The 55,345-nt window shown below is 60.3% G+C and carries 59 protein-coding genes (2 of these 59 running past the window's edge); 30 read left to right on the top strand and 29 right to left on the bottom strand.

Annotation, left to right across the window (positions count from 1 at the left end; genetic code table 11):
• Positions 1 to 97, bottom strand: the start of a protein-coding gene (gene hrcA / locus PVW51_RS02715; RefSeq protein ID WP_269363209.1) for a heat-inducible transcriptional repressor HrcA. It extends 968 nt beyond the left edge of the window; 97 of the gene's 1,065 nt are visible here — the first part of the coding sequence; it begins with the start codon at positions 95 to 97; its stop codon lies off the left edge, out of view.
• 96 nt (positions 98 to 193) lie between these two features.
• On the opposite strand from hrcA, the gene rph reads away from it, so the two are divergent.
• Genes rph through hemW form a run of 3 tightly spaced genes read left to right on the top strand, consistent with a single transcriptional unit; the run spans position 194 to position 2,665 of the window.
• Positions 194 to 907, top strand: a complete 714-nt coding sequence (gene rph / locus PVW51_RS02710; protein WP_269363207.1) for a ribonuclease PH — start codon at positions 194 to 196, stop codon at positions 905 to 907.
• Positions 904 to 1,515 carry an RdgB/HAM1 family non-canonical purine NTP pyrophosphatase gene (gene rdgB / locus PVW51_RS02705; protein WP_269363205.1) on the top strand — a complete coding sequence of 204 codons (612 nt, stop codon included), beginning with the start codon at positions 904 to 906 and terminating at the stop codon, positions 1,513 to 1,515. The genes rph and rdgB overlap by 4 nt, the downstream gene beginning before the upstream one ends.
• A complete protein-coding gene (gene hemW / locus PVW51_RS02700) occupies positions 1,508 to 2,665 on the top strand; it encodes a radical SAM family heme chaperone HemW (RefSeq protein ID WP_274573502.1) in 1,158 nt (385 codons plus the stop codon). The genes rdgB and hemW overlap by 8 nt, the downstream gene beginning before the upstream one ends.
• On the opposite strand, the gene PVW51_RS02695 is transcribed toward hemW, so the two are convergent.
• The 7 genes from PVW51_RS02695 to PVW51_RS02665 form a co-directional block, all read right to left on the bottom strand.
• Positions 2,662 to 3,561 carry a ParB/RepB/Spo0J family partition protein gene (locus tag PVW51_RS02695; protein WP_274573501.1) on the bottom strand — a complete coding sequence of 300 codons (900 nt, stop codon included), beginning with the start codon at positions 3,559 to 3,561 and terminating at the stop codon, positions 2,662 to 2,664. The genes hemW and PVW51_RS02695 overlap by 4 nt on opposite strands.
• Positions 3,562 to 3,570: 9 nt before the next feature.
• Positions 3,571 to 4,371 (bottom strand): ParA family protein, encoded by an 801-nt coding sequence (locus tag PVW51_RS02690; protein ID WP_274573500.1) that lies wholly within the window; start codon positions 4,369 to 4,371, stop codon positions 3,571 to 3,573.
• Entirely contained in the window at positions 4,364 to 4,972 is a 609-nt protein-coding gene (rsmG, locus tag PVW51_RS02685; RefSeq protein ID WP_274573499.1) for a 16S rRNA (guanine(527)-N(7))-methyltransferase RsmG, read from the bottom strand. Before rsmG ends, PVW51_RS02690 begins: the two co-directional genes overlap by 8 nt.
• On the bottom strand, positions 4,969 to 6,831 hold the full coding sequence (gene mnmG, locus PVW51_RS02680) for a tRNA uridine-5-carboxymethylaminomethyl(34) synthesis enzyme MnmG (protein WP_274573498.1): 1,863 nt from the start codon (positions 6,829 to 6,831) through the stop codon (positions 4,969 to 4,971). Before mnmG ends, rsmG begins: the two co-directional genes overlap by 4 nt.
• A 13-nt stretch (positions 6,832 to 6,844) precedes the next feature.
• Complete coding sequence (gene mnmE, locus PVW51_RS02675) at positions 6,845 to 8,131, bottom strand: tRNA uridine-5-carboxymethylaminomethyl(34) synthesis GTPase MnmE (protein WP_274573497.1); 1,287 nt, start codon at positions 8,129 to 8,131, stop codon at positions 6,845 to 6,847.
• Positions 8,132 to 8,162: 31 nt separating this feature from the next.
• Complete coding sequence (rho, locus tag PVW51_RS02670; protein ID WP_114274041.1) at positions 8,163 to 9,434, bottom strand: transcription termination factor Rho; 1,272 nt, start codon at positions 9,432 to 9,434, stop codon at positions 8,163 to 8,165.
• A gap of 129 nt (positions 9,435 to 9,563) precedes the next feature.
• Complete coding sequence (locus PVW51_RS02665) at positions 9,564 to 10,013, bottom strand: CopD family protein (RefSeq protein ID WP_269363195.1); 450 nt, start codon at positions 10,011 to 10,013, stop codon at positions 9,564 to 9,566.
• A gap of 404 nt (positions 10,014 to 10,417) precedes the next feature.
• Between PVW51_RS02665 and PVW51_RS02660 the strand changes: the two genes are divergently transcribed.
• The 4 genes from PVW51_RS02660 to dnaQ are packed head-to-tail and all read left to right on the top strand — an operon-like array spanning position 10,418 to position 13,116.
• Positions 10,418 to 11,017: a Maf family protein gene (locus PVW51_RS02660; protein WP_274573495.1), complete on the top strand. Its 600-nt coding sequence runs from the start codon at positions 10,418 to 10,420 to the stop codon at positions 11,015 to 11,017.
• The gene (locus tag PVW51_RS02655) at positions 11,014 to 11,847 is read left to right on the top strand and encodes a shikimate dehydrogenase (protein ID WP_269363192.1); all 834 of its coding nucleotides are present in this window, start codon (positions 11,014 to 11,016) and stop codon (positions 11,845 to 11,847) included. Before PVW51_RS02660 ends, PVW51_RS02655 begins: the two co-directional genes overlap by 4 nt.
• A complete protein-coding gene (gene coaE / locus PVW51_RS02650; protein WP_274573492.1) occupies positions 11,847 to 12,437 on the top strand; it encodes a dephospho-CoA kinase in 591 nt (196 codons plus the stop codon). Before PVW51_RS02655 ends, coaE begins: the two co-directional genes overlap by 1 nt.
• The gene (gene dnaQ, locus PVW51_RS02645; RefSeq protein WP_269363189.1) at positions 12,430 to 13,116 is read left to right on the top strand and encodes a DNA polymerase III subunit epsilon; all 687 of its coding nucleotides are present in this window, start codon (positions 12,430 to 12,432) and stop codon (positions 13,114 to 13,116) included. Before coaE ends, dnaQ begins: the two co-directional genes overlap by 8 nt.
• On the opposite strand, the gene secB is transcribed toward dnaQ, so the two are convergent.
• Positions 13,113 to 13,613 (bottom strand): protein-export chaperone SecB, encoded by a 501-nt coding sequence (gene secB / locus PVW51_RS02640; RefSeq protein WP_443069597.1) that lies wholly within the window; start codon positions 13,611 to 13,613, stop codon positions 13,113 to 13,115. The two genes, dnaQ and secB, sit on opposite strands and share 4 nt — an antisense overlap.
• A 51-nt stretch (positions 13,614 to 13,664) precedes the next feature.
• Positions 13,665 to 14,150 (bottom strand): FxsA family protein, encoded by a 486-nt coding sequence (locus PVW51_RS02635; RefSeq protein WP_269363186.1) that lies wholly within the window; start codon positions 14,148 to 14,150, stop codon positions 13,665 to 13,667.
• Positions 14,151 to 14,254: 104 nt separating this feature from the next.
• On the opposite strand from PVW51_RS02635, the gene PVW51_RS02630 reads away from it, so the two are divergent.
• The 3 genes from PVW51_RS02630 to PVW51_RS02620 all read left to right on the top strand — a co-directional run bounded on the left by PVW51_RS02630 (position 14,255) and on the right by PVW51_RS02620 (position 16,538).
• Positions 14,255 to 14,914, top strand: coding sequence for a Tim44/TimA family putative adaptor protein (locus PVW51_RS02630; RefSeq protein WP_274573490.1), 660 nt, complete (start codon positions 14,255 to 14,257; stop codon positions 14,912 to 14,914).
• An 80-nt stretch (positions 14,915 to 14,994) separates the two neighbouring features.
• Positions 14,995 to 15,948: a murein transglycosylase A gene (mltA, locus tag PVW51_RS02625; protein ID WP_269363351.1), complete on the top strand. Its 954-nt coding sequence runs from the start codon at positions 14,995 to 14,997 to the stop codon at positions 15,946 to 15,948.
• Positions 15,945 to 16,538, top strand: coding sequence for a Smr/MutS family protein (locus PVW51_RS02620; RefSeq protein ID WP_274573489.1), 594 nt, complete (start codon positions 15,945 to 15,947; stop codon positions 16,536 to 16,538). The genes mltA and PVW51_RS02620 overlap by 4 nt, the downstream gene beginning before the upstream one ends.
• Before the next feature lie 260 nt (positions 16,539 to 16,798).
• On the opposite strand, the gene PVW51_RS02615 is transcribed toward PVW51_RS02620, so the two are convergent.
• Positions 16,799 to 18,016, bottom strand: a complete 1,218-nt coding sequence (locus tag PVW51_RS02615) for an MFS transporter (protein ID WP_269363180.1) — start codon at positions 18,014 to 18,016, stop codon at positions 16,799 to 16,801.
• 47 nt (positions 18,017 to 18,063) lie between these two features.
• Positions 18,064 to 19,371, bottom strand: a complete 1,308-nt coding sequence (gene hslU / locus PVW51_RS02610) for an ATP-dependent protease ATPase subunit HslU (protein WP_269363178.1) — start codon at positions 19,369 to 19,371, stop codon at positions 18,064 to 18,066.
• A gap of 96 nt (positions 19,372 to 19,467) precedes the next feature.
• Between hslU and PVW51_RS02605 the strand changes: the two genes are divergently transcribed.
• The gene (locus PVW51_RS02605; RefSeq protein WP_274573488.1) at positions 19,468 to 20,631 is read left to right on the top strand and encodes a patatin-like phospholipase family protein; all 1,164 of its coding nucleotides are present in this window, start codon (positions 19,468 to 19,470) and stop codon (positions 20,629 to 20,631) included.
• A gap of 4 nt (positions 20,632 to 20,635) precedes the next feature.
• Here the strand turns inward: PVW51_RS02605 and hslV are convergent, their stop codons facing one another.
• The gene (hslV, locus tag PVW51_RS02600) at positions 20,636 to 21,193 is read right to left on the bottom strand and encodes an ATP-dependent protease subunit HslV (protein ID WP_269363174.1); all 558 of its coding nucleotides are present in this window, start codon (positions 21,191 to 21,193) and stop codon (positions 20,636 to 20,638) included.
• 106 nt (positions 21,194 to 21,299) lie between these two features.
• Between hslV and PVW51_RS02595 the strand changes: the two genes are divergently transcribed.
• The gene (locus PVW51_RS02595; RefSeq protein ID WP_274573486.1) at positions 21,300 to 22,205 is read left to right on the top strand and encodes a hypothetical protein; all 906 of its coding nucleotides are present in this window, start codon (positions 21,300 to 21,302) and stop codon (positions 22,203 to 22,205) included.
• Between the two features lie 47 nt (positions 22,206 to 22,252).
• On the opposite strand, the gene trxA is transcribed toward PVW51_RS02595, so the two are convergent.
• The 8 genes from trxA to regB form a co-directional block, all read right to left on the bottom strand.
• Complete coding sequence (gene trxA, locus PVW51_RS02590) at positions 22,253 to 22,573, bottom strand: thioredoxin (protein WP_114274056.1); 321 nt, start codon at positions 22,571 to 22,573, stop codon at positions 22,253 to 22,255.
• Between the two features lie 37 nt (positions 22,574 to 22,610).
• Positions 22,611 to 25,979: a double-strand break repair helicase AddA gene (gene addA, locus PVW51_RS02585; protein ID WP_274573485.1), complete on the bottom strand. Its 3,369-nt coding sequence runs from the start codon at positions 25,977 to 25,979 to the stop codon at positions 22,611 to 22,613.
• Positions 25,976 to 28,933, bottom strand: a complete 2,958-nt coding sequence (addB, locus tag PVW51_RS02580; protein WP_274573484.1) for a double-strand break repair protein AddB — start codon at positions 28,931 to 28,933, stop codon at positions 25,976 to 25,978. The genes addA and addB overlap by 4 nt, the downstream gene beginning before the upstream one ends.
• On the bottom strand, positions 28,926 to 29,612 hold the full coding sequence (locus PVW51_RS02575) for a nucleotidyltransferase family protein (RefSeq protein WP_274573483.1): 687 nt from the start codon (positions 29,610 to 29,612) through the stop codon (positions 28,926 to 28,928). Before PVW51_RS02575 ends, addB begins: the two co-directional genes overlap by 8 nt.
• A complete protein-coding gene (locus PVW51_RS02570; RefSeq protein ID WP_274573482.1) occupies positions 29,609 to 30,595 on the bottom strand; it encodes an aminoglycoside phosphotransferase family protein in 987 nt (328 codons plus the stop codon). Before PVW51_RS02570 ends, PVW51_RS02575 begins: the two co-directional genes overlap by 4 nt.
• Positions 30,589 to 31,056, bottom strand: a complete 468-nt coding sequence (tsaE, locus tag PVW51_RS02565) for a tRNA (adenosine(37)-N6)-threonylcarbamoyltransferase complex ATPase subunit type 1 TsaE (protein ID WP_274573480.1) — start codon at positions 31,054 to 31,056, stop codon at positions 30,589 to 30,591. The genes PVW51_RS02570 and tsaE overlap by 7 nt, the downstream gene beginning before the upstream one ends.
• 48 nt (positions 31,057 to 31,104) lie before the next feature.
• A complete protein-coding gene (locus PVW51_RS02560) occupies positions 31,105 to 32,565 on the bottom strand; it encodes a PAS-domain containing protein (protein WP_274573479.1) in 1,461 nt (486 codons plus the stop codon).
• Positions 32,566 to 32,676: 111 nt separating this feature from the next.
• Positions 32,677 to 34,050 (bottom strand): sensor histidine kinase RegB, encoded by a 1,374-nt coding sequence (gene regB, locus PVW51_RS02555; RefSeq protein ID WP_274573478.1) that lies wholly within the window; start codon positions 34,048 to 34,050, stop codon positions 32,677 to 32,679.
• A gap of 99 nt (positions 34,051 to 34,149) precedes the next feature.
• Between regB and PVW51_RS02550 the strand changes: the two genes are divergently transcribed.
• From PVW51_RS02550 to PVW51_RS02495, 12 genes are all read left to right on the top strand, one after another.
• Positions 34,150 to 34,761 carry an SCO family protein gene (locus PVW51_RS02550; RefSeq protein WP_274573477.1) on the top strand — a complete coding sequence of 204 codons (612 nt, stop codon included), beginning with the start codon at positions 34,150 to 34,152 and terminating at the stop codon, positions 34,759 to 34,761.
• A 62-nt stretch (positions 34,762 to 34,823) separates the two neighbouring features.
• Entirely contained in the window at positions 34,824 to 35,375 is a 552-nt protein-coding gene (locus tag PVW51_RS02545) for an ActR/PrrA/RegA family redox response regulator transcription factor (RefSeq protein WP_274573476.1), read from the top strand.
• Positions 35,376 to 35,950: 575 nt separating this feature from the next.
• Positions 35,951 to 36,523 carry a cysteine hydrolase family protein gene (locus PVW51_RS02540; protein ID WP_274573475.1) on the top strand — a complete coding sequence of 191 codons (573 nt, stop codon included), beginning with the start codon at positions 35,951 to 35,953 and terminating at the stop codon, positions 36,521 to 36,523.
• Between the two features lie 57 nt (positions 36,524 to 36,580).
• The gene (locus tag PVW51_RS02535) at positions 36,581 to 37,594 is read left to right on the top strand and encodes a TRAP transporter substrate-binding protein (RefSeq protein WP_274573474.1); all 1,014 of its coding nucleotides are present in this window, start codon (positions 36,581 to 36,583) and stop codon (positions 37,592 to 37,594) included.
• Positions 37,591 to 38,097 carry a TRAP transporter small permease gene (locus tag PVW51_RS02530; protein WP_274573473.1) on the top strand — a complete coding sequence of 169 codons (507 nt, stop codon included), beginning with the start codon at positions 37,591 to 37,593 and terminating at the stop codon, positions 38,095 to 38,097. Before PVW51_RS02535 ends, PVW51_RS02530 begins: the two co-directional genes overlap by 4 nt.
• Positions 38,090 to 39,379: a TRAP transporter large permease gene (locus PVW51_RS02525; protein ID WP_274573472.1), complete on the top strand. Its 1,290-nt coding sequence runs from the start codon at positions 38,090 to 38,092 to the stop codon at positions 39,377 to 39,379. Before PVW51_RS02530 ends, PVW51_RS02525 begins: the two co-directional genes overlap by 8 nt.
• Positions 39,380 to 39,703: 324 nt before the next feature.
• Entirely contained in the window at positions 39,704 to 40,486 is a 783-nt protein-coding gene (locus PVW51_RS02520; protein WP_114274066.1) for a DeoR/GlpR family DNA-binding transcription regulator, read from the top strand.
• Positions 40,483 to 41,994, top strand: coding sequence for a sugar ABC transporter ATP-binding protein (locus tag PVW51_RS02515; protein WP_269363148.1), 1,512 nt, complete (start codon positions 40,483 to 40,485; stop codon positions 41,992 to 41,994). The genes PVW51_RS02520 and PVW51_RS02515 overlap by 4 nt, the downstream gene beginning before the upstream one ends.
• A gap of 23 nt (positions 41,995 to 42,017) precedes the next feature.
• Positions 42,018 to 43,004 carry an ABC transporter permease subunit gene (locus PVW51_RS02510; RefSeq protein ID WP_114274068.1) on the top strand — a complete coding sequence of 329 codons (987 nt, stop codon included), beginning with the start codon at positions 42,018 to 42,020 and terminating at the stop codon, positions 43,002 to 43,004.
• A 72-nt stretch (positions 43,005 to 43,076) separates the two neighbouring features.
• A complete protein-coding gene (locus tag PVW51_RS02505) occupies positions 43,077 to 44,021 on the top strand; it encodes an ABC transporter substrate-binding protein (protein WP_269363147.1) in 945 nt (314 codons plus the stop codon).
• A 65-nt stretch (positions 44,022 to 44,086) separates the two neighbouring features.
• The gene (araD, locus tag PVW51_RS02500; protein ID WP_114274070.1) at positions 44,087 to 44,776 is read left to right on the top strand and encodes an L-ribulose-5-phosphate 4-epimerase AraD; all 690 of its coding nucleotides are present in this window, start codon (positions 44,087 to 44,089) and stop codon (positions 44,774 to 44,776) included.
• A 7-nt stretch (positions 44,777 to 44,783) separates the two neighbouring features.
• Positions 44,784 to 46,352, top strand: coding sequence for a ribulokinase (locus PVW51_RS02495; protein WP_274573470.1), 1,569 nt, complete (start codon positions 44,784 to 44,786; stop codon positions 46,350 to 46,352).
• A gap of 92 nt (positions 46,353 to 46,444) precedes the next feature.
• Here PVW51_RS02495 and PVW51_RS24265 read toward each other — a convergent pair whose 3' ends face one another.
• Genes PVW51_RS24265 through PVW51_RS02485 form a run of 3 tightly spaced genes read right to left on the bottom strand, consistent with a single transcriptional unit; the run spans position 46,445 to position 47,523 of the window.
• On the bottom strand, positions 46,445 to 46,708 hold the full coding sequence (locus PVW51_RS24265) for a GNAT family N-acetyltransferase (protein WP_338019733.1): 264 nt from the start codon (positions 46,706 to 46,708) through the stop codon (positions 46,445 to 46,447).
• 21 nt (positions 46,709 to 46,729) lie between these two features.
• Positions 46,730 to 46,930 (bottom strand): GNAT family N-acetyltransferase, encoded by a 201-nt coding sequence (locus PVW51_RS24260; RefSeq protein WP_338019732.1) that lies wholly within the window; start codon positions 46,928 to 46,930, stop codon positions 46,730 to 46,732.
• A complete protein-coding gene (locus PVW51_RS02485; RefSeq protein ID WP_269363140.1) occupies positions 46,927 to 47,523 on the bottom strand; it encodes an HD family hydrolase in 597 nt (198 codons plus the stop codon). The genes PVW51_RS24260 and PVW51_RS02485 overlap by 4 nt, the downstream gene beginning before the upstream one ends.
• 75 nt (positions 47,524 to 47,598) lie before the next feature.
• Between PVW51_RS02485 and PVW51_RS02480 the strand changes: the two genes are divergently transcribed.
• The 4 genes from PVW51_RS02480 (at position 47,599) to PVW51_RS02465 (ending at position 50,750) form a co-directional block, all read left to right on the top strand.
• Positions 47,599 to 47,916 (top strand): S-adenosyl-L-homocysteine hydrolase, encoded by a 318-nt coding sequence (locus tag PVW51_RS02480; RefSeq protein ID WP_274573469.1) that lies wholly within the window; start codon positions 47,599 to 47,601, stop codon positions 47,914 to 47,916.
• Positions 47,917 to 47,994: 78 nt separating this feature from the next.
• A complete protein-coding gene (ahcY, locus tag PVW51_RS02475) occupies positions 47,995 to 49,383 on the top strand; it encodes an adenosylhomocysteinase (protein WP_269363138.1) in 1,389 nt (462 codons plus the stop codon).
• 176 nt (positions 49,384 to 49,559) lie between these two features.
• Positions 49,560 to 50,237, top strand: a complete 678-nt coding sequence (locus tag PVW51_RS02470) for a PRC-barrel domain-containing protein (protein WP_274573468.1) — start codon at positions 49,560 to 49,562, stop codon at positions 50,235 to 50,237.
• Positions 50,238 to 50,408: 171 nt separating this feature from the next.
• Positions 50,409 to 50,750: a DUF2853 family protein gene (locus PVW51_RS02465; protein WP_114274077.1), complete on the top strand. Its 342-nt coding sequence runs from the start codon at positions 50,409 to 50,411 to the stop codon at positions 50,748 to 50,750.
• 224 nt (positions 50,751 to 50,974) lie between these two features.
• Here PVW51_RS02465 and PVW51_RS02460 read toward each other — a convergent pair whose 3' ends face one another.
• The 5 genes from PVW51_RS02460 to tsaD are packed head-to-tail and all read right to left on the bottom strand — an operon-like array spanning position 50,975 to position 54,147.
• Entirely contained in the window at positions 50,975 to 51,370 is a 396-nt protein-coding gene (locus PVW51_RS02460; protein ID WP_114274078.1) for a DUF1761 domain-containing protein, read from the bottom strand.
• 45 nt (positions 51,371 to 51,415) lie between these two features.
• The gene (locus PVW51_RS02455; protein WP_274573467.1) at positions 51,416 to 51,835 is read right to left on the bottom strand and encodes an EVE domain-containing protein; all 420 of its coding nucleotides are present in this window, start codon (positions 51,833 to 51,835) and stop codon (positions 51,416 to 51,418) included.
• Positions 51,835 to 52,107: a YciI family protein gene (locus PVW51_RS02450; RefSeq protein ID WP_269363134.1), complete on the bottom strand. Its 273-nt coding sequence runs from the start codon at positions 52,105 to 52,107 to the stop codon at positions 51,835 to 51,837. Before PVW51_RS02450 ends, PVW51_RS02455 begins: the two co-directional genes overlap by 1 nt.
• Position 52,108: 1 nt before the next feature.
• Complete coding sequence (locus PVW51_RS02445; RefSeq protein ID WP_274573465.1) at positions 52,109 to 53,062, bottom strand: NAD(P)H-dependent glycerol-3-phosphate dehydrogenase; 954 nt, start codon at positions 53,060 to 53,062, stop codon at positions 52,109 to 52,111.
• Complete coding sequence (gene tsaD, locus PVW51_RS02440; protein ID WP_274573464.1) at positions 53,059 to 54,147, bottom strand: tRNA (adenosine(37)-N6)-threonylcarbamoyltransferase complex transferase subunit TsaD; 1,089 nt, start codon at positions 54,145 to 54,147, stop codon at positions 53,059 to 53,061. The genes PVW51_RS02445 and tsaD overlap by 4 nt, the downstream gene beginning before the upstream one ends.
• Before the next feature lie 73 nt (positions 54,148 to 54,220).
• On the opposite strand from tsaD, the gene PVW51_RS02435 reads away from it, so the two are divergent.
• Positions 54,221 to 54,925: a uroporphyrinogen-III synthase gene (locus PVW51_RS02435; protein WP_274573463.1), complete on the top strand. Its 705-nt coding sequence runs from the start codon at positions 54,221 to 54,223 to the stop codon at positions 54,923 to 54,925.
• Between the two features lie 195 nt (positions 54,926 to 55,120).
• A protein-coding gene (locus tag PVW51_RS02430) for a COG4223 family protein (RefSeq protein ID WP_274573462.1) crosses the window boundary here: on the top strand, positions 55,121 to 55,345 show its beginning. It continues 1,044 nt past the right edge of the window; the window shows 225 of its 1,269 coding nt (coding positions 1-225); the start codon lies at positions 55,121 to 55,123; the stop codon falls past the right edge of the window.

Raw genomic sequence — 55,345 nt, 5'->3', positions numbered from 1 at the left:
CGGGATCACCGCTGGAAAGATAGCTTTCGACAACCCGGCGAAACACTTCGCGGGACCTTTCGTTCATTTCTTTCAAAAGATCCGAGGTATCACTCATGCCCCCAATAAAGGTGCCATTGGTGGAAACGTCAATCGGGGTTGCATCATTGCAGTGCTGGGCGCTATGCCAAAGGCAGTTCAAAAAGGATCATACATGCGACCTTCAGGCCGGAAACTCGATGAAATGCGCGCTGTCTCTGTTGAGGTCGGCTTTACCAAACATGCGGAAGGATCCGCGTTGATCAAGGTGGGCGATACCCATGTTCTGTGCACCGCCACGATCGAGGATCGGGTGCCACCTTTCATCAAGGGCTCCGGGCTGGGCTGGGTGACAGCGGAATACGGCATGCTGCCCCGCGCGACCAACACGCGTATGCGCCGCGAATCCGCCATGGGCAAGCAAGGTGGCCGGACCGTCGAGATCCAGCGCCTGATTGGCCGTGCCCTACGCGCAGGCGTCGACCGCGTGGCCCTGGGCGAACGCCAGATCACAATCGACTGCGACGTGCTGCAAGCTGATGGCGGCACCCGTTGCGCCTCCATCACCGGCGGCTGGATCGCGCTGCGCCTTGCGGTGAACAAGCTGATGAAGGCCGGGGATGTTATTTCCGACCCGCTGGTCGATCCTGTTGCTGCGGTCAGCTGCGGCATCTATGCGGGCCAGCCGGTTCTTGATCTGGACTACCCGGAAGATTCCGAAGCGGGTGTGGACGGCAACTTCATCATGACCGGCAGCGGCAAGCTGATCGAAATTCAGATGAGCGCGGAGGGATCGACCTATTCCCGCGATCAAATGAACCAGTTGATGGATCTGGCCGAAAAAGGCGTTTCCGAACTGGTCGCCATCCAGAAATCCGTCACCGCATGACCCGCAAGTTCACCGAGACCCGGATCCTCTTTGCCACCCACAATGCTGGCAAGCTGGAAGAGGTGCAGCAGCTGTTCGCGCCTTACGGCGTCTCGGTTGTCGGTGCTGCCGAAATGAACCTGCCGGAGCCGGAAGAAACCGAAAATACCTTTGTCGGCAATGCGCGGATCAAGGCCCACGCAGCCACGAAGGCCACCGGCATCCCTGCCCTGTCGGACGATTCCGGGATCGAGGTCGAGGCGCTGGACAACGCGCCCGGCGTCTATACCGCCGACTGGGCCGAAACGCCGAACGGCCGTGATTTTCTGATGGCGATGACCAAGACCCATGACCTGCTGGAGAAGGCAAACGCCCCGCACCCGCGCCGGGCAAGGTTTTGCGCCACGATGGTCCTGGCCTGGCCGGATGGCCACGACGAGGTTTTTGAGGGAACCGTGAACGGCACTCTGGTGTGGCCGATCCGGGGCGAACTGGGGCACGGCTACGACCCGATGTTTCAGCCCGACGGGCATGAACAGACCTTTGCGGAAATGACCGCCGATCAGAAGAACGCCATCAGCCACCGCGCGGATGTCTTCGCCAAGCTGATCACGGGCTGCTTTGACTGAAGACTGGCAAAACGGGGGCTTCGGCCTTTATATCCATTGGCCCTTTTGCGAGGCGAAATGCCCTTATTGTGACTTCAACAGTCACGTCAGCCGCCGGATTGACCATGCCGCTTGGCGCGATGCCTATCTTGTCGAACTGAAGCGCGCGGCCGCCGAAACCAGAGGCCGGGTGCTGAATGCCGTTTTCTTTGGCGGCGGCACGCCCAGCCTGATGGAACCGGAAACGGTCGCAGAGATCATCACGGCGATCCGGGCGCATTGGCCCACCGCAAATGATCTGGAAATCACGCTTGAGGCCAACCCGGGCTCCGTCGAGGCGGGCAGGTTTGCGGCCTTCAAACAGGCGGGCATCAACCGGGTTTCAATGGGCATACAGGCCCTGAACGATCCGGACCTGCGACGTCTGGGGCGGTTGCACAACGTGGCAGAGGCGCTGACCGCTTTTGACATTGCCCGAAATGAATTTGACCGCGTCAGCTTTGACCTGATCTATGCCCGGCAGGATCAGTCGCTGGCGGATTGGGAAGCCGAGCTGAAACAGGCACTGTCCCTCGCGATAGATCATCTGTCTCTCTATCAACTGACGATCGAAAACGGCACGGCCTTTGGCGACAGATACAGCAGGGGCAAGCTGCGCGGCTTGCCCGACGAAGACCTCGGCGCTGATCTGTATAATCTGACGCAGGAGATCTGCGGCACCATGGGCATGCCCGCCTATGAGGTGTCAAACCACGCCCGCGATGGCGCGCAATCCCGGCACAACCTTATCTATTGGCGCTATGGCGATTACATCGGCATCGGCCCCGGCGCGCATGGGCGCCTGACCATCGGCGGGCAAAAATGGGCGACGGAATGCTATGGCCAGCCCGACCGCTGGCTGACTGGTGTGCAAGACATCACTACCGAAAAGCCCCGCAGCCTGTTGTCCGGAAAGGATCAGGCGGCGGAATATCTTCTGATGGGTCTGAGGCTGAAAGAAGGGATCGACCCAAAACGTTACGCCGCCCTAGCCGGAGAGGTTCTGAGCCCCTCCGCCCTGGACCACTTAACAGAGATCGGCATGCTCGATCAGGCGCGTGAAAGAATAACCGTTACAGATCAAGGGTTTATGGTCCTGAACTCGGTCATTGAGACCCTTTTGCCCGGTTAGGACCCGCCCAGAATACGGCAAAGCTCATCCAGTTGCTCAAGTGACTCGTATTTGATCGTCAATTGGCCGGATTCCTGCCCCGGCTTGTGATCCAGCGTCACCTTCATGCCAAGTGAAGCGGACAAATCCCCTTCGAGCGCCCTGGTATCCGCATCCTTTTCTTCCCGCGACGCGGCATTTGACGACGTCTTTGTGGGGGCGGCATCTCCCTTCAGCTCATTCCTGACCAATGCCTCGGCAGCGCGTACAGACAGACCACCTTTGACAATGGCCTGTGCCAACTTCAAAGGGTCCGATGCCGGAATAAGCGCCCTTGCGTGACCAGCGCTGAGGTCGCCGCTGCGCACCATGTCGATCACCGGTTCAGGCAGCGTCAACAGCCGCAAAAGGTTCGCGATATGGCTGCGGCTCTTGCCCAGGGCCTCTGCCATCTTTTCCTGCGTATGGCCAAACTTGTCCATCAATTGCCGGTAACCTGCCGCCTCTTCAATCGCATTCAGGTCAGCCCGCTGAATGTTCTCGATGATGGCGACTTCAAGCACTTCAGCATCTGAAAAATCGCGGACGATAACCGGAAGTTCATGCAGCTGCGCCAGCTGCGCCGCCCGCCAGCGGCGTTCGCCGGCGACAATTTCGAAACTGTTGTCAGACCGGACGCGCACAATAAGCGGCTGAATCACGCCTTTTTCGCGGATTGAGGATGCAAGATCGTTCAAATCCGACTGTTCGAAGCGCTTCCTTGGCTGGTCCGGGTTCGGTGAAATCCGCTCAATCGGGACGAATTGATCTGCCGCTGCAATGCCCTGGGCCGCGACCCGTTCCGATTCCGTGACATCCGACATCAGGGCAGACAGGCCTCGACCCAAGCCGCGTTTCCGTTCCTGTTTATCTGCCATGTCGTTTCCTCAGATTGAATTGTTATGGATCAGTTCTTTTGCAAGCGCACGATATGCCGAAGCGCCTTTTGACGCGCTGTCATAGGTAAGGACCGGCATCGCAAAGCTGGGCGCCTCGCTGACCCGCACGTTCCTTGGGATGACAGTCTTGAAAACAAGATCGCCCAGATTGCTCCGCGCGTCGCTTTCCACCTGTTGCGACAGGTTGTTCCGCCTGTCGTACATCGTCAGAACCACACCTTCGATGCGCAAATCCTTGTTTCCGCTTTGCCGGACCTCGCGGATTGTCAGCATCAGCTGCGAAAGCCCTTCCAGGGCGAAAAATTCGCTTTGCAGGGGAACAAGGATGGAATGCGCCGCGATCATCGCGTTGACTGTCAGCAGGTTAAGTGATGGCGGGCAGTCGATCAGGATATAGTCCAGAGCAAAGGCGTCCATTGCCGTCTGCCTGAGCGCATCATGCAAAAGAAAGCTGCGTTTTTCATTTGATATCAGTTCGATATCAGCCGAGCTCAGATCAATTGTCGCCGGGACGATGTACAGGCCTTCGAAATCCGTCTCCTGAATGACCTCGTCCAGCGAAATGTCTTCAAGCAGCAGTTCATAGGTCGTAAAATCACGCGCATCGCTCTCCACCCCCAGGCCGGTGGAAGCATTCCCCTGCGGATCCAGATCAACCACAAGAACGCGTTTGCCGGCTTCGACCAATGCAGCCGCCAGATTGATGGAGGTCGTTGTCTTTCCGACCCCGCCTTTCTGGTTTGCAACCGCAATGATTTTCGGCCCTTGGGGACGGGACAGGTCAGACACGCGATACATCCTTGATCAGCAAAATAGCGGCTTCAGCGCTGGTCTTACTCTTAACGGGGTCCAGGGAATATGACCACAATTGTCGTGCGGCTTCATCCTCTTTCCGCCAGTTCTGACCTTTTGGAAAGATAGCTGTTCCGCTCTTTGCCAGGTGCAATTCCGTGAACTCCAGAAGGGCCGGCAAATCGGCCAATGCCCGCGCTGACAGAACATCTGCTCCCAAAGGCGGAAGCTCTTCGATTCTCTCCGCAATCACCTTTGCATTCAATCCAAGTTCCCGGATCGCAGTTCTCAGAAAAGTTGCCTTGCGCAAATCGCTCTCGACCAAGGTGATCCTGGCCTCCGGCCGCGCCTCTTTCGCGATGATGGCAATGACAATCCCGGGAAATCCGCCGCCGCTGCCCAAATCCACCCAATGTTCAAATTCAGGCGCCAATTCAAACAATTGAGCCGAGTCAGCAACATGCCGTTCCAAGATGCCATCGACGCTGGCCTTTGAAATCAGGTTGATCCTGACCGTCCAGCGTTCGACCAGTTCGGAAAACTGCGTCAGAAGATCCGTTGTTTCACGTGAAACATTCAAGCCGTCCAAAGATGTCATGCCCGCAACCGGTTATCCAGACGCCGCAAGCGCGACAGCAACAGGGTCAAGGCGGCAGGTGTCATCCCCTCGATCCGCGCGGCCTGGGCAAGATTGGTCGGTTTCGCCTGAATCAGCTTGCCTTTCAACTCGTTCGACAGCCCTTCAAGGGCATTGTAATCGAAATCAACGGGAATCTTGAACCCTTCATCCTTGCGAAGAACATCAATATCCTTCTGCTGTCTGGCGAGGTAATTGGCATAAAGCGCGTCATATTCGACTTGTTGCTTGATCGACCCGTCGAGCGATTCAAGTTCCGGGAACAGGGGTTCAAGATCGGAGAACGCAACATCTGGAAAGGACAGCAATTGCATGCCGGTCCTACGGCCCCCATCCCGGCTGATCACGACGTCAATATCCGTGAGCTCCTTGGGAGTGAAGCTTCGGCCTTCAAGGATGGATTTAGTCCTGGTCAGGTCGCCGAGTTTTTGTTCAAAAGCCTCTTTTCTCCGATCAGATACGCAACCGATCTCGATGGCCAGGGGTGTCAGCCGCTGATCCGCGTTGTCAGCGCGCAACGAAAGCCGGAACTCGGCCCGGGAGGTAAACATTCTGTAGGGTTCAGTCACACCGCGGGTGGTCAGATCGTCGATCATCACACCAATGTAGCTTTCCGCCCGGCTGAACAGGATTTCAGGCTGCTGCCGTACAGATCGCGCCGCATTCAGACCCGCTACCAGCCCCTGCGCCGCCGCCTCTTCGTAACCGGTGGTTCCGTTAATCTGGCCTGCAAGGAAGAGTCCCTGCACATCTTTCAGCTCAAGACTTGGCTTGAGCGATCGCGGATCGACGAAATCATATTCGATCGCATAGCCCGGCTGAAGGATAACCGCCTCCTCCAACCCTTTGATCGAGCGGACATAAGCCTCCTGCACATCCTGGGGCAGCGATGTGGAGATCCCGTTGGGATAGATCGTATGATCATCGACGCCTTCCGGCTCAAGAAAGATCTGATGCGAGGTCTTTTCCGCAAAGCGCACAACCTTGTCCTCGATGGAGGGGCAATACCGTGGACCTGTTCCTTCGATCATCCCACCGTACATCGCTGAACGATCAAGGTTTTTGCGGATGATGTCGTGGGTGCCTTCGTTTGTATGGGTGATCCCACAGGAGATTTGCCGCGCAGTTACCTGATTGGACAGAAAGGAGAACAGCACAGGGTCATCGTCACCCGGCTGCATCTGCAAATCCGTCCAGTCAATCGTGCGCCCATCCAGACGCGGGGGTGTCCCTGTTTTCAAGCGACCCATGCGCAGATCAAACTGGTCAAGCCGCTCCGCCAGCCGAACCGAGGGGCGATCGCCCATTCTGCCGCCGGAATGCGATACGTCGCCGATATGAATAAGCCCGCGCAGGAAGGTCCCGGAGGTGAGGATAACAGCACCAGATTGCAGCCTGGCGCCCGTCGCCAGTTCAACTCCGGTAGCTCTTTTCCCTTCCATGATCAGATCGACAACTTCACCTTCCACAATGGTCAGATGCGGTTGATTTTCAGTCTCCCGCAGCATCGCTTGCCGATACAGCTTGCGATCCGCCTGGGTTCTTGGGCCCTGAACCGCCGGGCCTTTCCGCCGATTCAGCAGCCGGAACTGAATGCCTGCTTCATCCGCGACACGGCCCATCACGCCGTCCATCGCGTCGATTTCGCGAACAAGATGCCCTTTTCCAAGACCGCCAATGGCCGGGTTGCAGGACATGACGCCGATATCCTCACGCCGCATGGTGACAAGTGCCGTCTCCGCACCCATACGCGCAGCAGCATGTGCCGCCTCCGCGCCAGCGTGGCCACCGCCAATGACAATCACATCAAAATGTTTCACGTGAAACACTCCATCATTTCCCAATGCAGAAATTCGCAAAAATCTCGTCGAGGAAGTTTTCAACATCTACCCGGCCAATCAGGCTTTCCAACGCCTGAATCGCCAATCGCAATTCCTCTGCTGCGAAATCATACTGGTCTGCGCCGCCTGAAGCCATCACAATTGCAGATTGGAGGGATTCCCGCGCATGTAGCAAGGCGACGCGATGCCGTTCCTGGGTGGCAAGGCCCGCATTCTGCACGCGGCCTTCCAGGATGGACTGAATCTTCTGGATCAAGGCGGACAGGCCCTCGCCGGTTCGGCCTGAAATCGCGCCAGTCTTGTCCTGCCTCATGTCCGCTTTTGGCAGCACCTGAATGTCATCCGGCAAAGGTTGCACCATCAGCTTTTCATCTTCCTCACAGAGGAACACCCGCAGATCTGCCGCCTCGCTCCGCGCCACGGCCCTTTGAACACCGATCTTTTCAACGCTGTCCTCCGTCTCCCTCAGACCGGCGGTGTCGAGGAAAGTCACCGGCAGACCGCCAATATCCATCCGCACCTCGATCACATCCCGGGTCGTGCCGGCGACCTCTGAGGTGATCGCGGCATCCCGGCCGGCGAGGGCATTCAGCAAGGTCGACTTCCCGGCGTTGGCAGGACCGATGATTGCCACCTCAAACCCCATACGGATCCGCTCTGCCGCGCCAACCCCGGCGATTTCGGCGTCAATGCCTTGCATGACACCTTGCAGCAATGCTGTAACTTCCGGCGTGACATCAATCGGCACGTCTTCATCGGCAAAATCAATGGTGACGGTCAAAAGCGAGGCGGACCTGATCAGATCCAGGCGCCATTGCTCTACCCGTTCACCAAGTTTTCCCGAAAATCCGAGCATGGCCTGCTTGCGCTGCGCTTCGGTCTCCGCGTCGATCAAATCGCCCAGACCCTCGATCTGCACCAGATCCAGACGGCCGTTCTCAAGCGCGCGTCGTGAGAATTCGCCAGGTTCGGCAAGACGGGTATTGGGGAAGGCGCCCAAACACCGCAGCACCGCGCGGATGACCGCAATGCTGCCGTGCAGGTGAAATTCAACAACATCCTCGCCGGTGAAACTCTGCGGTCCGGCAAAGCACAGGACAAGCGCCTGATCGAGAAGAGAGCCGTCCGGCCCATGCAGGTTCCGAACAGCAGACCGCCGCGGCTCCGGCAGGGAACCGGCCAGGGATTCACCTATGGCGAAGGCGTCCGGGCCAGAAACCCGGACAACCGCAACCCCTGCCCGGCCCATGACAGTTGCCTGGGCGAAAATCGTGTCCATTTCACTTAACCTATTGTTATTAAATAATAACTCAGGTGTTCATTGAATCAAAGAAATCCGAGTTCGACTTGGTTTGCTTCAGTTTGCCGATCAGGAACTCGATGGCATCTGTGGTGCCCATCGGGTTCAGAATCCGGCGCAGGACAAAGGTTTTCTGCAGATCGATCTTCTCGACCAGCAGGTCTTCCTTACGGGTGCCCGATTTGAGAATGTCGATGGCCGGGAACACGCGTTTGTCCGCAATCTTGCGATCCAGAACGATTTCAGAGTTACCCGTGCCTTTGAATTCTTCAAAGATCACCTCGTCCATCCGGCTGCCGGTGTCGATCAGCGCGGTTGCGATGATGGTCAGCGATCCGCCCTCTTCGATGTTCCGGGCCGCCCCGAAGAAACGCTTGGGGCGCTGCAGCGCATTGGCGTCCACACCACCGGTCAGAACCTTGCCGGAGGACGGCACCACGGTGTTGAACGCACGGCCAAGGCGGGTGATGGAATCGAGCAGGATCACAACGTCGCGCTTGTGCTCGACCAGCCGCTTTGCCTTTTCGATCACCATCTCGGACACGGCCACGTGGCGTGTTGCCGGCTCGTCAAAGGTGGAGGAGACAACCTCACCCTTGACCGACCGCTGCATGTCGGTGACTTCCTCGGGCCGTTCGTCGATCAGCAGAACGATCAGGTAGCATTCCGGATGGTTCTTCTCGATCGAGTTGGCGATATTCTGCAGCAGAACCGTCTTACCCGTCCGCGGCGGCGCAACGATCAGGCAGCGCTGGCCTTTGCCGATGGGCGATACCAGGTCGATGATCCGGGCCGACCGGTCCTTGACCGTGGGGTCGTCCACTTCCATCGTCAGGCGCTCATCCGGATAAAGCGGTGTCAGGTTTTCGAAAGCGACCTTGTGGCGCGCCTTCTCCGGTTCTTCAAAGTTGATCTTGGTCACTTCGGTCAGGGCAAAATAACGCTCGTTGTCGTCAGGTGCCTTGATCAGCCCTTCGATGGTGTCACCGGTCCGCAGCGACCATTGGCGGATCATGTCGGGCGACACGTAGATGTCATCGGGGCCCGGCAGATAGTTCGCCTCTGGCGACCGCAGGAATCCGAAACCGTCCTGAAGCACCTCAAGCACACCATCACCCGAGATTTCCCAGCCTTCATCCGCGCGTTCGCGCAGGATCTGGAACATCATCTCGCCCTTGCGCATGGTGGAGGCGTTTTCGATCTCAAGCTCTTCGGCCATGGCGAGAAGGTTCTTGGGCGTCTGCGCCTTCAGATCGGCAAGGTTCAGTGTATCTGTTGTCATGGAAAATCCCGTTCAGCGGCAACACGCAGGGCGTTGGCTGGTCATCATTGCAATGTTGAAGCTAGGCAATCACCCCGGACGGGGCGTTGCGATGGGATATAGGGCCCGGCAGGCACGGAGTCAATCAGCTCAGAACTTCACGACCACCGAAAGGACAATCACGATCATCAGAACGGTCGGAACTTCGTTCATCAGGCGGTATTGCCGTCCCGTGAACTGGTTCCGCCCCTCGCCAAACTCCCGCATCCGCGCCATCAGCCATTCATGGAAACCGGTCATCGCGATGACGCAGGCCGCTTTCGTATAGGGCCAGATCGCCGACCAATCCACGATCCCCGGTGTGAAGACAAGGGCAAGGCCGAAAACCCAGGTTGCGATCATCGCCGGTCTCATGATCACCGTTGCCAGCTTGAATTCCATCTGGGTGAAAATGTCGTGGGTGCTGCCGCTCAATCCCGCTTTCTCGGTATGATGGACAAACAGACGCGGCAGATAGAACAGCGCAGCCATCCATGAAATCACGGAGATGATGTGCAGCGATTTGGTCCAAGGGTAGGCGAGGGCTAGAAGGTCAGACATATCCCACTCCGGTTTCTGTGCCCTTCTAATAATAATAAAGAAAAGAAGAAAGATGATGTAGTATGTAGGGAGCCAGGAAACTGTGGATTACTCTCTTTCACCCGCAGATGTCCCCAGTCGGATAACGGTTCAGGCGCTGTGTGCATAACATCTCGTCAAGAGCCAAAAATCGCCCCTGAATCTGCTATGTGACCTGTCTCATCGAGTTTGGCCCTGTGGATATCCATAAGGACAATTTTAACGAAAACCGATTCCTCCCGGATCCGGACTTGTCCTTTTCCACGCGGGAACTTTTACGGCATAAGGCGGCGAGATCGTCGGAGAACCCGCTGTTTGCGGGTGGGCTGTCGCTCTCGGTAAAAAGTCCTTAATTACTCCTTAACGTCTTACACAGGGTTATCCCCATGTCTCAGCCGATCATACTGGCATCCGGATCGTCCATCCGCGCGAAACTGTTGCAACAGGCCGCCGTCCCTCATTCGGTCGAAACTGCCCGGATCGACGAAGAGATGATCAAGTCCGCGCTTATCGCCGAAGAGGCGCCGCCGCGCGACATCGCTGATACGCTGGCTGAAATGAAGGCGCGCAAGATCAGCGACAAACATCCTGATGCGCTTGTCATCGGATGTGATCAGGTCCTGGATCACCGGGGAAAGCTACTGTCCAAGCCCGACAGTCAGGAGGATGCGATCCGCCAGCTTGCCCAGCTGCGCGGGGACCGGCACATGTTGTTGTCTGCCGCTGTCATCTGCGAGGGCGGAAAACCGATATGGCGGCATGTCGGGCAGGTCAGACTGCGGATGCGGGACATTTCAGACAGCTATCTGAACGACTATGTCACCCGCAACTGGGAGAGCATCCGACATGCCGTCGGATGTTACAAACTGGAAGAGGAAGGATCGCGATTGTTCACCTCCATCGAAGGGGATTACTTTCACGTTCTGGGTATGCCATTTTTGGAACTCCTGAACTATCTGGCCTTGCGCGGAGACCTTGCGACATGACTTTGCCGAAAATACCGCTTGCAGGCGTGATTGGATCACCGATTGCACATTCCAAATCGCCGCAATTGCAGGGGCATTGGCTGAAAACATATGGAATTCCAGGGTATTACATCCCCATGGATGTCTCTGTTCAGGATCTTGAGACCGTCGTCCGGTCGCTGCCAAAGATGGGTTTTGTCGGTGTGAACGTCACCATTCCCCATAAGGAAGCGGTGATGGAGATAGCTGATCTTGTGACAGATCGCGCAATCCTGATTGGCGCGGCGAATACGCTGATCTTTCGCAAGGATGGCAAGATTCATGCAGATAACACAGATGGTTACGGGTTTATCGAGAACCTGAAAGCAGGTGCGCCCAACTGGAACCCCAAGTCCGGCCCGGCGGCGATCCTGGGTGCCGGGGGCGCGGCACGGGCGGTGATAGCATCGCTGCTGAATGCCGGCGTGCCCGAGATACTCCTTTCAAACCGTACCCGCGTCAGGGCGGAGAAGCTGAAATCCGATTTCGGCAGCAGAATCCGTGTCTATGACTGGGTTCAGGCAGGCAACATGCTGGATCATGCGCATCTTGTCGTGAACACGACGTCGCTCGGCATGATCGGCAAGGGCGAGATGCGGGTGCCGCTGGACGGGCTGCAGCCCGGTGCGGTGGTGACCGATCTTGTCTATGCCCCGCTGAAGACCCGGCTGCTTGAAACCGCCGAACAGATGGGATGTGTCACCGTTGACGGTCTGGGGATGTTGCTGCATCAGGCCGTGCCGGGGTTTGAACGCTGGTTTGGCAAACGTCCGGAGGTGGACCGCGCAACCCGTGCGGCCGTGCTGCGCTGATGTTCGTACTTGGTCTGACCGGGTCCATTGGCATGGGCAAATCCACGACCGCCCGCATGTTCGCTGATGAGGGCTGTGCCCTCTGGGATGCGGATGCAGCCGTACACAGGCTTTATGATGTGAATGGCGCGGCGGTGGCCCCGATACAGAAGGTCTTTCCGGATTCTGTTCAGGATGGCGCGGTTTCGCGGCTGATCCTGAAAGAGATCATCAGCCAGACGCCGGACGCCCTGAAACAGATCGAAAGCATCGTGCATCCGCTTGTCGCGCAGGATCGTGCCGTGTTCCTGGAGCAGGCAACGGCGGATATTGTGGTTCTGGACATCCCCCTGCTATTCGAAACCGGAGGACAGGCGCGGGTCGATGCCACGGTCTGCGTTTTCGTCGATGATGAGACACAGCGGCAACGGGTGCTGGAACGCGGTACGATGACCCCTGCCCAGTTCGAAGCCATCAAGGCGAAACAGATGCCGGCGGCAGAAAAACGCGCCCTAGCAGATTACGTGATCGAAACGGATACGATCGAACATGCAAGAGCGCAGGTGCAGGATGTTGTGATGGACATTCGGGAGAGGTTGAAAAATGCGTGAAGTTGTCCTTGATACGGAAACCACGGGGTTCGATCCCGAGACAGGCGACAGGATCGTCGAAATCGGCGCGGTTGAACTGATGGGCCATATGGCCACGGGCCGGACCTATCACCAATACATCAATCCCGAGCGCGCGATGCCGGACGAAGCCTTTCAGGTACATGGGCTGGGCGATGATTTCCTGCGGGACAAACCCAAATTTGCGGAGATCGGTCAGGCGTTCCTGGATTTCATCGGTGATGCCAAGCTGGTGATCCATAACGCCGCATTTGACATCAAGTTTCTGAATGCAGAGTTGAAATGGATGAACCTGCCGCAGATCCCCTGGGAGCAGGCCATAGACACGCTTGCCATCGCCCGGAAAAGGTTCCCCGGTTCGCCCGCGTCCCTTGATGCGCTGTGCCGGCGTTTCAACATAGACAATTCATCGCGGACCCTTCACGGGGCGCTTCTGGACAGTGAAATTCTGGCGGAGGTCTATCTTGAACTGATCGGCGGGCGGCAGCCGGATTTTGCGCTATCGGCAAAGCCGGAAGCGGCGTCAGGGGAAACGCAGGCCGAATGGACCCCGAAGCCAAGGGCAAATCCCCTGCCCTCCCGATTGTCGGAAAAAGAGGCCGCCGCCCATGCCGAGTTCATCGGCAAGCTGGGCGGCGACGCCATGTGGGGTAAGGGTTAGGCGTCTGCCTTGGGCGGCGTTTCGGCCTGACGGCGCGCAACCTCGTTGCGGTACATCGACATGAAGTCGATGTTTTCCAGGTTCAGCGGCGGGAAGCCGCCATCGCGCGTGATGTCGCTGACGACGCGGCGCAGGAACGGAAAGATCATCCGCGGGCATTCGATCAGCAGGAACGGGTGAATCTGGTCGTCCGGCACGTTCTCGATGTGAAAGATGCCGACATAATCCAGCTCAAGCACGAAAAGCGTCTGATCGCCGCCCTTGTTCTTGGAGGTGATATTCAGCTTGATCGCGGATTCGAACTGATGATCTGCCGGGCGCTTTTTCGCATCCAGATTGACTTGTACCTGCACATCGGGCTGCACATCTGTGGGCGCCCCTTTCTGTGCCATGATGTTCTCGAATGACATGTCACGGATAAATTGGCCCAACACGCGCATTGTTGGTGCGGTTGGTTGTGCAGCTGCTTCTTCGGCCATGGAAATTCCCTCGGTAATATTGGTTGGACCCGCACTTATCAGGTTGCGCGAGTGCCCTCAATGCCTTCGCTATGGCTTGGTCCATCCCGATGGCTTTTGTGACCCCTGATCAGACTGCGGGATCTCGTGGTAGTCGCCGTCGATCACATCGCCGCCCCTTGTCCGGTGTGGATCCGGGCGCGGGGCTCCATGGGTGGAAAAGCTCTGGACGTGGACGCGGGCGCGCAGAAACTCGAACGCGGCCTTGCGCACGCCGGGGATCAACAGGGAAAATCCGACCGCATCGGTGAAAAACCCCGGTGTCAGCAACAAAGCGCCGGCGAAAAGGATCATTGCACCATGCGCCAGAGGTTCGGTCGGATCGCGCATGTCAGAGAAGGAACTGCGCAGCTGGCTCATTGCGATGGCACCCTGTGACCGGGCCAGTGACGCACCCAGAATGGCCGTGATCACAACGATGGCCAGGGTCCAGCCCAGGCCGATGGCACCACCGATCTGGATGAACAAGGTGATCTCGATCAAGGGGACGGCGAGGAATGCGATCAATAGCCACATGTGAAAGGTTCCTTATATGGGGGGCAGAGTGGACTCGCCCCGGTCAAGCACCTACATAAGTCTTCAGCCATCGTGTTTCCATGTTTTCACCCCAAGAGGTTCCAATGAATTCACCCATGATACAGCTACTGGTCTTGGCCGGCATCGCGGTATTTCTCATCCTGCGCCTCAAGAATGTGCTGGGCACCCGTGAAGGGTTTGAAAAGCCGCCTGTTGCTGACCAGACCTCGCAGCGGCGCGGCGGCCCGGCGCTGGAGGTGATCGAAGGCGGTCCGGATCTGGATATTGCGGACCATGTTCCCGAAGACAGCGATGCGGGCAAGGCACTGGCACGGATGAAGCGGATTGAACCCTCCTTTGGTGTCAGCGATTTTCTGGGCGGCGCGCGCGGTGCCTATGAAATGATCGTCATGGGGTACGAAAAGGGCGAACTGGCGCAGATCCAACCCTTCCTGAGTGAAGAAATCTATGAAAGCTTTGTCGACGGTGTGGCCGCGCGCGAGGATCAGGGCCTGACCATCGAGGCGAATTTCATCGGTGTCCGTGAGACAGAATTGGTAGACGCAAGGCTTGACGACGCTACAAATGAAGCGGAACTTAAAATTCGCTTTGTTGCCGAACTTACCTCGGCTGTCCGCGATGCGGGCGGTGATATTGTCGAAGGCAGCACGAAAGAAATTAAGCGCCAGAAAGACACTTGGGTTTTTGCGCGCATCATGGGCTCGGATGATCCGAATTGGATGCTGGTTTCTACAGACGGCTGATCCATGCGGTTCTTGCATTGGTATGGACGGGGGTTGCAACAGTGACCCCCGCTTCTGCGAGTGATGTCTCCTATAAGGTGATGGAGTTCGATCAGCTGGTTGGCTGGGCCGATGATGACCATGCCGCAGCGCTCAAGACCTTTCTGAACACCTGCCGGGATCTGGAGGATCTGGATTGGACCGCCGTTTGCAGATTTGCGCAGACCAACCCTGAACCGCGCCAGTTCTTCGAGCTGTTCTTCAGACCCGTGCTGATCGACGACGGGCAGGATGCCCTGTTCACCGGGTATTTCGAGCCCGAGCTTGACGGTGATCTCTACCGGTCCGAGCGCTTTCGCTATCCGATCTACAAGATGCCGAACGAGGCCCTGGCCCAGAGCCCCTGGCTGACCCGCCGCGAGATTTTGGACGGCGATGTGATGGCGGGCCGGGGTCTGGAAATCGCCTGGGTCGATGACCCTGTTGAATTGTTTTTTCTGCAGATCCAGGGTTCGGGCCGCATCAGGCTGCCGAATGGCAAGTATATCCGGGTCGGGTATCGCGGGGCGAATGGCCATCCTTACAAATCCATCGGGGTGGAACTGGTCCGCCGTGGCGTCTACCAACCACATCAGGTCAGCGCGCAGGTGATCAAGAACTGGGTACGGCGAAATCCGGAGGACGGACGCGAACTGCTGTATCACAACCCGTCCTATGTCTTTTTCCGCGAGGTCAGCAAGGTCCCGGCGGACCAGGGGCCGCTGGGCGCCATGAACCGAAGCGTGACCACCCTGCGCTCCATCGCTGTTGATCCGGCCTACGTCAGGCTTGGTGCGCCGGTCTGGATCGAGAAAGAGGGCGAGAAACCTCTGCATCGCTTGATGATCGCGCAGGATACCGGATCGGCGATCAAGGGCGCGCAGCGCGCGGATATCTTTTTTGGCACCGGGGATCAGGCCGGTCTGGCGGCTGGCAAGCTGCGTGATCCCGGCCGGATGATGGTGCTGATGCCGATCCAGCGCGCCTATGCCCTGCTGCCCGAAAGCGCGATATGAAGCGCAGCTCCCGGAAACCGCGTTTGAACGACGATGACCTGGAATTGTGGCGTCGGGTGACAGAACGCACCGAGAAGCTGGACCTGAAATCGCTTTTCACGCCGGAAATCGACGCCCCGCCGCCGTCACCCGCTGCACTGAAAAGGGGCCGGTCCGCGCTTTTGGGAAAACCCATGCCAAAGCCGCGCCCCAGAACGTATGATCTGATGCCTTCCCTGCCCGATCAGGTCCGGTCGGCCCCGGTGCAGATGGACAACAAATCCTTTGGCAAGCTGAAACGCGGCAAGCTGCGGCCGGAAGGGCGGATCGACCTGCACGGCATGACACTGGACCGGGCGCATCCGGCGCTCATGCATTTCATCCAGACGTCACATCGCAATGGCAAGCGTCTGGTCCTTGTGATCACAGGCAAGGGCAAGCAGCGGGACGATGGCGGGCCAATCCCGGTCCGCTACGGCGTGCTGCGCCACCAGGTCCCGCAATGGCTGTCGTCCCCGCCGCTGTCATCCGTCGTCCTGCAGGTCGCCCAGGCGCACATCAGCCACGGGGGCAGCGGTGCCTATTATGTCTATCTTCGGCGGCAGCGCTAGGCTCTGGACCCATTAATCTTATGTGCTCAGTTTGACAGATTTTTTCGCAGACTAGGAACATCTGCGCAGGAATAGTGGTTCTATTCCAAGCAGATTTGACGCTGGCTGCGGGAAAATCCGTCAAACCCGAAGGGCGGCGATTTCACTTCATTTCAACGTCTTGGGTCGCTTGCCAATAGAACCACTATTGGCTGCACGCCCCAAACCATTGAAATTGTGCGAAATCGCCGCTGAGCATATAAGATTAGTGGGTCCAGAGCCTAACGCCCAAGCGTCGGATAATATCTGATGATCCCATAGGTCGCGAGCCCGGCGGCAATCACGTAATAAACGGAAATCGGCAGCATCTGTTCGGGAAAGGTGATCCCCAGATCAATCAGCAGGCCCGTGACACCAGGCCCGATTGCCGACCCGAAGACCATCAGCGCGGCGGCCACCGATTTGATCGACCCGATGTAGCGGGTGCCGTAATATTCGGCCCAGAAAGTCGAGGTGGCGGTGCTCTGCATCCCCTGCCCCAACCCGAATATGACCAAGCCGACTCCGGCCATGAAAATCGTATCGGCATAGGCCAGCACCGCGAAAGACGCCGCGAAGGGCAACATCTGGAACGGAACGATGCGGCTGACCCCGAAGCGGTCGATGGCCCAGCCAGAGACAAAGGTGGTTGCAACCGAGGACAGCGTATAGATCGGCATCAGGGCGACGAAGGCGACCAGTTCCCACCCCTTGACCTCGACCAGATGGACCTGCTGAAAAAACAATGCCGTGCCCCAGGCCGATGGTCCGACGATCATCGGGATCATCAGAAAGAACAGGCCCGAGCGCAGCATCTGCGCCCGTGTCCAGTGGGTTCCGTTCATGCCGGCAATCTGTGCTTCATCCGCCATCGACTGTGGCGTGCGTTCCTGGCGCAGCAACAGCATGATGACAGGAATTGTCAGGATAATCAGCGCCGCCGCCAAGATCCACAGGCTGCGCCACTGCGCCACGGCGAAGAGCCCGACAAAGACAACCGGCAAGACGGCCTGCCCCGCGGCAAAGCCCATGGACGCAAGCGAAAGCGCCTTGCCGCGCGTCGCCTCGAACCAGCGGACCATCGCCACAGCACCCAGTTGCGACATCATCCCCTGCCCGGTCAAACGCAGGGCGAATATGAGAAAGACCAGCAGAATCCAGGATGTATTCACGGCCATCAGGACACAGGCCAGAGCCAATCCCAGCATCACGCACAATGCAAGCACTCGCACCCGAAACCGGTCTGTCAGGACTCCGGCCCAGACCATGGTAATCGCGGACAGCGTCGTGCCGATGGTATATATCCCGCCCCACTGTCCATCGCTGAGGCCGAAGTCGGCCTTTATCTCGCCGGCGAAGAGCGAGATGAAATAGGTCTGGCCGTAGGATGACGTGAAGGTCAGCAGGAAACCTGCCAGCAGGAAGAGCCAGTTGAGACGCAGGAATTGAAGATAGTTCATGCCCCTTCATCCACGGGGCATGAGAAAATGAAAAGCCCTAAAACGCCTCAGAGCACGTAGCGGCTGAGGTCGGCCGATCGGGTCAATGCGCCCAGGTTCTTCTCGACGAAATCGGCGTTCACCTCGATCTCTTCGCCGCCCCGGTCCGGCGCGGTAAAGGACAGTTCCTCGAACACCCGCTCCATCACCGTATAGAGCCGCCGCGCGCCGATGTTCTCCACCGACTGGTTCACATCCGCGGCGATCTTGGCCAGCGCGGCGATCCCTTCGGCGGTGAAGCTGACCTTGACCTCTTCGGTGCCCATCAGCGCGGTGTATTGCAGCGTCAGCGCGTTATCGGTTTCGGTCAGGATGCGCACGAAATCCTCTTCGGTCAGGGCGCGCAGTTCGACGCGGATCGGCAGGCGGCCCTGCAGTTCCGGCAGCAGGTCCGATGGTTTTGCGATGTGAAATGCGCCCGAGGCAATGAACAGGATATGGTCGGTTTTCACCGGCCCGTATTTCGTGCTGACCGTGGTCCCCTCGATCAATGGCAACAGATCGCGCTGGACACCTTCGCGGCTGACATCGCCGCCGCGCGCGTCCGAACGGGCGCAGACCTTGTCGATCTCGTCCAGAAAGACGATGCCGTTCTGCTCAACCGCTTCAATCGCGTTGCGGGTGACGGCCTCATCGTCCAGCAACTTGTCGGCCTCTTCGCCGATCAGGATGTCATAGCTTTGGGAAACGGTCAGACGTTTCTTGGTCCTGCGCCCGCCCATTGCCTTGCCGAACAGGTCGCCGATGTTCATCATCCCGGCACCCCCGCCCGGCTGGCCGGGGATATCCATCATCTGGAACGGGTTGGTGGTATCTGTGACTTCAAGGTCGATGATCGTATCGTCCAGCTCTCCGGCTTTCAGTTTCTTGCGAAACATCTCACGGGTGCCGTCACGGGCATCTGTCCCTGCGATGGCGTCGATCACGCGATCCTCTGCCGCCTGATGCGCAGCGGTCTTGACGTCTTCGCGCATATGTTCGCGGGTCATCGCGATGGAGGAATCCAGCAGGTCGCGGATGATCTGTTCCACGTCCCGTCCGACATAGCCAACTTCGGTAAACTTTGTTGCTTCGACCTTGAGGAAGGGGGCGCGCGCCAGTTTTGCCAGACGGCGGCTGATTTCCGTCTTGCCGACGCCGGTGGGGCCGATCATCAGGATGTTCTTCGGATAGACCTCGTCGCGCAGATCATCGGCCAACTGCTTGCGCCGCCAGCGGTTGCGCAGCGCCACGGCGACGGCACGTTTGGCGTCGTTCTGCCCGATGATGAAGCGGTCGAGCTCGGAAACGATCTCGCGGGGAGTAAGGTCGGTCATTTTGGCTCCGTGACTGTGTTACGTTGACATAAGTGTTCGGCCCGGTATTGAAAACCTCGGAGAGTGGATGATTTTTCAGCAGTGACGGCAAAGGCGATGGGTATTCCGACAGAACCGGCCCGTCCGGCCACGATTGACCGACGCCACCTGCTTGTCACCGGTGCGGCGGCGGCGCTGTCCGGCTGCGCCACCAGCCCCCGCATCCCTTATACGGCGGAAAATGCGGCATCGGCGCAGGTGCCTGGGTTTCAGCGCATCCGCATCACCGCCGATGCCCGCCCCGAGGAGATTGCCGCGTTCTTTCAGCCCCTGCCCCGGTCCACCGGCCGGCCCCAGTGGCTGGCCCTGTCGGGTGGCGGTTCGGGCGGTGCCTTTGGCGCGGCCTATCTGTTGGGATGGGAAACCAACGGAACCCGGCCCCGCTTCGATCTTGTCACCGGCGTCTCCGCGGGGTCGCTGATTGCGCCTTATGCGTTTCTCGGCACGCAGGGCGACGCAGGGTTGAAGCGGATATTCACCGTCGAGAGCCTGGAAAGCCTGGCCGGTCCGCGCAACCCGCTGCGCGCTGTCATGGGCCAAAGCATCTATCCGCAGGGCGCGCTGGCGCAGATCGTCGCCACCTATGTGGACATGCCGCTGCTGGACCGGATCGCGGCCCGGCACCAGACTGGCGCACGTCTGCTTATCCAGACGACATCGCTGGACAGCGAAAGGGGCTATATCTGGGATCTTGGCCGCATCGCCGCTTCGGACAACCCGGACCGGCTGGCGCTTTTCCGGCAGGTTCTGACCGCCTCGGCAAGCATTCCTGCGGTCTTTTCGGCGCAGCGGATCGTCGTTGAATCCGGCGGCCACCGGTTCGAGGAACTGCACGCCGACGGCGCGGTGACCAGCGAGATCCTGACCGTACCGACCACCGTGCTGCAATCGGGTCTGGATCTGTTGTCGCACTGGAAACCGGCGATCTACATCATCTTCAACGAAACACTCGACCCCCGGTTCAAGGTGGCACGGGACCGGGGCGTGGACCTGGGCGCGCGGGCCCTGTCGATCCTCAGCCGCAACGCGGCAGTGGGGGATCTGACGGAAACCCTGCAATTCGCGCGGCGGCGGGGCCTGCCGCTGAAGGTCACGAGCATCGACCGCGATCTGGGGTACAACCCGCGCCGTCCGTTTGGCCCGGGATATATCTCAAGGGCGCGGGCGCTGGGCACCGCGCGGGGCGAAGCGGCGTCATGGGACAGGACGCTGCACGGCTGAGGTGTCAGCCGCCGATCGCCTCGACGGTAAGGTTGCCGTTGGTATAAACGCAGATGTCAGAAGCGATGGCCATGGCATCGCGGGCGATCTGCTCCGCATCGCGGTCGCTATCGTAAAGGCCGCGCGCCGCGGCGAGCGCATAGTTGCCGCCGGACCCGATGGCGGCAATGCTGTGCTCCGGCTCCAGCACATCACCGGCGCCGGTGATGACCAGCAGATCATTGCCATCGGTGACGATCAGCATCGCCTCCAGCTTTTGCAGATATTTGTCGGTGCGCCAGTCCTTGGCCAGTTCGACACTGGCGCGCTGGAGCTGACCCGGCGTCGCCTCAAGCTTGGCCTCAAGCCGTTCCAGCAGCGTAAAGGCATCGGCGGTGGAGCCTGCAAAGCCCGCAACAACGTCAAATCCGCCGGGGGACAACCTGCGCACCTTGCGCGCGGTGCCTTTGATCACGGTCTGGCCCAGGCTGACCTGCCCGTCACCGGCCACGACGACCTTGCCGTCCTTCTTGACGCCAATGATCGTGGTTCCATGCCATCCGGGGAATGAATCTTCTGCCATTTTCCATGTCCTGCTCATTGCTTGTGATCTATATGGCCCCCATGAAACGGGCAGACAAGGGGCGTCATCCCTTGTGACCTGACCACCCCCCGACTAGAAATCCGGGATGGCCGAAGAGAAAATCCTGCGCATCTGTCTTGAGGAACCCCTGCGCCGCAGCGCAGAGGCGGGGGAGCATAATTTCATCAACCTCGTCGCTCAGGTGGCGGGAAAAGCCCGGTTCAGGGTCGAATTTTGTGATATTCCCGATCAGGCGCAGCCCCCGCATGTCTATTCACTGACCCATATGGCAGCACCCCCGAATGATCTGGGTCTGGTTTTCAGGCGGGTCTATCAATATCCCTTCTGGCAGATAGAGGCGACGGCGGAACGCTGGGACTGGGATGTGGCCCGTGCATCGTTTGACCCCGATATCGTGGCGCCGGATGCCGCCCGGTTCTATCGCTTTTGGCAGAAGCGGTTGTTCGGACAGGCCGCGCAGGACAGCAACCGTTCGGGATATGTCTATGTGCCACTTCAGGGGCGGCTGGACAGCAAGCGATCCTTCCAAACCTGTTCCCCGCTGGAGATGGTCGAACATTGCCTGCATCATGACAGCCAGCGACCTGTCGTGGCGACCCTGCATCCGAAGGAGGATTATTCGGCGGCGGAGCTCAAGAAACTGGACGCCCTGGCGCGGAAACATGCGCGTTTGACAGTTGAAACCGGGCAGATGGAAAACCATCTGCGGGATTGCGACTATGTCGTCACCCAGAATTCAAGTGCCGCCTATTTCGGATATTTTTTCCGCAAGCCCGCGCTTCTGTTTGCTAAAATAGATTTCCACCACATCGCTATTCAGGCGCAGATGGATCGGCTGGATGCCTGTTTCCAGCGCGTTGTCACCCATGAGCCGGCCTATGACAAATACGTCTGGTGGTTCTGGCAGGATCAATCCATCAACGCGGGTCTGCCGGATGCGGCGGACAGGATCGAAGCGCGGTTCAGGCGGTTCGGCTGGCCGATGCAATAAGGGCGCCCCGCAGGACGCCCTTTTCAAAGGTCATTGTCGGCAGCGGATCAGATCGATTCCTCAATCCAGCTTTGCAGCGCTGCTTTCGGTTTGGCGCCGGCCATGTTCGATACCACTTCACCGTCCTTGAAGATGAACAGGGCGGGGATACCGCGCACGCCCATCTGAGCGGGTGAATTGGGGTTTGAATCAACATCAACCTTCACGATCTTGACCTTGCCATCCATCTCTGCCGACAGCTCTTCAAGGGCGGGACCGATCTGTTTACATGGGCCGCACCATTCGGCCCAGAAATCCACCACGACGGGGATGGGGGAATTTTTCACTTCGGCGTCGAACGTATCGTCTGTGACTGCGACGGTTGCCATGCTGCTCTCCTGACAGGAATTCGTTTGAGACATGAACCTATGAACGCGGACCCAGCCCGTCAAGATATGGCGAGCGGTCAATCGCGGATGTCACGATATTGTTGGGCAGCCGCATCAGCTTTCGCGTGGCGGTCCACAAGACGGCGGTTTCGATCTCATGCCCGGGATAGACCGCAGCCAGCATCCCGACATAGGCCCCCATCTGTCGGAGGATGCCTTCGGGACAATCCTCCGCCGTCTTCGGCACGATACGATTGGTCTTGTAATCAACGATCAGCGCCTTGCCCGGCGTCAGGATCAGCCGGTCGATGATGCCATTGAACCGCGCGTCACCGATGGGTGCTGTCAGCTGAACCTCGGCCAGGGTGCCCGGCGCGAATATCGGCGCCAGCGCATCGTCATTCAAAACGGCAAGCGCCTCGGTCAGGGCGGCGTCGCGGATCAATGGGTCGTGGCCGTCACCCAGTTGCGCCGCGACGGCTGCCCGGCTGTCCGCCGGCAGATCCGCAAGTCTTTCCAACATGCTGTGCACCAGCACGCCATATGCTTTGGCCGCGTCACTCTCTGCGCCGCCTTCACCCGGCAGCGCCTTTGCGCCGCCCATATCGGAAGGGGACCAGACCATCGCGGGGTGTTCAAAGATGTCGATGCCCCGCAGCAGGGCGGGATGGGCCACCGGCGTGCTTTTCCCGGCCTCCGGCAATGACACGGCTTCCGACCCGTCCCAGTCACCCTCTTCAAAGCGCAGGGTGCCATCGTCACCAGCGGGAACGGCATTGATGTGCGACAGGGCCGAGGCGACAATCTGATACCAGCTTGACCCGTCCTTGGGCAGATCACCCGCCGCGGCAACCATCAGCCACTTTTCCGCACGGGTCATCGCCACATAAAGCAATCGCAGCCGTTCATCGAACTGGGCGCCTTTCATCGCGTCGATGGCGGTGCTGACGGTCTGGGGCATATCGCCTGCCGTCGGTTTCCAGACCGGCACACCGTCAAGCAGGATGATCTCGTCCCGGATCGTGATGTTGCGCTGGCCGGTATCCGGCAGGATCACGATGGGCGCTTCCAGCCCCTTGGAGCCATGGACGGTCATCACCCTGATCTGATTTGATGCGGAATCGATCTGCCGCTTGATTTCCAGATCATCGGTTTGCATCCATTCGATGAAACCGGTCAGGCTGGGGATCTCGTTCCGCTCATAGGCAAGCGCCTGGGTCAGCATGGCGTTGATGCCATCCTCGGCCTCCGGCCCCAATCTTGACAGCAGCAGTTTGCGGCCCCCGTGACGGGTCAGTATCCGCTCGATCAGGTCATAAGGCCTCAGGAAATCGACCTGTGCCCGCAAGTCCTGCAACACCATGATCGTGTCAGCATGGTCTTGCGTCCTTTTGCGCAGCGCCTGCCATAGACTCGGGTCACCTCGCCGATGGGCCAGATCAAACAGGGCCTGTTCGGACCAGCCAAAGATCGGCGACTTCAGCGCAGTGGCCAGTGACAGGTCGTCGTCCGGGGTTGCAAGAAAGGACAGCAACGCACCAAGGTCCTTGACCGCCAGTTCGGCCCCCACTTTCAGCCGATCCGCCCCTGCAATCGCCAGCCCGGCCGCCTTGCAGGCCCGGATGATCTCGGAAAACAGGGCTGAGCGGCGCTGCACAAGGATCAGGAAGTCGCCCGGCTGGATGCGCCGCCGGAAATATCGGCCATCCCTGTCGTCCGGGATGAAATGTTCGTCCCGCGTCAACTCCAGAATGCGCGCCGCGATCTTCTCGGCCAGTACGACGGTATGATGCCGCGCGCTGCGCCGGTCGATGGGGTCGGTCCATTGCCGCTCTTCATCCGCCTCTGCCTTTTCCACCACGGGCCACAGATCGACACGGCCGGGCAGGGCGTGTTTGAACGCCAGATGCTCCGTCGGATTGTCGAAGCCGAAGGCCTGCCGTGGATCAAAAGCAGTGTCTACAAGGCGCAAAATGGCACTGGACGACCGGAACGAGTAATCCAGGCTACGATGCTGGAACACCTTTCCCGCCGCTGTGAAAGCTCCCTCGAAACTTGATCCCTTTCGGTCAAACTCCCGAGGGTCGGCCCCTTGGAACGAATAGATCGACTGTTTCTTGTCCCCGACCACAAACAGCGTGCGTTCAACACCAGGCCGCGCGCCGTCACCGCTGTTGAATTCATCGGCCAGCTTTTCGATCACATCCCACTGCCGGGGCGATGTGTCCTGCGCTTCGTCCACCAGGATATGATCAATGCCGCCGTCAATCCGGTACAGCACCCAGGCGGCGACCGCCGGGTCATTCAGCAGGGCGCGGGCCTTGTCGATCAGATCGTCAAAATCCAGCCAGCCGCGCAATTGCTTGGCGTTTTCATAGCGCGCAAGAAAGACCTCGGCAAAGCGGTGCAGAACAGAGGAACGTTCGGCAAGCTCCAGTGCCAGACGGGCGGGCCGCGCCGCCTCAACCCGCAGCATCAAGGCCTCTAACGCAGGAATTTGTGCCGCTATCTGCCCCTGGGTTGCCTTTGTGGGGAAGCTGCCGATCTTTGCCGAGAAAGGCGATTGCGCGCCGCCTTTGGTCAACAGCACATTTTCCAGAGCGGGCAGCGCTGCCAGATCGAAAGTCTCGATCTGCTGCAATGCTTCGCCGGCTTTTGTGTCATTCCCGCCTTTGGCCAACAGATGCGGCAGGATATCGGCGATCAGCATCTCTTCTCCGCCCAGAAAGACCGAAGCCTCAATCCGCGCCCAGGTCAAATCCGGCGGCTGATCCAGCAAGGACAGCAGATCCTCCTGGCTGACGTCACCCTGAAATTGCTCTCTCATGCCCACGATCCGCCGGGTGAGCCCCGCGAAATCCTCGCCGGTATAGAACCGGGCGACCTGGGCGATATGCTCTGCCGCCGCGTCGGATGCCATCTGGTCGACAATCTCTGCCCGCAGCAGGTCGGCGGCGCGGTCCTCGACCTCCTTGAATTGCGGGCTTACCCCCGCTTCCAGCGGAAAACGTCGCAACAGAGACGCGCAGAAGGAATGGATGGTCTGGATCTTCAGCCCGCCCGGGGTTTCGATGGCCAGTGCGAAAAGGGTCCGGGCCTTGCGCAGGTCTTCCGGTGACAATTGCACCTCGATACCGAGCTTTGCCATCGCGCCGCGCAGATCATCGTCCTTGAGCATTGCCCATTCGCCCAGCCGCCGGAATAGCCGGTTCTGCATCTCGGATGCGGCCGCCTTGGTGTAGGTCAGGCAGAGGATCTGATCGGGCTGCACCCCGTCCAGCAGCAGCCGGGCCACCCTGTCGGTCAGAACACGGGTCTTGCCGGAGCCGGCATTGGCCGCCAGCCAGGTAGAGGCATCCGGGCGTGCGGCGTCAATCTGCGCGCGGGTGGCGTCATCGAAAATCATGTCAGATCCTCGGGTGTCGGGTCACATGTGCCATCCCATTCACCAAAACGGGCAAGCTGGTCGTAATCCCCCGCAGCATCTTCGGTCTTGACCAGCCGTCTTGCGGTAAAGCCCTGATCAGGGTCGAAATAATGCCCTATAAGCTCTCTCAACCCGGCCATTACCGTTTCCGGCGGCTCCTCTGCAAGGGGGGCGGGCACCTCCACCGGTTTACCGCCAAGGCCGATAAAGGCCGCGTGGGCGACATGGGCGACGCCAACCTCGGCAAATCCGCCCTCCTCGACCATCGCCGCTTCGATCAGCAATTGCTTGTCGAACAGCGCCTGCTCTTTCTTGCTGGGGGGCGTGCCGGTCTTGTAATCGTAGATCAGCGCGTCGCCTTCATCTGTCTTGTCGATCCGGTCCGCATAGCCCGTGAGGGTAAAGCCCAGATCCTCGAAAACATGCGTGCCTTTCGCGGCCTTTTCGAAACTGACCGGGCTGGAATAGCTTTGGCGGATCTTTTCCTGCGCGATGAACCAGTCGGCGACCCGTTCGATCCGGGCCAGCCACATCGCCCGGGCAGCGGGCCAGGGTGCTGCCTCTTGCAGCACCGCGCGGGCCGTTTCCATCAACACCTGTTTCGTGAGGCATGTTTCGTCTTCGCAAACGCGTTTGACGAATTTCTCCATGATCTCGTGCAGAACAATGCCGCGCACCGGTGCATCCGGCGATTGAACCAGCGGGTTGATCGGGCGCAGGCGCAACGTGTGTTTGGCATAGATCGCATAGGGGTCGCGGATCAGCCGTTTGATTTCAGTAACCGAAAGCGCCCGTGGCCGTGCGGCAATCGGTGGCCGGGGCGAGGGGCGTATGGCGGGAGCAACCCGCTCGATCGCCTCAAGCGCGCTGACCTGGTCCAGCCATGCATTCCCGCGCGCCTGCATCTCTGCCCAGGCTTGCGGGCCATTCTGATCCGGCAAGCCACACAGCAGGTTTTCCAGCCTGTTCAGCCAGCGCGACGGAACGGTTTCCGCCTCGTCCGACCGAATGGAGCGGCTCAGCCAGACCTCCGGCGCGGCGATGGCCTGTTGATAGTCATGGGCCGACAGCCCGATGCGCCGTTCCGGCAAAAGCAATCCCGCCCTGAGCCGCATCTGACGGTTCAGCCAGGGATCGGGGGGCGGTGATTCAGGCCAGCTGCCGTCGTTCAGACCACCAAGGATCACCAGATCGGCACCTTGCACCCGCGCTTCCAAAGTACCCCAGATCATCACATTCGGATGCGGGCCGTCCTGATCCCGCACCTCCTGCTCTGACAGCAGGGCAGCGATCAGATCGGCATAATCCCGGGCAGAAAGCGCACCGCCATGGCTGGCTTCGGTTGAAAGCGCCTCCATCATCTCGCGCGCGGCGCGGCCTGCGGTCTTCTTCCACAGTTGCGAGGTGTCGTCTGTCGATCTGCCAGCGGCGATCCGTTCGGACAGCGCCAGATGCGCCCTTGTCCAGGTGTCGAGTTGTTGATCATCCGCCGTTTCGTGATGGCAAAAAGTCTCACTGACCCAATTTGCCCAATCCAGAAAATCATCCGGCGCGTTCAGATGATCCGCAATCTTGCGGGCAATCCGCGTCAGTCCTGCGGGATCGGGATAGGGCAGGCCGTCGCGCCTGACCCGCATCTCGAAGCGCTGCGTGTGCAGCTGATGGGTATTCCTGTCCGCCGCGCTGTGGGTCAACGGGTGTTTCAGCAGGGTCAGCAAAGCTTCGGCATCGAGGGGCCGCACGAAAAGGTCTGCGACATGCCGCAGGAAACGGCCTGGCGGCGACAGTTGCAAGGGCGTGCCCGCACTGTCATCGGGCAGGATGTTCCACCGGTCCAGCGCCGATGTCACCTGACGGGTGAGCATCCGGTCGGGTGTGATCAGGGCCGCTGTCTTGCCCTCTTCCACGGCGGTGCGCAGGCGGGCTGCGATGGCCTGGGCCTCGATCCTTGGGGTTGGTGCCTCGACCAGCGTGAGGTTTCCGGTTGGCGCAAGGAGATCTCCCAGCGCCGGACCCTCGCTCAGCCAGGCATGGGTTACCGGGGCAGGGCGCAGGGACAGCGAGACCAGCGCGTTGCGCGCAGAACCGGGTGCGGATGTGCCGCACCAGTTGCGGATCGCGCTGCTGGGCATGTCCAGCGCCCGCATCAGCGCCCGGAAGCGGTATTGCGGGTGATCTTCGGCAATCACTTCCTGATCGAGATCCTGCCAGACCGACGTCGGCATTTCAAAATCGAACCCCGGCAGGACAACGGCGCCCAGCGGCAATTGTGCGACAGCCTGCATCAGCAGCGATGTGGTGCCGCGCGACCCGGTTGAACCGGCAAGGATCACCGGATGCTGCGGCGGTGCATCCTGCCAGTTTTTGACAAGAGCGGTGACAACCATGCGTTGCCTTGCTTCAGCATCGGGGGTGCTGTCCGTCTGGTCAAGGTAGCCCTGTGCGAGGGAGAAAAACTGCTGCGCCCGTGCCCAGTGACCGGATTGGTCGCTGACGTCGAGTTTGGCGATGCTGGAGGCCGAAACGCCTTCGCCCTGCATCTCATCCATCAGGCTCGCGAGGCTGTCGGCCAAATCGTAAAGGGCGCTGCGCGGTGCCAGTTCGGGGTCGGATTCGAGCAATTTCGACACCAGCCTGGTCAGTTCCAGCCGCTTGCGCAGCGGAGAGATTGCCCGGGCAATGGTCTGGTTCTGCAACAGGTGATCCAGATTGGTCACCAGAGACACCCGTGGCATGAACCCCGGCGGTCCGGCGTCAAACAACTGCCGCAGACGGTGGCGCATGCGCTGGCTGTTGACGATCAGCTCGACCCTGGCGATGGACTCGGGTGGCTGGCCTTTCAGTCTTTCCCGGATGCCCTGGATCAACCCGGCCGGGAAATCGACGCCGGGTGCCAGCCCGAAGACCCGCGGTTTATCTGTCGGCTCAAACATTGGAGCCGGCCAGCATCTCTTCGGCCTGGGCGATGCCAGCGGGGTGGCCCACGTCGCACCAGAACCCTGGATAGGACAGGCCGAACAACCGCTTGCGGTCCAACATCATGTTCCACAAGAGGTTGAGGGAAAACACATTTTCCGGAATGTCGTGCAGCAGCTCGGTCTTGATGATCTGAACGCCACCGTAAAGCACGCCCGGCCCCCGGATCAGCCTGCCGTCTGGCCCAAGCGTGAAATCCCCGGTGCCGTCATAGCCCGTGGCGCGGGCCAGTTGGATGCAGATCAGCAAGGCATCCATCCTGTCCGGCTCCCATGCCCTTTGCAGCAGGTCGATGGGGTTGGGCCCCGACCAGATCGCATCGGTGTTCATCGTCACCACGGTATCACCGCCCAAAACACCCAGCGCATTGCGCAAGCCGCCCCCGGTATCCAGGATATCGGGCCGCTCGATCAAAGTGACCACGCCGGTGCCCGCAAGGTGATGTTCAAGCTGCTCTGCCCTGTAATGCAGGTTCGCCACGATGGGAGTGCAATCCGCCTCCTGCGCAAGGTCCAGGGCGTGATCCACCAGCGGCTTGCCCGCGACCTCGATCAATGGCTTTGGCCGGTCATCGGTCAGTGGCTTCATCCGGGTGCCGAACCCGGCGGCAAACAACATCAGGGGCAGGGGGCTCATGTGGTTTTCAACTGCTCCAGGAAGGCTGGCGTCGGTTCCGGAATTACGTCAAGCGCACGGGCCAAAGGCACAAGGTCAGGATGGGCGAGGTTGCGTTTTACATAGTTCCAGACCCGTGGAACAAGATCAACATAAGATGGTTTGCCGTCCCGCTTCGCGAGGCGGGCAAAGATGCCCAGAATGCGCAGATTGCGCTGCACGCCCAGCACGGCGTAGCTCCGCCTGAAATCAATCGGGTCGACGGGGGATTTCGACAGGTAATACTCCTGCATTTCCGCCTCGATCTCGGCCGTCACATCGCGGCGGGCGTCCTGCAGGATGGAAACCAGATCATAGGCCCGGTGTCCGGCAAGGGCATCCTGAAAGTCGAGGATACCAACCCGCGCCACATCTGCCCTGCCAGGCAGCCAAAGCAGGTTCTGCGCGTGATAGTCGCGCAGGATCGTGACCCTGGGCGCGGCTGCGATCTGATCTGCAAAGGGATGGAATGCGGTTAGGAATGTCGTCCGGATCTCTGCCCCGGCCTCCGGCAGGTACCAGTCGAACAGCGGCGCCGTCATTTCGGTCAGCCAGGCGGCATCGCAATCCGGCAGCGGCAGGGGATCGGCCCGGTGCAGGGCAATCAGCACGTCCACGGAAGCCTTGTAGAGCGGCTGCTGCAGCGACGGATCATCCTGCATCAGCGTTGCAAAAAGCGCGTCACCCAGGTCTTCCAGCAGCAGAAAGCCGGCTGTTTCATCAGCAGCCATGACCGCAGGCGCGCTCAGCCCGCATTGGCGCAGATAGGCGGCGAGGCGGATGAAAGGGCGGACGTCTTCCCCGGTGTCGGGCGGGGCATCCATCAGGATCGCCGTGGTCCCGTCGGGCCGCGTCAGGCGGTCGTATGCACGGTTGGAAGCGTCCCCTGCGATGCGGATGCGGCGCGCCGGGTTCCAGCCGTTTTCCGACAGGAAACGCGCGGCCTGGTCCCTGCGCGCTACCATGCTGTCACGGTTTCGGTCCAGCGGGGATCCTGCCAGGTGGCGAGCACCGACCGCGCATCTGGTGATTGTCCCGGTTTGAAGCCAAGTGACAGCGCCGATGGGGGCGTCAGCGCGCCCAGCCGGTCGGGCCATTCGACCAGGCAGATTGCCGTTGCAAAGGCGTCGATCAGGCCCAGTTCCTCGACCTCCTGTACAGAGGTCAGCCGATACAAATCCGCGTGCCAGATCTCGGCCTCCGCCGTCTCATAGGTCTGGACCAGGGTGAAGGTTGGTGACGGGATATCTTCGGGCTCAGCCAGAAGCGATTGAATAAGCGACCTTGCAAAGTGAGTCTTGCCAGCCCCCACGTCGCCGGACAGCAGGATCACGTCACCAGAGCGCAGATGCCGGGCAAGCCGCGCGGCATAGATGCCTGTCTGTTCTGCATCTGAAAAGCAAAGGCTACGGGTCAGCTTGGTCATGGCCCATGCATACCCGTGGCGCAGAAGGCTGCAAGGCAAAATACGCCTTTAATGGGCGGCGGCGGTGACCTCCTCAAGGGTCTTGAAGCAGATCAGGGTGGCGCCCGATGCGATGGTCTCGGCAACGCAGGTCATCCGCTGCCCGTTGTTCAGGGTGATCCTTGTCGTCAGCGACTGCCGGTTGGTGTAGCCGCAGGAAATTTTCATGAAATCCTGCCACGGCACCTCGGCCTTTGCCTTGCTGCGCCAGATATCGAGACAATCAGACACCGTGATGTCGGCAAATGCAGCGTCAGGATCTTGTTGCCACAGTTCCCTGTAGGCCGAATTGCAGAATGTCAGCACGCCGGACGGTGAAAATACGACGAGACAGTCCTCGACCTTGTCGAGCAGGTATTGGCTCAGCTCAAGCTCGGCGCGAAAGTTGCGGGTCAGGCTGACTTCCGCGCTGATGTCCTCGAACAGGAAAACAGTTGCACCTTCGGGGTGCGGGCGGCCCTGGACGGAATAGGTGCGGCCATCTTCCAGCGACCATGTCTCCCGGTAGCGTCCGTCTGCTGCGGCGCTGGCCAGGCTGGCTATCTGCTGACGCCAGCTTCCGTAGTTCTTCGGCTCCGGCATGCGCCTGTTCTCGCGAAGCTGGTCGAAGAAGGACAGCATGTTGGGCTTCCCACTCAGAAACTCGGCCGGAACCCCCGAGAGTTCCAGCAAGGCCGGGTTGAAAAGGACAAGCTGGTCATCGCGGTTGAAGACCGCCAGCCCGATCCGCAGATGCGCAAATGTCTTGGTAAGGGTCTGGACGAATGTGCGCAGGGATTCTTCCGCTTTTACCAGCCCGCTGATGCAGGTTGCGTGATGGATCGTCACCCCGTCCACCTCGCGGCGGGTGATTTCGAACCACTCGGAATCGCCGCTGCTTCTGGATGTCAGCAAGGTCCTTCCGTTCAGGGAGGTTGTTGCCTTTTCAAACAGGCATTCATCGGGTTGCGGCCGGCGTCCGTGGATTTGTTCGAACAGGATCAGGTACCGGTTGTTGCACCAGATGACCGCGCCGTCGCGGTCGGTTTGCCAGATGGGGTGCGGTGAGGCGTCACAGGCGCGTTGGGTTGCGCCGACGCTGCCGCGACGCTGGTGATTCAGGCATGTTACCCAGCAAAGCGATCCCCACCAGGAAATCTCGATCTTTTGCGGGTCATTGGCGGTTCTGGCCTGAAGTGTGAGCGAGCCGTGTTCACCGGGGCCGGGGAAGGTCGGAAAATCGGGAAAACTGTCTTTCAACTCTTCCCTGAGATCATCCCACAAATGCGCACCGGGCAAGAGCGAGAACCGCCGCATTGCGGGTGTCGTGGCATGATGCAGGACACCATCGTCGAAAAGCAGCGCCAGAGGTTCGGCATCTGTTGTTTCGCCCTGAACCGAGGGTTCCGGCCGCCGCAGCAGATATGTCACAGCTGACGATGCGGCAGCGATGGCGATAAGCAGCACAAGAAGGATTTCAGCTGGGGTCAACAACGCGGGATCCTGGCGGTTCAAAGATACGAAAAACGACCCTTGACCGAAATGTTTAACACCGCGTTAATAACTGCCATTTCCCTTCATTTGAGGGGCAAACTGTGCGTTCTACGCAGTAATGCGTTGATTTGCGCCAAGCGGGCCGGTTGAGGCCTTTGTCTGCGGCTCCAGCATTTCGCGCGGCCAGATGACTTCCACGACGGCACCGCTTTGCGGATGTTCCGGTCCATTTGCAAAACGCAGATGCGCGCCTGACCTTTCCAGCAGCGTCTTTGCGATGAAAAGCCCAAGCCCCATGCCTTCGTATTCGGGTCTCGCGCCCATGATCTGACTGACCTTGCGCTGCCGGACAAAGGGGTCGCCGATCCGACCAATCACGTCAGCGGGGAATCCCGGCCCGTCGTCGATGATCCGGACCGAGATGGTCTGATCGCTCCAATCCGTTTCGATCCAGACCGTGTTGCGGGCAAAATCCACCCCGTTCTGGATCAGGTTGCGCAGGCCGTGAATGATCTCGGGTTTGCGCAGGATCGCGGGCTGGTCCTTTGCCCCTGAATGACGGGGTGCGTGTTGGCGTTCGACGCTGATGCCCCTGCCAATATGCGGCTCTGCGGCTTCGGCCACGACAGCCTCGAAGGGGGCCTGTCGCAGATGCAGATCGTCCTTTCCGGCGCGACCCATGTCGCGCAGGATGTCCCGACAGCGATCCGCCTGATCACGGATCAGCGCCGCATCTTCTGCAAGTTCCGGCTGATCCCTCAGGTCGTTCAGCAATTCCGCACTGGCCAGCTTTATCGTCGCCAGCGGTGTCCCCAGCTCATGCGCCGCAGCAGCGACCACGCCGCCAAGGTCGGTCAGTTTCTGTTCGCGGGCCAGGGCCATCTGGGTGGCGGCCAGCGCATCGCCCATCGAATGCACCTCTGTCGTGACGCGGCGCGAATAGGCGCTGGTGAATATGATCGCGATGACCAGCGCGGTCCATTGGCCAAAGTTGAACAAGGCAGGGATCCGCAGGATTTCACCCTCGCTGTTCACAAGCGGCACATGGCTGAGCGCAAGGACAGAGACAAGGACGATGGCCGTGGTGCAGAGCAAAACGGTGGAGCGCAGGCTGAGCGTGGTGGCAGAGATGGTCACAGGGCCCAGCAGCAGCAGCGCAAAGGGGTTGTTCAGCCCGCCCGTCAGGTACAGCAGGAAGGCGATCTGCAGCAGATCGAACATGATCATGCCCAGATTTTCCCGTTCGCTGAGGCGCTTGTTTTCGGGAAATATGAAGGTCGCGATCAGGTTGCCGATGATTGATACGCCAACCGCGAAATAGCACAGGCTCAGCGCCAGTTGCAGGCCGAACATGGCCTGCGCCACCGTGATCGCCACCAGCTGGCCGATAATGGCGACCCACCGCAGGAGGATCATGGTGCGCAGACGTATCCAGTTTGCACGCGTGCGCCCGGACAATGGGAGGATGTTGGCCTGCGTCATCAGCGCACCTTTTGTTCATTCGGTGTTGCATGTCAGAAGCTGTAGCGTAGGTCTGCACCCGATACTGATCAAGGTGCCCAATTGGCGCAGGAGAACAAGATGAACCGGATAATCGCCCTTTCCGCATTGGCCGTTGCAGCGGTGTTTCTTGGCGCGACTCTATGGCTCGCGACGCGGGTGTCCGATGACGATCAGTTCTCCCAATGCCGCTCAGGAACCGTCGCGGGTGATCTGGGCGGACCGTTTGAACTGGTCAATGCACAGGGTGAAACGGTGACCGACGCGGATGTGATAACGCAGCCCACGCTGATCTATTTCGGCTATACTTTCTGCCCGGACGTTTGCCCGCTGGATGTCGACAGGAATGCCCAGGCGGTGGAAATCCTGGAAGAACGCGGCAAGATGGTGACGCCGGTGTTCATCACGATCGACCCGGCACGCGACACGCCGGACGTCGTGGGTGAATTCGCGGAAGCGATGCATCCCCGGATGATCGGCCTGACCGGGTCGGATGCGCAGGTCAAGCAGGCAAGCCAGGCCTACCGCACCTATTACAAGGCCCATCCCCCCGAAGATGGCGAATACCTGGTGGATCATTCGACCTTCAGCTATTTTGTCATGCCCGGGATCGGTTTTGTCGATTACTTCCGCCGAGAATTGACCCCTGACGAACTGGCTGACAAGATGCAGTGTTTCGTGGACAATAGCTGAGAGTTTGACCCGGTTCGTACTTGGGTCATATTGAGCGGCATGGCAGAGGCAGGGCGGACTTCATGACTGAACCCCAACACGATATCGGCCCGGACAAGACATTGCTTCTTGTGGACGACGATGAACCGTTTCTGCGGCGGCTGGCCAAGGCGATGGAAAAACGCGGGTTCGAGGTTGAGACCGCGGACAGCGTGGCTGGCGGCTGTGCAATTGCCACGGCCAGACCGCCAGCCTATGCGGTGATCGACCTGCGGCTGGAGGACGGCAACGGGCTGGACGTGGTCGAAGTACTGCGCGAGCGCCGCCAGGATGCGCGGGTTGTGGTGCTGACCGGATATGGCGCGATTGCCACAGCTGTCGCAGCGGTCAAGATCGGCGCAACCGACTATCTGTCAAAGCCGGCTGACGCCAATGACATCACCAACGCCTTGCTGGCCACGGGGGACGACATGCCCCCGCCGCCGGAAAATCCGATGAGCGCGGATCGCGTGCGCTGGGAGCATATCCAGCGGGTTTACGAGCTTTGCGATCGCAATGTCTCCGAGACGGCGCGGCGGTTGAACATGCACCGCCGGACGTTGCAGAGAATCCTGGCCAAGCGGTCACCGCGCTGAATAGCGGGCTGTGACACGGCACTGCCAACTTATCTGAACGCGGGATTTCGCGCCTTAGGTCGCTGTTCGGGACCTTCTGCGCCCGATGATCAACCGGGTGCGGGATGATCGATGGGCCCGGTGTCGCGGCGCAGCTTGTCGGCAGCGATGACCCGTGGAACGCTGCACCAAAAGATCAGCCTCAGCGAAACCGTTTCACCCCCTTCGCCAGGGGCCTGGGGCATACAATTTGGCAATTCCTCCTGTCCTGCCGCTATGAAAAGTTAGTCCAGCCATAACTTAAGAGTCCTGTCAGCTCCGCAATGTTACATATATGTATGTACCCAAAGTGCATACAATATTACTGAATGTTTTGCGGTTGAATGCGGAAGTGGGCGTATTGAGGGGGATATGCCGCAGGCTGCGCGCAGTTGGAGACTTGGGCGTTCGCGGGGAAGCGCTTTGACCAATCAAAAAGCGCCGACAATCCGTGATCGCGTGACGTCTGCCGGGAGGTCAGGTTTTGCGCCGCGCGGTCCGGGCGCCGAGCCGGCGAAATACACTGAGAGCGGGAGGAGCTGTCCATGAAATCTGCATTGTTGATCCTCGACATGCAAAATGAACTCATCGACCCGAAAGGAAAGGTGGGGAAGAACGGGTTTGCCAAGATGGTGGCGGACCTCAAACTGGTGGAAAAAACCGCGGCGGTTGCGGATGCATTCCGTGCGCGGAACCTGCCGGTTGTGTTTGTGAACGTGGGCTTCGAAAAAGGATACCTCGACGCGATCAGCAAGCAATCGAGACTTGCCCATCTGAAAGACATGGGGGCCATGATCATTGGTGAGTTCGGCACCGGTTTTCCCGATGCGCTTGCTCCGAATGAGGGCGATCTGGTGGTGACCAAAAGGGCCGTGAACCCGTTTCACAACACCAATCTGCTCAACTGGCTGCAGGCCAACAAGGTGGAACGGATCGTTCTTGCCGGTGTCTACACGCATATGGTTGTCGACAGCACCGCGCGGCATGGCGACGATTCAGGATTGTTCGTCACGGTTCTGGAAGATTGTTGTGCGTCGCCCGACATGGATCTGCATCGTATCGAATGCGAAAAAATTCTGCCGCTGTTCAGCACAGTGAGCCGGTCTGAAGAGTTCCTGAAGCTTTTATAACGGGCTGCCGGGAAGCGTAAAAAATCAAAAATATCACCACTTATGGGAGGAGAAACCATGACCACCAAGATATTTGCTGGTGCTGCAACCTTTGCCGCGCTGAGCCTTGCCGCGACCCTGAGCCAGGCGGCCGAATACAACATCCGTGTCGGCAACTGGAACCCCAATTCAAACCATGCTGTTGTGAATGCTCTCAATGCCTGGGCGGAAAAGATCGAGACAGAGTCCGACGGCCGCATCGAAGTGTCCGTCGACAAGGCCATCATCGGCAAGCCCGCAGGCCAGTACGACCTGATCCGTCAGGGCGTGGTGCAGGCCGGCTGGGGTGCGCTGGCATGGACACCGGGACGTTTCGACCTGAGCCAGGTGATCGAATTGCCGTTCCTGTCAGCCAGTGGTGAGGAAGGCAGCCGCAAGATCACCGAAATCTGGCAGGAGAATTTCGCCGACAAGGAATTCACAGATACCAAGCTGCTTGCCCTGCATGTGCATGCGCCCGGTGCACTGCACACCAAGGTCAAGGTGGCGTCGCTGGACGATCTGAAAGGCCAGAAGATCCGCACGCTGGGTTCTGGCGTCGAATGGGCCGAAGCGCTGGGGGCCACGGCTGTTGTGATGCCCGCAAGCAAGGCGCATGAGGCACTGGCGCGCGGCGTAGCCGACGGCATCCTGTTTCCGTTCGATGCCATTCAGTCCTACCGGCTTGAGGAAATCCTTCCCTATCATCTGGAAGTGCCAAACGGGTTGTACACGATCACCTTCTTCTTTGCGCTGAACAAAGAGTTCTACAATTCTCTGCCCGACGATCTGAAGGCAGTCATTGATGCCAACTCGGGCCCTGATCTGGCTGCGGAAATCGGACGCCACTGGGATCAGGCGGCAGAGGTGACCTATACCGCGCTGTCCGAAGATCCGGGTCACGAGGTGTCACTGGCCAGCCCCGAGATGATGGCGGAACTGGAATCGCGGGCCTCCACGGTGTTCGATGCCTGGAAGGAGATTGCCACGGAAAAAGGCGTTGATGCCGATGGCATCCTTGCCAAACTTGCCGCGACAGGATCCGGTCAATGACCATCCTGAACGAGCTGGGCAACTGGGCCCGTCGGATCACCGTTGCATTTGCGGCGGTGGTTCTGGCGGGGCTGGCGGTGCTGATCTTTCTTGATGTGGTGGGCAGATATGTCTTTTCCGCGCCTCTGCCCGGAACAGTGGAACTGATCGAGGGTTTCATGGCTGTCGTCATGTTTGGTGCACTTGCCCAAGCGACGCATTCCCGGGACCATATCCGGCTGGATTTCCTCTTGAACAAGTCGCGCGGACATCTGCGCTGGGCCGTGGCAAAGGCAGGCGACCTGGCTGTTCTTCTGGTTGTCCTGGGCGCGACCTGGGGCATGTACGAGCGGATGCTGTCCCTGCATGAGACGGGTGACCTGACCCCGATCCTTGATCTGCCCCTGTACATTCTGGCGGGCATCGCGCTGGGCACTGTTCTGGTTGCCTGCATCGTAGCGGTGCAAGTGCTGACAAGGGCCGTCCAGACCGACGCCAGCTGGGAGAAGTCGCATTATGACTGAGATCGAGGCAACCTTCCTGGTCGTCACCCTGCTGTTGGCCATGATGGCGCTAAGCGTGCCCATCGGGGCGGCGATGGCTCTGTCTGCCTTTACGGGCATCGCGATGTTGTACGGCACCGGCACTGCCTTCTTCATGGTTGGCGAGGTGTCGATGGAAGTGGGGTTCAACTATGAACTTTGCATCATTCCCTTGTTCATCCTGATGGGGAACCTGGCCACAAAGGCGGGCATGTCGGCTGACCTCTATCAGGGATGCGCCCGTCTGTTTGGCGGCCTGAAAGGGGCGTTGGCGATGGCCACCATCCTGGCATGTGGCTGCTTTGCAGCCGTGTCCGGATCGTCACTGGCGACGGCCACTGCGCTGGGGCAGGTGTCGCTGCCGGAAATGAAAAAGCACAACTACAGCGACTCCCTTGCAACCGGCTGTGTTGCTGCGGGCGGCACCATCGGTGTTCTGATCCCGCCGTCGATCATTCTGGTGATTTATGGCGTCCTGACCGAAACCTCGATTACAGATCTGTTTGTTGCCGCGGTCATTCCGGGTTTCATGCAAATCGTCATCTACGCGTTGACGATTGCAATCATCGTGCGGGTCTGGCCGAAATCTGCCGGCGTGGGCACGCCCACAAGCTTTCGCGAGAAACTGGCCGCCTTGCCGCAGATTTCCAGCATGTTCGTTCTGTTCGCGCTGATTATCGGAGGGCTTTACCTTGGTATTTTCACACCAACAGAAGCGGCAGGTTTCGGCGTGATCTTTGCGCTATGCATCGGCGTGCTGCGCCGTTCGCTCAGCCTGCGGCAGGTTGTTGACGCTCTGTATTCGTCGATCAAGACCACGGGAATGATCGCATTGATCATTTTCGGCGCCTTCCTGTTGATCAACTTCTTCGTGTTGACGCGGGCCAATATCACGATTGCCGATTACATTCTGTCGTTCAACGCATCCCCCTTCCTGATCCTGCTGGTGATCTTGCTGATCTATCTGATCCTTGGTTGCTTTCTTGACAGTATCGGGATGGTGCTTTTGACCGTTCCGGTCATCTTCCCGATCATCGTCGGGCTGGGCTATGATCCGATCTGGTTCGGAGTCATCCTGGTGATTGTGGTTGAGACAGGCATGATCACGCCCCCGCTGGGGATCAATGTCTTCGCCATCAAATCAATCGCACCGGATATCCCGTTGTCCACGATCTTCAAGGGGGTTGTCCCGTTCTGGGGTGCCGACCTCGTGCGGTTGGCCCTGCTCGTGCTCTTCCCGGCACTGACATTGTATTTTGTCTAGGGCTGGAGGGCATTGCGCCGTCCCCGGCTGAAAATGCCGACCTTGGGGGCCGCCGGACAGGCAGCCCTTTCCTTTTGCTGCGCAACCGGTCTCATGGCGCCGATCAGACAGCATGTCATTGCGCGCCCAGGACGCACGCCTGACCGCCGGACGTGACGGGAATGCTTCACGGTGAGCCATTTCGCTCGTTTATAAATATCACTTATATAACAGTGGCTTGTTTGCGCGTAGCATAGAGGCGTAATGCAATTTCGTCATCATTGGTGAGTTTTTTATTGCATTATGAGCGTTTGAAGTCGTAGCAAACCCAGGGGAGGCCGATGCATGAGCGAATCTCAGCGTCACGAAACGATTACACAACTTTTGACCGAACGCGCCTTTGCCTCGGCCAAGGAATTGCAGCTGATGTTCAATGTCTCGGCCGCCACCATCCGGCGTGACATCGACAAGCTGCACGAGGCCGGCGTGGCGCAAAAGGTGCATGGCGGTATCGCCGCACTGGACGGGACGCCGCGCCCCCGCGCGGTGTCTTTGCCCTTTATCGAAAACCGCGACATTGCCGTCGAAGCCAAGACCGCCATCGCCCATGAGGCCGGCAAGCTGGTGCGCGACGGCAGCCTGATCATCGTGCATGGCGGGTCGACCTGCTTTCGCTTTGGCCAGCATATCGCCAACCGGAATGTGCGCGTCTTTACCAATTCCATGCCGCTGGCGGGCTATCTCTCTGAACACGGCACCTGCCAGCTGACGGTGGGCGGCGGCGATCTGCACCGCGAACCGGGCATTCTTTATGATCCCGCGCGCGGCAGCTACGAATTCTACGCCTCGCAGTTCTTTGTCGGCAGCCTGGGTGTCAGCCCGGACGGGTTGCTGGAAAGCCACCCGCTGCTGGTGCGCTTCATCAATGACATGTGCGACCTGTCCAACGAGATCGTGGTGCTGGTCGACAGCCGCAAGTTTCGCGAACGCCCTCCCAAGCTGGCCCTGCCCTTCGCCCGCGTCACCCGGCTGATCACCGACGACGGGCTCAGCGACCGGGACGCGGCGATGCTGGAGGACCAGGGCGTGACCTTTACCGTGGCCGAAACCCGCACGGGGGCCGCATGACACCGCTTCTGGAAATGCGCGACATCTCCAAGACCTTCGGGCCGGTCAAGGCGCTGTCCGGCGTGTCGCTGACCGCCTATCCGGGCGAGGTTCACGCCCTGATGGGCGAGAACGGTGCCGGGAAATCCACGCTGATGAAGGTGTTGTCGGGCGCCTATGTCGCCGATCCGGGCGGCGAGATCCTGGTCGATGGCCAGCCGATCCCCACCGGCGATCCGAAACTGGCCCGCGCCCTGGGCATCGCGGTGATCTACCAGGAACTGGCGCTGTCGCCCAACCTCAGCGTGGCCGAAAACGTCTTTCTGGGGCGCGAGCCGTCCCGGGCAGGCTTTGTCAGCCGGTCCAGCATGGCCGCCCGCACCCAGCCGGTGCTGGACCGGCTGGGGATCGACTTTACCCCCGCCACCCGGGTCGGCAGCCTGTCTCTGGGCGAAAGACAACTGGTCGAGATCGCCCGCGCCGTCGCCTCGGATGCGCGCATCATCGTGATGGACGAACCCACCACCTCGCTGTCCAGCCGCGAGACGGATCGGCTGTTTTCTGTCATCGAGGGGCTGACGGCACAGGGCATTGCCATCATCTATATCAGCCACCGCATGGATGAGATCTATCGCCTGGCCGACCGCTGTTCGGTGCTGCGCGACGGTGCCTATGTCGGCACGCTCGACAAGGCAGAGCTGAGCGCGCAAAAGCTGGTGTCGATGATGGTCGGGCGCGACCTGTCGACCTTTTACACCAAGGATCACGTCGCCCATGACGACGCGCGTCACGTTGTACTGCGGGTCGAGGGCATGTCGGATGGCCGACTGGTCAGGGATTGTTCGTTCGACGTGCACGAGGGCGAGGTACTGGGGCTTTCCGGTCTCGTCGGGTCAGGCCGGACCGAACTGGCGCGGCTGATCTATGGTGCCGATCCGGCCACTGCGGGCACCGTCACGCTGAACGGACGCGAGGTCACGCCGCGCAGCCCGCGCGAGGCTTTGCGCCACGGCATCGTCTATCTGACCGAGGACCGAAAGGCGCTGGGCCTGTTCCTGGATATGACCATCGCGCAGAACATCTCGACCTGCGTGCATGAGCGCGACGCCCATCGCGGCGGTTTCCTGAATTTCCGCGCCCAGGCCGAACGGGCCGCCAGGGCAATCCGCGAGCTGGGGATCAAGACGCCATCGGCCCGGTTGAACACCGGCGCGCTGTCTGGGGGCAACCAGCAAAAGGTGCTGCTGGCCCGTCTGCTTGAGGCGCAGCCAGCCGTGGTCATTCTGGATGAGCCGACACGCGGCGTGGACGTGGGCGCGAAATCCGAAATCTACCGCCTGATCGACCGCCTCGCGCGGGAGGGCATGGCGGTGGTGATGATCTCGTCCGAACTGCCCGAAATCATCGGGGTCGCCGACCGGGTGCTGGTCATGCGCGACGGCGAAATTGCCGGAGAGGTGCGCGCCGCGCCCGGAAAACCGGTGAAACAGGAAGAAATCATGACCCTGTCGACAGGGGCCGCGGCCTGATGGCCCGCGTTGGAGGACAACAGATGAGCGATACGGCACAGACAGGCAGCGCCGCTGCCAATGCGGAACGGCTGAAAACCACGATCCGGGCGCTGGGCATGCTGCCGGTGCTGATCCTGCTGGCGATCGGCTTCGAGCTGATGACCGGCAAGTTCCTGTCGGTGAACAACATTTCCATCGTCACCCAGCAGGCGTCGATCAACATCGTGCTGGCGGCGGGCATGACCTTTGTGATCCTGACCGGCGGGATCGACCTGTCGGTGGGCTCGATCCTCGCGGCCTCGGCGATGGCGGCGGTGTCGCTGTCGCTGGTGCCGGGATGGGGCATGATCGGCATTCCCGCAGGGCTGGCGGTTGGGCTGGCCTTCGGCCTTGCCAATGGCGCATTGATCGCATTCCTCGGCCTGCCGCCCTTTATCGTCACGCTCGGGGCGTTGACGGCGGTGCGCGGCGTGGCCCGGCTGATGGGCGACGACACCACCGTGTTCAACGCCGATCTGCCCTTCGATTTCATCGGCAACGGCACCCTGCTGGGCGTGCCCTGGCTGGCCATCGTGGCGCTGCTGACGGTGTTCATCTCCTGGCTGATCCTGCGCCGCACGGTGCTGGGCACCTGGATCTACGCCACCGGCGGCAACCACGAGGCGGCGCGGCTGGCAGGCATCAAGGTCGGGCTGGTGCTGCTCTTTGCCTATGGCATGTCGGGCCTTCTGGCGGGGCTTGGCGGCGTGATGTCCGCCGCGCGGCTCTATGCGGCCAACGGGCTGCAACTGGGTCAGGCCTATGAGCTTGATGCCATCGCCGCGGTGATCCTGGGCGGAACCTCCTTTGTGGGCGGGGTCGGCAGCATCTGGGGCACGCTGATCGGCGCGCTGATCATTGCGGTGCTGTCCAACGGGCTGATCCTGACCGGGGTTTCAGACATCTGGCAGTTCATCATCAAGGGCCTGGTCATCATCGCCGCCGTGACGCTGGACCGCTACAGGCTCAAGGGCGGGGCGCGCACATGATCGCGAAAGGCCGACCATTCATCACTACGGACCAAAGACCAACGACAACGCATAAAACCATGGGAGGATAACATGCGTATTCTGAAGACCTTCGTTACATCCGCTGCCGCTGCCGCGCTGCTGGCCACCGGGGCTGCGGCCCAGGACAAGAAACTGGAAAGCATCGGCATCTCGGTCGGCCTGCTGGGCAACCCGTTCTTTGTTGCCACCATCAAGGGGATCGAGGACCGCGCCAGGGAGATCAACCCCGATGTCGCCGTCACCTCGGTCTCGGCCGATTACGACCTGAACAAACAGGTCAGCCAGATCGACAACTTCATCGCTTCGGGCGTCGACATCATCATGCTGAACGCGGTGGATGCCGCCGCCATCGCTCCCGCCGTCAAGCGGGCGCAGAACGCAGGCATCGTGGTTGCCGCCTTTGACGTTTCGGCCCCCGGATCTGATGTGACGGTGATGACCGACAACGTGGATGCCGGGCGCAAGGCCTGCCAGTACATCGTCGATGCCCTCGGCGGCTCGGGTGACGTGATCATCATCAACGGCCCGCAAAGCTCTTCGATCATCGACCGGGTGGCGGGCTGCCAGGAGGTTTTCGAAGCCAATGAAGGCATCAACGTGCTGTCGGATGACCAGAACGGCCAGGCCTCGCGCGATGGCGGGCTGGACGTGATGCAGGGGCTGCTGACCCGCTTTGACAAGATCGACGGCGTCTTTGCCATCAACGACCCGACCGCCGTGGGCGCGGCACTTGCCGCCAAGCAGCTGGGCCGGTCCGAGTTCATCATCACCGGCGTCGACGGCGCCCCGGTGGTCGAGGACGAACTGGCCAAGGAGGGCTCGCTGATCAAGGCTTCGGCCTCGCAGGATCCCTATGTCATGGCCGGTCAGGCGCTGCAGATGGGCTATGACGTCTTCATGGGCAACACCCCGGACAAGGACACCGTCCTGCTTGAGCCACAGCTGATCACCGCCGACAACCTGGCCGATTACAAGGGCTGGACCGACCCGCGCTGATCCGTTTCCGGGCGCTCCGCTGCGGCGGGGCGCCCCCCACCGAACTGACTGCCAAAGGACTGCTCATGCCGCTCGACACCCTCAAATCCGCTGTGCTGGAGGCCAACCTCGACACCGTCCGCCACGGGTTGGTCAAGGTGACCTTCGGCAATGCCAGTGGCATCGACCGCACGACCGGGCAGATTGTCATCAAGCCCTCGGGCGTGCCCTATACTGACATGACCGCCGATCACATGGTGCTGACTGACCTCGACGGTGCGCCGCTGGACAACCGGTTCCGGCCCTCGTCCGACCTTGACACCCATGTCGCGCTCTACCGCGCCTTTCCGCAGATCGGCGGCATCGTGCATACCCATTCGACCTTTGCCACCATCATGGCACAGGCCCGCCGCCCGATCCCGCCGCTGGGCACGACCCATGCGGATTACTTCCGTGGCACCATCCCGGTGACACGCGACCTGACCGCGGAAGAGATCAGAACCCGCTATGTCGCCGCCACCGGCGAGGTCATCGCCGAAACCGTGGGCGAGGGCGACCCGCTGGCGATTCCGGCGGCGCTGGTGGCCGGGCATGGCCCCTTTGTCTGGGGCCGCGACCCGGCCGAGGCGGTGCTGAACGCCATCATCCTGGAAGAGGTTGCCAAGATGGCCTGGCATGGCGCGGTGCTGAATGCCCGTCCGCCCGCCATCTCGGACGCCCTGCTTGACCGCCATTTCCTGCGCAAGCATGGTGCCAACGCCACCTACGGCCAGTGAGGACCGCATGAGCATCGTCGCCGGTGCCGATTTCGGCACGCTTTCCACCCGCGTCACCCTGATGGACACCGACAGCGGCGCCGTGCTCGGCTCGGCGGTGGCGCCTTATCCGCTGCACCGTTCGGAGGCGGACCCGCATGTGGCACGGCAAAGCCATGACGACCAGATGCAGGCGCTTTGCACCGCGATCCGCGACGCGGTGGCCGAGGCGGGGATCGACGGCCATGACATCGCCGCCTTTGCTGCCGATACCACCGGCTCCTCTGTCATTCCGCTGGATGAAAGGTTGCAGCCGCTGGCCGACTATTACCTCTGGTGCGACCACACCGCCCATGGCGAGGCGGCCGAGATCACCCAGCGCGCCCGCGACGAGGGGATCGAGGCGCTGGAGTGGTGCGGCGGGGTCTATTCGACCGAATGGGGCTATGCCAAGCTGCTGCATTTCCTGCGCCACAACCCCGGTGCGCCGCTGGCGACGGCGGCCGAGAATTGCGACATGATCGCCGCCACCCTCTGCGGCATCACCGATCCGGCGGAGATGCCCCGTTCTGTCTGCGCCATGGGGCACAAGTGGATGTGGGGCGAGGCCTGGGGCGGGTTGCCGCCGCAGGAATTTCTGACCCGCATCGACCCGGCGCTGGCGGGCATCAACGACAAGATCACCGGGCGCTGGGGCCATTCGCTGCAACAGGCCGGGGTGCTGTCGCCGGACTGGGCTGAACGCACCGGCATGCGGGCGGGCATTCCGCTGCCCTTCGGTGCCTTCGACGCCCATTGGGACGCCATTGGTACACGTTGTGCGCCGGGCGATGTGGTCAATGTCGTGGGCACGTCGACCTGTATCATTGCAATTGCCGACGCCGATGCGCGCCCCGTGCCCGGCATCTGCGGCATGGTGCCGGGCAGCGTTGTGCCCGGCTTCATGGGGATCGAGGCGGGGCAATCCGCGACCGGTGACGTCTTTGACGCCATCGCCCGGCGCGCGGGCAGCGACGTGGCCACATTATGCGAAGGGCTGATGGGTTACGGGCCCTGCGCAACGGGCCTGCTGCGCGTGCCGTGGGACAATGGCGACCGCACCGTGCTGGTGCGGCCGGACCTTGGCGGCGTCACGCTGGGCTGGGACCTGCACCATAGGGCAGCGGATGAAATGCATGCCGCGATCGAAGGCATGGCGATGCATGTCGGCCTGATCATCGAGCGGATGCAGGCGGGCGGGGCACGCTTTGACCGGATCATCAACGCAGGCGGCATCCCGCAGAAGAACGACGTGCTGAACCAGGTCTATGCCGATGTGCTGGGCCGCCCGGTGCATGTGCCCGAACGCTCTCCGGTCGGGGTCGGTGCCTGCATCTTTGCCGCCATGATCGCAGGGGATTTCGAGACGATTGCCGAGGCGCAGGAGCGCATGGCCCCGCCGCTGCGCGTTTTCACCCCCCGCGCCAGCCATGTCGCGGCCTACGAGCGCCTGACGGCTCTGTTCCGCGATACATACTTTGCCTTCGGCGAGGGCCGATCCTGCGATATGGGTGCGATCCTGCCCGCCCTGCGCCGGTTCCGTATGGGTCGGGGCTGACGGGCTGCACTGTCACCACGTTGAAAACCGGGCTGTGACATCCCTACACAACCTGTTCACAGCCCATACACCGACGGGTGCACCTTTCCAGGTCAGAGGTCGTAGCGCTTGAGCCTTTTGTCGACGATCTGACCGTCCGCCATCCGGTAGCCTTCGATGACGCCGTAATCCTGAAACCCCCGGCTTTGATAGTAGATCAAGCCGCCTTCGTTGTCGGCGCGGATGTTCGCGTTGATCCAGAGGTAGCCCATTGCCCTGGCTGCTGTCCGGGTCGCCTCGAACAGGGCCGAACCGATGCCCAGACCGGTCTGGCCGATCTGGACAAAGGTCGCGATATTGGCGGCTTCCGGTGGCAATGAGGCCTCGGGCTCGATCCATTAAAAGCCGACGATCCGCTCCTCCGCGTCGACAGCGACATGCCATGCGCTGCGCGGCGGGTCGAAGGCGATCCATGCCGCGATGTCCTGTGCCGTCACGGGCCGCGCAATTGCCGTTGTCCCGCCGGCGGCAATGATCTGGTTCAGCAGCCGCGCCATATCGGCGGTATCGAGTGTGAGCGGCGGACGTACCCTGATCATGACATCTGCTCCAGCAATGCGGCATGGCGCGCCTTGAAGGCAAGCCGGGTTTCGACGGCGGTGCGCAGGACGATATCCAGCCCTTCGGTGACCGAGGGGTCGGGCTGTCCAAAGAACTTTTTCGCCTCGGTGGCCGAGAAACCGGCAATTTGCGTGGCTTCCATATAGGCGCTGATCTTGTCCGCTTTCTTGATCTGTTTCTTGACCGCAACCGGCAGGGTCGCGGGCAGCCCGAAACGAATGTGGATCGCGCCGGTCAGGCGGTCGTCCAGCGCGCCATAGCCGGGTCCGACAGCCGCCTTCACCGGGGAAATCATATCCCCGATCACATATTCCGGCGCATCATGCAGCAGCGCCGCCAGCCGCCATTTGGCGGGGGCCTTTGGGTTCAGCCTGCAAAAAAGGGTTTCCACCAGAAGCGAATGTTCGGCAACGGAATAGGCGTGATCACCCTGGGTCTGGCCGTTCCAGCGGGCCACGAATGCAAGCCCATGGGCGATGTCCTCGATCTCCACGTCCATCGGGGTCGGGTCCAGCAGATCAAGCCTGCGTCCGGAAAGCATCCGCTGCCATGCGCGGGGCTGTTGTGCCATCGGGTTGTCTCCATCCAGTTGACCATGTTGGAACTTTCTGTCCGCCACGCCGTTCTAACCGCGAAGGAGACGATCATGAAACCCGTTATTTCGACACTTTCAATGGCTCTGGTTCTGGGGCTTTCGGTGACAGCTGCCACTGCGCAGGAGGTCAGCGGGCAGGAGGTTTGCATGCCCGCCGATGAAATGAAAGCGTCGCTTGTGGACTGGTACGGCGAAACCCCTGTCGCCGAGCCCTCGCCGGAGGGTGAGCAGATGTGGGCATCGGATCGCTCCGGCACCTGGACCATGGTCAGGCTTCTGGCGGATGGAAACGCCTGTGTCCTCGCGCAGGGCGAAAACTGGATGGCCGGTGGCGATACGCCTGAAAAACTGGCGCAGCTTGCCGACTGAGCCGCGGGATCGAAGCCTGTTGAGAACCGCATGAAATGATGCTACTCGCCCCTCTAAACAAGGTTTTAGAGGTGTTTCATGGCCAACGACTATATCGTTAAAGACATTAATCTTGCGGCCTACGGGCGCAAGGAATTGGATATCGCCGAGACAGAGATGCCCGGCCTGATGGCATCCCGCGAAGAGTTTGGCGAAAGCAAGCCGCTGAAGGGCGCGCGTATCGTCGGTTCGTTGCACATGACGATCCAGACCGCTGTTCTGATCGAAACGCTGGTTGCCCTTGGCGCCGATGTGCGCTGGGCATCGTGCAACATCTTCTCCACCCAGGATCACGCCGCTGCGGCCATCGCCGCAGGTGGCACACCGGTCTTTGCGATCAAGGGGCAAAGCCTTGAGGAGCATTGGGATTACCTCGACAAATCCTTCCTGTTCGAAGACGGCCCGAACATGATCCTGGACGATGGTGGCGATGCGACGCTTTACGTACTGCTGGGCGCGCGCGCCGAAGCGGGCGAAGAGATCATTCCGGTGCCGCAGTCCGAGGAAGAGGAAGTCATCAAGAAGCAGATCGCCAAGCGGATGAAGGAAAGCCCGGGCTGGTTCACCAAGGTGCGTGACCAGATCAAAGGTGTATCCGAGGAGACCACAACAGGTGTTCACCGCCTCTATGATCTGCACAAGAAAGGTCAGCTGCCGTTCCCCGCGATCAACGTGAACGACTCTGTGACCAAATCGAAGTTCGACAACAAATACGGCTGCAAGGAATCGCTGGTTGACGGTATCCGTCGCGCCACGGACACCATGATGGCGGGCAAGGTTGCCGTGGTCATGGGGTACGGCGATGTTGGCAAGGGTTCGGCGGCGTCGCTGGCAGGTGCCGGCGCAAGGGTGAAAGTGACCGAAGTCGATCCGATCTGCGCCCTTCAGGCGGCGATGGACGGTTTTGAGGTCACCACGCTGGAAGATGTCGTGGCCACGGCTGACATCTTTATCACCACAACCGGCAACAAGGACGTGATCCGCATCGAGCACATGCGCGAGATGAAGGACATGGCCATCGTCGGTAACATCGGCCACTTCGACAACGAGATCCAGGTCGCTGCCCTGAAGAACCACAAGTGGACCAACATCAAGGAACAGGTGGACATGATCGAGATGCCGAATGGCAATCGTCTGATCCTGCTGTCCGAAGGCCGTCTGCTGAACCTTGGCAACGCCACGGGTCACCCTTCGTTCGTGATGTCCGCTTCCTTTACCAACCAGGTTCTGGCGCAGATCGAGCTTTGGACAAAGGGCGACGAATACCAGCCCGGCGTCTACATCCTGCCCAAGCATCTGGACGAGAAGGTCGCGCGCCTGCATCTGGACCGGATCGGCGTCAAGCTGAGCAAGCTGAACCCGGAGCAAGCCGCCTATATCGGTGTCTCTCCCGATGGGCCGTTCAAGCCGGAACATTACCGCTACTGATCACCCGATCTGAGCGACAGATTTTTCAGCGCCGCCCCGCAGATTGCCGGGCGGCGTTTTCTTGCCGGTTTTCCCTCATTCAGGCGCGCTTCCGCCGTCGGGTTTTTCCGGCCGGAACCAAGCAGTCCGCGCAGCGGTTGGCTGATTGAACGTGTTCCAAACTGCAGGAGAACCTTATGAAACGCCTCACATTGAAATCCACCGTTGCCGCCATTGCGATCACCTCTGCCGCCGCTGCCTGGGCGCAGACCGATCTGAATGCCGATGCCCAGGCAAATGTAACTGCCGATACAGAAGCGACGAGCACGATCGACAAGGCGCTGGAAGGTACCGGTGACGCCTTGAAAAACACCGCAAACGAAGTCGGTAACGCGGTTGAAGACACCAGCGCGGCGGTGGCGGAAACGGCCGAGGAAACCTATGACGCCGCGACGGATACGGCGCAGTCCGCTGCAGAGCAGACCGAAGCCGAGGTCAATGCCGAAGCGACGGCAGAGACACAGACCGGCACTGCGAATGCCGATGCCGGAGCGACAGCCGAAACCGAAATGGTTGACGGTTTCTCTGGCATGACGGTCGCCGATGTCGTGGGCCAGCGCGTGATCGAAGCGAATGGCGAAGACGTCGGGACGGTCAACCATGTCATCGAAAACGGTGGCGAGACCGAAGTTGTGATCGGCATGGGCGGTTTTCTGGGCATTGGTCGCCATGACGTTGCCGTTCCACTTGAGCAGCTGACGCAGGGTGCCGACGGTACATTGCAGCTGTCAGGCACCACGCAGGAGGAACTGAAGCTGATGCCGGAAGTGGATCTGAACGCGGTCACGACGCTTTCGGACGACCAGTCAATCTGAACGACGGCGAATACGATTTACAGGGAAACGGGGGGCGCCGGCTGGTGCCCCCTTCTTGCATGCGGGGAATGAACCTGGAATTTTCCCTTTGTCGACTTTCAATATATGGGTAGGGTCCGACCCAAGGTCAGGAATGGCTGGATTACTGAAGTCCAAGGTGGGAGATATCAAATGGGCAAACGTGACGAGTGGATTGCGAAATACGCAGAAGATCTGAAGACCAAATGTGGCATGACGCCCGACATGGATTTGTTGACCAAGGTGACAATTGGTTGTGGCCCGGCCATTTACAACGCCGATGCCCAGACCGTCGCAGCCGGCCAGGAAAGCGAGCTGGAGCTGGTCAAGACAAACTTCCTGATGAAAAAGCTGGGCCTGCCGGATGGTCCGAACCTGATGGAAGCCATTCATTCCGTCATCGAGACCTATGGAAAATCGGAGCGGAACAAGTACCGTGCAGTGGTCTATTACATGCTGACCAAGCACTTTGGGAAAGAAGCCGTTTACGGATGATTTTTTAGTATTACCAATAGTTTGACGCCCGCTTGGTTAAGCGGGCGTTTCGTTTTTGGAGGTGATTGACGGGATCATTTCGTTGATCGGATCCACAACTTCGTGTAGTGTCAACTCATCGGCCAGGATGGCCAGAACAGATTTCTATACGTGTGCCGGGGTAAAGGGAGCGCACGGGGTGAAAAGGGTTCTGGCATTGGTGTCAGAGCCCTTTTTGTTGTTTTTCAGAACAGGGTCAGCACCAGACCGATAATCGCACAGCCAAAGGTCGCATAGCCGCTGTCGATCAGGGTCAGCCGGAAGGGGCGCCCGGGATATGCATTGTTGATCATGATCCAGGGGCTGATGAAGAACAGCCCGATGCCCAGACCGGAGACCAGACCTTCCATCGCTGTGTCGATACCGGAGAGCGCGAAGACATGGCGCATCATGCCCGCCACCAGCAACATCGCGACACCGGAGAGAATGAAGGGCAGGGAAGATCCGTCGCCTTCCGGTTTGCCATTTGGCCCGACCTTGATGCCCACGGCGGCCATCCAGGGTTTCGCCAGCAACATGTACCAGACCGCGCCAAAGCCGAAGCCAGCCGCAGCCGCGATAATCACAGCCAGATATCCCATACCGATCTCCTTCTCACCTTGCTGTTGTGTCAGCGTCTGCAGGGTTCAGGGTTGCGTCTGGCCAAGCGTGCAGATGATGTGCCACTGATCTTCTGTCACGGGCTGAACCGACAGGCGCGAATTCTTTACCAATACCATATCGGCCAGCCGGTCGTCCGCCTTGATCTGATCCAGCGAGACTTTTTGTTCAAACGGGCGGACCGCCTTGATATCCACGCATTCCCAGCGCGCATCGTCGGTGGTGCTGTCGGGGTGTGCCTGCCGGATCACCTCGACAATGCCCACCACCGATTTTTCCTTCATCGAATGATAGAAAAATCCGAGGTCACCGACCTTCATCTCGCGCATGAAATTGCGGGCCTGGTAGTTGCGCACGCCGTCCCATTCTTCGCCCGCTGCGCCCTTGGCCACCTGATCGTCCCAGCCCCAGGTGTTGGGTTCGGACTTGAAAAGCCAGTAGCCCATCAGCCAATGACCCGGTTCCAGTGGGTCAGCGTGACCTCTGCGAAAAGCCCGGCCTTCGCATAGGGATCATTTGCGGCCCAGTCGCGGGCGGCGGCCATGTCCGGCACGTCCAGTACGATCAGTGATCCGATCATCCCGCCATCATCGTCAAGCAGGGGGCCTGCCTGGGCGACCAGGTCGGTGGATTTCAGATATTCCAGGTGAGCGGGACGGTTTTCGGTGCGAATATTCAACGCGCCTGGCTTGTCCTTTGCCATGAGAACAACAAACATTCTATTCTTCCTTCAAGGGCCGCGCCAACAGGATTGCCATGGCGCTGGAGACATTTTGCCTGTTCTCGATCAGCGCCGCAACCACGGCTGTGATCGGCAGGTCCAGCCCGGAGTCCTGCGCAAGAGCGTGGACCGCGCGCGCGGTTGCCGCCCCTTCCACCGTGATGGTCTGGTCAAACGGACGCCCCTCGCCGATGGATTGTCCCAGCCGGTAATTGCGGGACTGGGCGGAGGTGCAGGTCAGGACCAGATCGCCAAAGCCGGAGAGGCCGGCAAGCGTATCGGGCTGCGCATCGAGATGCCGCGCCAGGCGCTTCATCTCGGCAAAGCCACGGGTCAGCAGCGCGGCGCGGGCGCTTTCGCCCAGACCGGCCCCCATGGCGGCACCACAGGCGATGGCGATCACATTCTTCAGCGCGCCGCCCAGTTCCGCACCGATGGTGTCGGTTGTACGGTAAAGCCGCAGATTATCGGTCGTCAGCGCCTTTTGCAGCGCCTTTGCCGTTGTGTCGTCGGCGCAACCAAGGGTCAGCGCCGTTGGCAGGCCACGGGCAATGTCGCTGGCAAAGCTGGGCCCGGTCAGGATTGCCGCTGTCGCCTGGGGAACTTCCTGAGCGATGATGGAAACCGGGCCAAGGCCGGTGCCGATCTCCATCCCCTTGCAGCAGGCCACCAGTTGTTTGCCCGTCAAAAGTGCTGCATGTTCACGCAGCATGTCGCGCAGTTTCTGCATCGGTACGGCAATCAGCAGGATCGGGGCCTGCGCCGCCTCCTGCAGGTCGCCGGTGACCTTCAGGGACGGGGGAAAGCGGCAATCCGGCAGGCGGGCCGCATTCTGCCGGGAGGTCTGCATATCGCCCGCTTCGCGCGCCCAGAGGGTCACGGGGCCCTTGTTGGCAAGTGAAATCGCCAGGGCGGTTCCAAATGCACCCGCGCCCAGAACCGAGATTCTCATGCCTTGGCTCCTTTTTTGCCGCTGCCCAACATGGGTGCCTGAACCCGGTCCAATGGCCAGCGGGGCCGTGCGGACAGGGTCATGTCGTCGGGCGGGCGTGTCCCCGCCTGTTCCGCTGCCGCAAATGCGATCATCGCCGCGTTGTCGGTGCACAGCGCAAGCGGCGGTGCCACGAAAGTGGCGTTGAAGCGGCTCGAAACAGTCTCTAACGCGGCGCGTATTGCCTGATTTGCCGCCACGCCCCCGGCAACGCAAAAGCTGCGTTCGCCATCGGCGGTGTAAGCTTCCAGCGCACGGCGGCTTTTTTCGGACAGGACATCAACCACGGCTGCCTGAAAGCCTGCCGCCAGATCGGCCTGATCCTGCCGGGTCAGGCCGGACTGCTGTGCCAGAAGGCTGTCACGCGTCCGAAGCACTGCCGTCTTGAGGCCCGAAAAAGACATGTCGCACCCGGGCCGGTCCAGCAGCGGGCGGGGAAAGGCAAAGCGGTTCCTGTCACCTGAGCGCGCGGTTTCCTCTATCGCGGGGCCGCCGGGTTGCGGCAGGCCGATCAGGCGGGCGATCTTGTCAAATGCTTCGCCGGGCGCGTCGTCGATTGTTCCGCCAAGGCGGTTGAAATGATCCGGGCCGGAGACCAGCAGGAACTGGCAATGCCCGCCCGAGACCAGCAGCATGAGATAGGGATAGGCGACGCCGTCTGTCAGCCGGGGGGTCAGCGCATGGCCCGCCAGATGGTTCACCCCGTAAAGCGGCTTGCCCGTCGCGGCGGCCAGCCCCTTTGCGCACATCACGCCGGAGACCACCCCCCCGATGAGCCCCGGACCTGCCGTGACGGCGATGCCGTCGATCTGCGAAAGCGTCATATTCGCCTGTGTCAGAGCCTGTTCCACGCAGATATCCAGCTTTTCGGCATGGGCACGCGCCGCGATTTCCGGGACAACACCGCCATAGGCGGCATGAAGCTCTGCCTGGCCCAGAACGACGGAAGACAGGACCTGCGCCCCGTCCTCGCCAATCCGCACGATTGCGGCGGCGGTGTCGTCGCAACTGCTTTCCAGTCCGAGGATCGTCTGTGATTGCTGCATGGGCTTTCCGTTGCAGGGCTGTTTCAGGGCAGGTAACACTGGTTCATTCCTCAAACAATGGCCGGACAAGATCATGACCAAGCCGATCCTGTTGCTGACCCGACCAAAGGAAAGCTCTTTTTGTTTTTTTGACAGCCTGAGGCCGGAGATCGCGGCAAAGGCGCGGCTGATCGTATCGCCCTTGCTAGAGATCCTGGGCACCGGGGTGCAGCCGGATCTGTCCGGGGTCCGGGGCGTGATTTTCACCTCTGCCAATGCTGTCGGATTTGCGCCTTTGGGGCAGGGCAGGGCGGCGTTCTGCGTTGGTGAGAGGACGCAGGCCGCCGCAGAGAAGCGGGGTTGGAAAGTCAAACAGGTCAGCGCAACTGCCGGGGAATTGCTGGCTGACCTGGATATGGCGCTGATCGAAGGGCCAGTGATGCATCTTGCCGGTCGGCATCTGCGAATGGATATCGTGTCGGCATTGCGCAGCCGTGGTGTTACGGCAACTTGCGCGACGGTCTATGACCAGAAGCTGCTGCCATTGAGCGATGAGGCGCAATCCGCGATGGCCGGAACCGCCCCTGTGATCGCTCCCTTGTTTTCTCCGCGCAGCGCATCACATTTTGTCGAACAGGCCGGTAATCTGGCGCAGGTCCATGCGGTTGTGATCAGTCCGGCCGTAGCTGCGGTGTTGCCTGAGGGCGCTTGTGCTTCAATCCAGGTCGCGCAGCAGCCAACTGGCCTGGAAATGCGGCGTAGTGTGGAAAAGCTGTTGGCTGATTGCCGCTTGGCTTGAAGCTGGTCGCGGTTGCCGGATAAGGTTGGCAGGTCTAGCTGGTCGGTATGATCAGAATCGGAAAGGTGGGGCAGAGTGGCGAGCGGTAAAAAGACAGGCACAACAAAAGGTCCGGCGGCGGAAACCTCCAAAGATGAGGCTGCCAAGCCCGCCACTGCCAGAAAGACCGCGCCGAAGACTTCTGCAAAGAAGCCCGTGATCGCCGAGACCGCTGGCACCACTGACAAGACAGCCGATACGCCGACATCCAGCGCCAGCGCGGCGGCAAAGAAGAGTGCCGCAGCGAAACCGGCCGCAAAGGACGAGACTCCGGCGGAAAAGAGCGCGGTAAAGGCTGCGGAAAGCAGCCCTGCGGTGACGGCGCAAGATACCGCTGAGGACAAACCATCGGCACCGGGTAACGATTCAAAGACCTCTGAG

The organism is Sulfitobacter sp. PR48 (genome assembly GCF_028807335.1).
Classification (GTDB): domain Bacteria; phylum Pseudomonadota; class Alphaproteobacteria; order Rhodobacterales; family Rhodobacteraceae; genus Sulfitobacter.
This window is presented reverse-complemented; position numbering and strand designations above follow the sequence as displayed.

Bases quoted from the DNA above. Each gene is read 5' to 3' on its own strand.
- PVW51_RS02635 (WP_269363186.1), bottom strand. From the start codon at position 14,150: ATGTGGCTATTGATCGCATTCCTCGCCGTCCCCTTGATCGAGATCACC.
- PVW51_RS02520 (WP_114274066.1), top strand. From the start codon at position 39,704: ATGAGCGAATCTCAGCGTCACGAAACGATTACACAACTTTTGACCGAA.
- PVW51_RS02655 (WP_269363192.1), top strand. From the start codon at position 11,014: ATGACTTTGCCGAAAATACCGCTTGCAGGCGTGATTGGATCACCGATT.
- rho (WP_114274041.1), bottom strand. From the start codon at position 9,434: ATGACAACAGATACACTGAACCTTGCCGATCTGAAGGCGCAGACGCCC.
- PVW51_RS02695 (WP_274573501.1), bottom strand. From the start codon at position 3,561: ATGGCAGATAAACAGGAACGGAAACGCGGCTTGGGTCGAGGCCTGTCT.
- PVW51_RS02445 (WP_274573465.1), bottom strand. From the start codon at position 53,062: ATGAGAATCTCGGTTCTGGGCGCGGGTGCATTTGGAACCGCCCTGGCG.
- PVW51_RS02545 (WP_274573476.1), top strand. From the start codon at position 34,824: ATGACTGAACCCCAACACGATATCGGCCCGGACAAGACATTGCTTCTT.
- hslU (WP_269363178.1), bottom strand. From the start codon at position 19,371: ATGACCGACCTTACTCCCCGCGAGATCGTTTCCGAGCTCGACCGCTTC.
- PVW51_RS02495 (WP_274573470.1), top strand. From the start codon at position 44,784: ATGAGCATCGTCGCCGGTGCCGATTTCGGCACGCTTTCCACCCGCGTC.
- mltA (WP_269363351.1), top strand. From the start codon at position 14,995: ATGGAGTTCGATCAGCTGGTTGGCTGGGCCGATGATGACCATGCCGCA.
- PVW51_RS02470 (WP_274573468.1), top strand. From the start codon at position 49,560: ATGAAACGCCTCACATTGAAATCCACCGTTGCCGCCATTGCGATCACC.
- PVW51_RS02605 (WP_274573488.1), top strand. From the start codon at position 19,468: ATGGGTATTCCGACAGAACCGGCCCGTCCGGCCACGATTGACCGACGC.
- PVW51_RS02615 (WP_269363180.1), bottom strand. From the start codon at position 18,016: ATGAACTATCTTCAATTCCTGCGTCTCAACTGGCTCTTCCTGCTGGCA.
- ahcY (WP_269363138.1), top strand. From the start codon at position 47,995: ATGGCCAACGACTATATCGTTAAAGACATTAATCTTGCGGCCTACGGG.
- PVW51_RS02515 (WP_269363148.1), top strand. From the start codon at position 40,483: ATGACACCGCTTCTGGAAATGCGCGACATCTCCAAGACCTTCGGGCCG.
- addA (WP_274573485.1), bottom strand. From the start codon at position 25,979: ATGATTTTCGATGACGCCACCCGCGCGCAGATTGACGCCGCACGCCCG.
- addB (WP_274573484.1), bottom strand. From the start codon at position 28,933: ATGTTTGAGCCGACAGATAAACCGCGGGTCTTCGGGCTGGCACCCGGC.
- PVW51_RS02435 (WP_274573463.1), top strand. From the start codon at position 54,221: ATGACCAAGCCGATCCTGTTGCTGACCCGACCAAAGGAAAGCTCTTTT.
- PVW51_RS02660 (WP_274573495.1), top strand. From the start codon at position 10,418: ATGTCTCAGCCGATCATACTGGCATCCGGATCGTCCATCCGCGCGAAA.
- tsaE (WP_274573480.1), bottom strand. From the start codon at position 31,056: ATGACCAAGCTGACCCGTAGCCTTTGCTTTTCAGATGCAGAACAGACA.
- PVW51_RS02630 (WP_274573490.1), top strand. From the start codon at position 14,255: ATGAATTCACCCATGATACAGCTACTGGTCTTGGCCGGCATCGCGGTA.
- dnaQ (WP_269363189.1), top strand. From the start codon at position 12,430: ATGCGTGAAGTTGTCCTTGATACGGAAACCACGGGGTTCGATCCCGAG.
- PVW51_RS02530 (WP_274573473.1), top strand. From the start codon at position 37,591: ATGACCATCCTGAACGAGCTGGGCAACTGGGCCCGTCGGATCACCGTT.
- rph (WP_269363207.1), top strand. From the start codon at position 194: ATGCGACCTTCAGGCCGGAAACTCGATGAAATGCGCGCTGTCTCTGTT.
- PVW51_RS02525 (WP_274573472.1), top strand. From the start codon at position 38,090: ATGACTGAGATCGAGGCAACCTTCCTGGTCGTCACCCTGCTGTTGGCC.
- rdgB (WP_269363205.1), top strand. From the start codon at position 904: ATGACCCGCAAGTTCACCGAGACCCGGATCCTCTTTGCCACCCACAAT.
- hslV (WP_269363174.1), bottom strand. From the start codon at position 21,193: ATGGCAGAAGATTCATTCCCCGGATGGCATGGAACCACGATCATTGGC.
- PVW51_RS02460 (WP_114274078.1), bottom strand. From the start codon at position 51,370: ATGGGATATCTGGCTGTGATTATCGCGGCTGCGGCTGGCTTCGGCTTT.
- mnmE (WP_274573497.1), bottom strand. From the start codon at position 8,131: ATGGACACGATTTTCGCCCAGGCAACTGTCATGGGCCGGGCAGGGGTT.
- tsaD (WP_274573464.1), bottom strand. From the start codon at position 54,147: ATGCAGCAATCACAGACGATCCTCGGACTGGAAAGCAGTTGCGACGAC.
- regB (WP_274573478.1), bottom strand. From the start codon at position 34,050: ATGACGCAGGCCAACATCCTCCCATTGTCCGGGCGCACGCGTGCAAAC.
- PVW51_RS02485 (WP_269363140.1), bottom strand. From the start codon at position 47,523: ATGGCACAACAGCCCCGCGCATGGCAGCGGATGCTTTCCGGACGCAGG.
- PVW51_RS02505 (WP_269363147.1), top strand. From the start codon at position 43,077: ATGCGTATTCTGAAGACCTTCGTTACATCCGCTGCCGCTGCCGCGCTG.
- PVW51_RS02570 (WP_274573482.1), bottom strand. From the start codon at position 30,595: ATGGTAGCGCGCAGGGACCAGGCCGCGCGTTTCCTGTCGGAAAACGGC.
- coaE (WP_274573492.1), top strand. From the start codon at position 11,847: ATGTTCGTACTTGGTCTGACCGGGTCCATTGGCATGGGCAAATCCACG.
- araD (WP_114274070.1), top strand. From the start codon at position 44,087: ATGCCGCTCGACACCCTCAAATCCGCTGTGCTGGAGGCCAACCTCGAC.
- PVW51_RS02575 (WP_274573483.1), bottom strand. From the start codon at position 29,612: ATGAGCCCCCTGCCCCTGATGTTGTTTGCCGCCGGGTTCGGCACCCGG.
- PVW51_RS02620 (WP_274573489.1), top strand. From the start codon at position 15,945: ATGAAGCGCAGCTCCCGGAAACCGCGTTTGAACGACGATGACCTGGAA.
- PVW51_RS02450 (WP_269363134.1), bottom strand. From the start codon at position 52,107: ATGTTTGTTGTTCTCATGGCAAAGGACAAGCCAGGCGCGTTGAATATT.
- PVW51_RS02510 (WP_114274068.1), top strand. From the start codon at position 42,018: ATGAGCGATACGGCACAGACAGGCAGCGCCGCTGCCAATGCGGAACGG.
- PVW51_RS02455 (WP_274573467.1), bottom strand. From the start codon at position 51,835: ATGGGCTACTGGCTTTTCAAGTCCGAACCCAACACCTGGGGCTGGGAC.
- PVW51_RS02480 (WP_274573469.1), top strand. From the start codon at position 47,599: ATGAAACCCGTTATTTCGACACTTTCAATGGCTCTGGTTCTGGGGCTT.
- PVW51_RS02595 (WP_274573486.1), top strand. From the start codon at position 21,300: ATGGCCGAAGAGAAAATCCTGCGCATCTGTCTTGAGGAACCCCTGCGC.
- trxA (WP_114274056.1), bottom strand. From the start codon at position 22,573: ATGGCAACCGTCGCAGTCACAGACGATACGTTCGACGCCGAAGTGAAA.
- PVW51_RS24260 (WP_338019732.1), bottom strand. From the start codon at position 46,930: ATGATCAGGGTACGTCCGCCGCTCACACTCGATACCGCCGATATGGCG.
- PVW51_RS02465 (WP_114274077.1), top strand. From the start codon at position 50,409: ATGGGCAAACGTGACGAGTGGATTGCGAAATACGCAGAAGATCTGAAG.
- PVW51_RS02550 (WP_274573477.1), top strand. From the start codon at position 34,150: ATGAACCGGATAATCGCCCTTTCCGCATTGGCCGTTGCAGCGGTGTTT.
- rsmG (WP_274573499.1), bottom strand. From the start codon at position 4,972: ATGACATCTTTGGACGGCTTGAATGTTTCACGTGAAACAACGGATCTT.
- PVW51_RS02665 (WP_269363195.1), bottom strand. From the start codon at position 10,013: ATGTCTGACCTTCTAGCCCTCGCCTACCCTTGGACCAAATCGCTGCAC.
- PVW51_RS02535 (WP_274573474.1), top strand. From the start codon at position 36,581: ATGACCACCAAGATATTTGCTGGTGCTGCAACCTTTGCCGCGCTGAGC.